Genomic DNA, 48,846 nt, shown 5'->3' with positions numbered 1-48,846 from the left:
TGTGCATCCCCCATTACCCACACACGATTCGTCACCTTGCTACTCCACTGCTGCATCGGATCCACGGTCAAACCCGAACTCTGTTCTATTGGCTGGCATTATCGGCTAAACCGTTTTAGCCAACCAATAGATCTCGGCACCGGTTGCCATTTTTGTGATCGGGATAACGAACTAGAACCAGGTTTCCATCTGCACACCAAAGTTCCACTCGCCACCGGCGGTGAAGTTGCTCTGGCCCATGGCATCGTCGCTGGCGTAGTTGTCGAGCTCGGAGGACCAGTCCATCCAGCTGGCGAACACCCGCAGTTCGGGCCGCTCGAAGAAGCCGGCGGTCTGCGCCTTGAAGGTGGGGGCGAAGGTGAGCTTGGTGAAGTTGCCGTTCACCGCCTGGCGTCCCTTGTAACCCTTGGGATCGAGATCCATGTACTGCCAGGCCGCCTCGTAAACCAGCTCGACGTTCTGACTCAGCACCTGCGCCACCCGGGTATTGACGGTGAGCCAGCGGTACTCATCCCCTTTCACGTAGCGATCCTGACTCTGCTCGGCAAGCAGGGCCGGGGCAAAACGCCAGCGCGGATTAAGATCGGTAGCGCCAAACACGGCGACCCGCACCGCATCGGCGTCAGGCAACAGCTCGCTGTCAGAGCCCAGCCCCTTGACCTCGGCCCCCAGCCCATGACCATACAGCACCGCCGCCTTCGCAAAACCGGGGTTGAGGCCAAAGAAGCTCTCGCCGTGGTAGGCCAGCAGGGTGTGTGCCCCCTTGTCCGCCGCCTCACTGCCCGCCCCCTTGTCATTGATGCGGGCGTCATTGTCCTTGGCCGAGAGGCCGTTCACCATCCACTGCCAGTTGCCGACACGGTTGTTCATGGTGAGAATGTAGCTCTCGATATCGGAGAGGCCACTGGCGCTGATGTCGCCGTAATCGCGGCCATAGAGGGAGAAGTTGGCCTTCCAGCTGTCGGCCAGCTGCACGTCGTAGACACCGCCGCCGGTACCGGCCAGGAACACCACGTCGGAATCGAGCCAGTGGATGTCAAAGTTGTCCCGATCAAAGCGCTTGCCCGCCCACAGCACCGCATTCTTGAAGGGGCCGTCGAAGCTCGCCAGATTGCCGATCTCGGCAAACACCTGACGGGTATTGAGGCTCGAATCGCTGGCGGTCCAGTCGTTGCTGGTCTCCACCCCGTCAGCCAGCATCAGCCTGTAGCGGGCCCAGCTGCCATCCTCGAAGGTCTGGGTTTTCAGCAGGTTGGCCTCCATGTAGGTATCATCCTCGTTGCCAAGGCGACCGACGGCCCCGCCCACCGAACCGGCTGGCGTGATGTAGGGGCCGCCGCGCCCGCCGTTGCCATTGCTGTTTACCAACAGGCCCGAGCGGGCGTAGCCGTGAAACTCGAAGCCCTGGGCACCAGCGGTCTTCTCATCCACCTTCTGGCTGCGGTTGTCGGCCACCTGCGCCTGCTCGCTGGCGGCGCTCGCCTTCACTTCCGCCTGACTGGCACGACTCTCTGCCGCCTGTACTCGCGCCTCCAGCGCCGCCAGACGGGCCTCGATACCGCCATCCGCCGCCCACAGCGGGTTGCTCATCCCCAATCCCAGCGCTACCGCCAGCGCCAACTTGCTCTTGAACATCATCATCTTCCTCACCTGTCATCTGTAGCCCGAACGGGCGCTGTTGTTATCGACAGCCAGAGCATAGCTAAACCGCTTTAGCCAACTCAATACAGCAACTAAACCGTTTCAGCAACAGTGTGAGCGGGATAACATTTGTACAGCAGGAATTGGCGGGAGTTGTGAGGAGGATCCCTCATCAGGATCCACTCAATAGGGCGGATCCTGGCTAAACGGCGGGCAAAAAAAGAGCCGGCACAAGGCCGGCTCTGTTTATTCGGGTCGCTGAAATCAGCTGGTCAGATCGTCGAAGAAGCGTTTCACCCCTTCGAAGAAGCCTTCCGATTTCGGCTTGTGGGTCTTGGCAGCGGCACCGCTGAACGACTCGTCCAGCTGGCGCAACAGCTCTTTCTGCTGCTCGGTGAGGTTGACCGGAGTCTCGATCACCACCTTGCACATCAGATCCCCTACCTGACCGGAGCGCACGGACTTGACGCCCTTGCCGCGCATGCGGAACATCTTGCCAGTCTGGGTCTCCGGAGTGACCTTGAGCTTGACGCGGCCATCCAGGGTCGGCACTTCAATCTCGCCACCCAGCGCAGCTGCGGTGAAGCTGATGGGCACTTCGCAGTAGAGGTTGTTGCCGTCACGCACGAAGATCTCGTGCTCTTTGACGTGCACCTGTACGTAGAGATCCCCTGCCGGAGCCCCTGCCTCCCCTGCCTCCCCTTCGCCGGAGAGACGGATGCGATCGCCGGTATCGACGCCCGCCGGAATTTTCACCGACAGGGTCTTGGTGCGCTGGTAGCGACCTTCACCGTGACACTTGCGGCACGGATCCTTGATGATCTTGCCGCGACCGTGACAGTGCGGACACGCCTGCTGCACCGCAAAGAAGCCCTGACGCATCTGCACCTGGCCGGAGCCGTGGCAGGTCGGGCAGGTCTGGGCACTGCTGCCGGTGTGGGCACCGGAGCCGTTACAGACTTCGCAGTGAACCAGAGTCGGCACCTTGATCTCCTTGGAGACCCCGCGTACCGCCTCTTCCAGCGTCAGCTCCATGGTGTAACGCAGGTCGGAGCCACGGGCCGGGCCACGACGGGCACCACCACGGCCACCGCCGAAGATGTCACCGAATACGTCACCAAACATGTCGGCGAAGTCGGCACCGCCGCCAAAGCCACCGTGGCCACCGCCACCCTGGCTCGGGTCGACACCGGCATGGCCGTACTGGTCGTAACGGGCACGCAGGTTGGCATCGGTCAGGACCTCGTAGGCTTCCTTGACCTCTTTGAACTTCTCTTCGGATGCGGCATCACCCTGGTTACGATCCGGGTGATACTTCATGGCCAGGCGCTTGTACGCCTTCTTGATCTCGCGATCGTCGGCATCTTTCGCCACACCCAGTACTTCGTAGAAATCGCGCTTCGACATACTCATCCTGTGGTTACGCAGACGGGCGTTGGTTACCCAACGCCCGTGAATTCATTGACCAAGCCGATGGGCGAAGCGGACTTCGCCCATCTGGGTAGGGCTTACTTCTTGTCGTCTTTCACTTCTTCGAACTCGGCGTCGACTACGTCGTCGTCAGCCTTGGCAGAAGAGGAAGACTGACCGGCATCAGCACCGGCTGCACCCTGGGCCTGAGCCTGCTGCTGGGCAATTTCCATCAGCTTCTGGGACGCTTCCAGCAGAGCCTGCTGTTTGGCTTCGATAGCAGCCTTGTCGTCACCCTTGATGGCCGCTTCCAGCTCGCTCAGAGCAGCTTCAATCTTGGTCTTGTCGTCGGCAGGCAGGGCTTCACCGGCTTCGGTGATCTGCTTGCGTACGGAGTGGACCAGACCATCAGCCTGGTTGCGAGCCTGTACCAGCTCTTCAAACTTCTTGTCCTCGGCCGCGTTGGCTTCGGCTTCGCGTACCATGCGCTCGATCTCGTCATCAGACAGACCAGAGGAGGCCTGGATGGTGATCTTCTGCTCTTTGTTGGTCTCTTTGTCTTTCGCAGAGACGTGCAGGATACCGTTGGCATCGATGTCGAAGGTCACTTCGATCTGCGGCAGACCGCGCGGTGCCGGACGGATGCCTTCCAGGTTGAACTGGCCCAGAGACTTGTTGTCGCTGGCGCGCTTGCGCTCACCCTGCAGCACGTGAATGGTCACGGCAGACTGGTTGTCTTCGGCAGTGGAGAACACCTGGGACTTCTTGGTCGGAATGGTGGTGTTCTTCTCGATCAGCGCAGTCATCACGCTACCCATGGTTTCGATACCCAGGGAGAGCGGGGTAACGTCCAGCAGCAGTACGTCGGTCTTGTCACCGGACAGTACGGCACCCTGGATGGCAGCACCCATGGCCACGGCTTCGTCCGGGTTGACGTCTTTACGCGGCTCTTTGCCAAAGAACTCGGCAACGGTCTTCTGAACCAGCGGCATACGGGTCTGACCACCAACCAGGATCACGTCGTCGATCTCGCCAACTGCCAGACCGGAGTCTTTCAGGGCGACACGAACCGGCTCCAGAGAGTCTTTCACCATGTCTTCCACCAGAGATTCCAGCTTGGCGCGGGTAACCTTGATGTTCATGTGCTTCGGACCGGTGGCATCTGCAGTGATGTACGGCAGGTTGACGTCGGTCTGCTGGGCAGAAGAGAGCTCGATCTTGGCTTTCTCGGCGGCATCTTTCAGACGCTGCAGAGCCAGCTGGTCGTTGCGCAGGTCGATACCTTGCTCACGCTTGAACTCGTCAACCAGGTAGTTGATGACGCGGTTGTCGAAGTCTTCACCACCCAGGTGGGTGTTACCGTTGGTCGCCAGTACTTCGAAGGTGGTTTCGCCTTCCACTTCGTCGATCTCGATAATGGAGATATCGAAAGTACCGCCACCCAGGTCATATACGGCAACCTTGCGCTCGCCCTTGACCTTGTTCACGCCGTAAGCGAAAGCAGCAGCAGTCGGCTCGTTGATGATGCGTTTTACATCCAGACCGGCGATGCGACCGGCATCCTTGGTAGCCTGACGCTGGGCGTCGTTGAAGTAGGCCGGAACAGTGATAACAGCTTCGGTTACCGGCTCACCCAGGTAGTCTTCGGCAGTCTTTTTCATCTTTTTCAGCACTTCGGCAGAGATCTGCGGCGGTGCCATTTTCTTGCCCTTCACTTCAACCCAGGCGTCGCCGTTGTCAGCTTTGGCGATGGCGTACGGCATGATTTTCAGGTCACGCTGCACTTCTTCATCTTCAAAACGACGACCGATCAGACGCTTGATGGCGAACAGGGTGTTTTTCGGGTTGGTGATGGCCTGACGCTTGGCCGGCTGACCAACCAGGATCTCGCCATCATCGGCATAGGCAATGATGGACGGAGTAGTACGATCGCCTTCTGCGTTCTCGATCACGCGAGCAGTGTCGCCATCCAGAATAGCGACGCAGGAGTTGGTAGTACCCAGGTCAATACCGATGATTTTACCCATTTGACGAATCTCCAAATACTTTGAATAAACTGGCGAGGAACTCGCCTTAATGCGTTAACGGCTAGGTGGGGGCTGCCAATCTGGCTTTCAAGCTCCCGGCATCAAATTTTTTGTGCCGCCGCGGCCTTGCTACCTATATGGGGTCGCCAGACGCAGCTTCAAGCCCCAACCCTAAAAAACCACACCTTTTGTCATGGTTGCGCGGTCACGTTGAGCCGTAAAACCGGGCAAGATGAGCAGGGGCTGCACTGCGAAACAAAAAGCCCGCCACAGGGCGGGCTCGGGCACCCACAGCCTATCAGTCGACCGCTTTGGCGATCATCACCATGGCCGGACGGATCACCCGACCGTTGAGGTCATAGCCCTTCTGCATCACGGCAATCACTGTGTTCGGCGCCACATCGGCACTCGGTACCATGCTCATCGCCTGATGGGCGTTGGGGTCAAACGGCTGGTTGATCGGGTCGAGCGCCACCAGACCAAACTTGGCCACGCCGCTCTGCATGGATTTCAGGGTCAGCTCGACACCTTCGATCATAGGCTTGAGGGCTTCGTTCTCCTTGTCGGCCAGTTCGATGGCTCGCTCAAGGTTGTCCAGCACCGGCAGCAGTTCGTTGGCGAACTTCTCCAGAGCAAACTTGTGCGCCTTCTCCACATCCAGCTCGGTACGACGGCGCAGGTTCTCCATCTCGGCGGCGGTACGCAGGGCGCGTTCACGCTCTTCCGCCGCTTTTTGGATGGCGGTTTCCAGCTGCGCTTCCAGTTCGGCAATGCGGGCCTGCTCGGCTGTCACTTCACTGTCTACATCGGTCGGCTCGACTGGCTGGGCTTCCACTTGCTCCATCGCTTCAACCTTTTGCTCTTCGTGGTTCATGACATCTCCAATTCCGGGGTTACTTATGAGGGCCCTGACGTCTGGTTGAGCGACCGGACGACAACAGACCGACTATGTTGGCGCTATTATGGGGATGCATCCCCGGCTTTCAAGGGGTAAAGGGCAATCTGGGTTGCTGAATAGCCGCAACCGTCGGTTTATCCGGGTTACCGCTCACTGTTTAACCAGTAGCCTCAAGGGGATAGCCAGCCCCGTCACACGGGAGAGCGTCACAAGCGGAGCAAAGCACTGTATACTGGCCCGCAATACCCATCCCAGATCTGACTGACTATGGATTCTCCGTTCAAAACCATCGCCCTGATTGGCAAACCCCACCATGAGGGGGCCAACCAGACGCTGACCGGCCTGCATCAATACCTGACCGCCCGCGGCTTTCGGGTACTGGTGGAGAGCCGGGTCGCCCAGACCCTGAGCATCCTCGATGAAAACGTGATGGATCTGGTGCAACTGGGCCAGCAGGCCGATCTCGCCATCGTGGTCGGCGGTGACGGCAACATGCTGGGGGCGGCGCGAGTGCTGTCGCGCTTCGATGTGGCGGTGATCGGGGTGAACCGGGGCAACCTCGGCTTTCTGACCGACCTCTCGCCGCAGGATTACCTGCTTCCACTGGAGCAGGTGCTTTCCGGTCACTACAAGAGCGAACACCGCTTCCTGCTGGAGGCTTCGGTCTATCGCCACGGCGAGCGCAAGTCGAGCAATCTGGCGGTGAATGAAGCAGTGCTGCATCCGGGCAAGATCGCCCACATGATCGAGTTCGAGGTCTATATCGATGGCAGCTTTATGTATAGCCAGCGTTCGGACGGCATCATAGTGGCCACCCCGACCGGCTCGACCGCCTACTCCCTGTCGGCTGGCGGCGCCATCCTCACCCCCAAGCTCAACGCCATCACGCTGGTGCCGATGTTCCCGCATACCCTCAGCAGTCGCCCCATCGTACTCGATGCCGACAGCGAAGTACGGCTGCTGGTCTCGCCGGATAATCAGGACGATGCCATGCAGGTCAGCTGTGACGGTCAGGTGACGCTGGCGGTCCACCCGGGGGACGAGATCCTCATCAAGAAGAGCCACCACCAGCTTCATCTGGTTCACCCGCTCGACTACAGCTACTTCCACGTGCTGCGCAACAAGCTCGGCTGGGGCAGCAAGCTGTTTTAATCGGCGCTGACCGACAACGGCATTGCCAGAGAGGGCGCCTGAATTGGCGCCTTTCTCATTTCTGTCGTAGCAACGTCCCTTGCACTCTCATACCAGTACCGCATTTTCATAGCCATACCGCACTGGCGCGGCTTTCCTTTGTTAAAAATGACGGTGCCCTCTTTACTGTATATAAGACCAGTATATACTGGATGCATACACAGTAATGTTGACCTATACAGGATGAGACCATGCTGACCCAGCTGACCGTCAACAACTTCGCTATCGTCAAGTTTCTCGAACTCGATCTGCAACCGGGCATGACCTGTATCACAGGTGAGACCGGTGCCGGTAAATCCATCGCCATCGATGCTCTCGGTCTCTGTCTCGGAGAGCGGGCCGAAGCCGGCATGGTGCGACCCGATAGCGCCAAAAGCGAGGTCAGCGCCCGCTTCCTGCTGGACAACAACCCGGCCGCCCGCGCTTGGCTCGCCACCAACGAGCTGGAAAACGAAGGTGAGTGTATCGTCCGGCGAGTCATCTCCGCCGAGGGGCGCTCACGCAGCTATATCAACGGCGTGCCTGTCCCTCTTACCCAGCTCAAGAATCTGGGCCAACTGCTGGTCAACGTACACGGTCAGCATGCCCACCAAATGCTGCTCAAACCCGACTACCAGCTCGCTCTGCTCGACGGTTATGCCGGTCACCATCTGCTGCTCGACGAGGTGCGCCAGCACTATCAGCAGTGGCGCCAACTGCAAAACGAGCTGAACCGGCTCAAGGCCGAGCAGCAGCAGCGGGAGGCCCGCCGCCAGCTTATCGAGTATCAGGTGCAGGAGCTGGACGAATTTGCCCTGCAGCCGGGGGAGTTCGAAGAGATAGAGGAGGAGCACCAGCGTCTGGCCAACGGCACAGAACTGATGCAAGAGTGCGGGGCTTGCCTCGATCTGCTCTATGACAACGAAGAGACCACTATCGCAGGGCTGCTGCAATCGGCCGTCGATCGGGCCGAGGGGCTGGTCAGCATTGACAGCCGCCTCACTCCGGTACTGGAGATGCTGAACGAAGCGCTGATCGGGGTGCAGGAGAGCCACAGCGAACTGCGCAGCTACCTCGATCGGCTGGAGCTGGATCCCGAGCGTTTTAACGAGCTGGAGGCCCGCCTCTCCAAGGCAATCAATCTGGCCCGCAAGCACCATGTCAAACCGGCAGATCTGGCTCAGTACCATCAGGAGCTGGCCTCTGATCTCGCTCGCCTCAACTCTGACGAAGAGCGGTTAGAGGGGATGGAAGATGAACTGGCCGAGGCCCGTCAGGCGTTTGTCCAGGCCGCCGAAGCCCTGAGTCAGAGCCGTCAGCGTTACGCCCAGGAGCTGGGCGCCAAGGTAACCAGCAGCATGCACGAACTGGCGATGCCCGATGGCCGCTTTGCCATCGAGGTGCGCCCCGACGCCCAGAGCAGCCTGTCACCACTGGGTATCGATCGGGTCGAATTTATGGTCACCACCAACCCGGGTCAGCCCATCCAGCCGCTTGGCAAGGTTGCATCGGGTGGCGAGCTGTCGCGTATCAGCCTTGCCATCGTGGTGATCAGTGCTCGTAAGGTCTCCACCCCGACCCTGATTTTCGACGAAGTGGATGTGGGGATCAGCGGCCCGACTGCCGCCGTGGTGGGTCGCCTGCTGCGCCAGCTCGGCGAGTCCACTCAGGTGATGGTGGTCACTCACTTGCCTCAGGTGGCAGGCAACGGCCACCAGCATATGGTGGTGAGCAAGCATACCGATGGCAAAACCACCGAAACCCAAATGAGTGCCCTTGATGAGGCTGCCCGTCTCAATGAGTTGGCACGCCTGCTCGGTGGTGACCAGATCACTGACAACACCTTGGCCAACGCCCGCGAGCTGCTGCGTCGTTGAATCAGGTGATAAAGCCGATTTGCAGCGATAGCGACTGACAGGGCAGACCGAACATGCTGACTTAGCAGGTACGGACGAGTGCCATGGCCTTCACAGTCAGCAATAGCCAATAGCCAACTGTGATAACTGAACTCGCGTCAGGATTACCTACCCAGATCAATAAAATGGCGAGTTAGGCGAAGCTGGCAGCAACATGGGCGTGGATCCGGTTGCCTTCATGTGGCGGATTTCGCATAGTGTTGCCCCCCTTTATGGGTATCCAATTGTGAGGCTTTGTCTATGATCCACGTTTTTGGTCACAAGAATCCTGATAGCGACAGTATCTGCAGTGCGCTGGTTATCACCGACTGGCTCAATGGCCAGGGCCGTCAGGCCACCCCATGGCGTCTGGGTGACCTGCGCACCGAAACCCGTTTTATTCTGGAGCAGGCTGGCGTCAGCGAACCCGAGTTGCTGACCAAAGATCTGACCGGTGAAGATGTCTGGCTGGTGGATTTCAGTGATCTGGAACAGGGCCCTGCCACACTGGCACAGGCCAATGTACTGGGTCTGGTGGATCACCACCGTCTCGGCACTCTGGTCACCCAGTCTCCGCTGGATGCCTGGATCCGGGCCGTCGGCTGCACCTGCACCATCGCTTTTGATCTGCTGAGCCAGCAAGGCACTGTGACCCGCAGCCAGGCTCGCCTGATGCTGGGCGCCATCATGAGCGACACCCTCTGTCTCACCTCTCCGACCACCACCGAGCAGGACAAGATCGCTTGCGAGCGTCTGGCACCGCTGGCCGAAGTATCGCTGGCCGAATTCGGCCAACAGCTGCTGATGGCGAAAACCGACCTGAGCGGCCTGACCCCAGCTCAACTGCTGCAGCAGGATGAGAAGGCATTCCAGGCCGAAGGTCTGAACTTCATCATGAGCCAGATTGAAGTGGGCAGCGAACAACAGCTTGCCGACCAGATCGAAACTCTGCAGCAAGAGATGGCGCACCGTGTTGAAAGCGAAGGGCTCGACTTCTTCGTGCTGATGGTGACTGACCTGACTGCGGCTGCCAGCCGCATCTACTTTACCGAGCACGCCAAAGTACTGGCAGAGTCCAGCTACCACCCGGGCTTTGTCAGCCGCAAGAAGCAGGGTCTGCCCTGGGTGATGGATCTGCTGGCCAAGGCCTGATCCTCCCTCGCCATCACCTATTCCAAAGCCCTGCCTCTGCGCAGGGCTTTTTCATCGCCACCGCCAGCCACACTCCCCCCCTCTTGCTGATCATGTTGCTCACCACTGCGGCCTCTCGCTTACTCCTTTCTCGGCTTATTGACAGTTAACGCCATAACTTTGCTTACATATTTGCGGCTGTTATTTATCAGGGCTTTGCTGCAGGATAATCGCCGCGCACAACCTTTTCCGTTTCCATTCAGGTGATCGATGAACATAACCCCCAAGCAGAGAACCCTGGCCATCACCATGTTGATCGCCGTGGTGCTCCTCGGCTGGCTGCTCTGGCCCAGTCAACCCCCCAAGGCGATGCTGACCGCTCAGGTGACCCGCGAGGATATTGCCCAGACCGTGCTGGCCAGTGGTGTGCTGCAGGCCGTAGAGCAGGTGGATGTGGGGGCCCAAGTCTCCGGTCAGGTTACCAAGCTGGCCGTCGAGGCCGGAGATCAGGTCAAGCAGGGAGACCTGCTGGCCGAGATCGATCCCCTGATTGCCCAGAACAACCTCAAGACGGCCGAGGCGGAGCTTGCCAGCAACCGCGCCCAGCTCAAGATCAAGCAGGCACAACTCAAACAGAACGAGCTCGCCTGGCGGCGCCAGCAGCAGATGTTCAAGCAGGAGGCAAGCTCACGGGCCGATCTGGAGAGTGCCGAGGCCCTGCTGGCGGTCACCCGCGCCGAACTGCAAAATAGCCAGGCCAATATCGACAACGCCCTGATCAAGGTTGATCGGGCCAAGACCGAGCTGGGCTACACCAAGATCCTGGCGCCGATGGATGGCACCGTCATCAGCATTGTGACCCGTCAGGGCCAGACCCTGGCAGCCAGCCAGACGGTGCCGACCGTGCTCAAGCTGGCCAACCTCGAGACCATGACAGTCAAGGCGCAGATCTCCGAAGCCGATGTCACCAAGGTCAAAGCCGGCATGCCGGTCTATTTCACCTTGATCGGCGATCCGGATACCCGCTATCAGGGTACGCTTCGCGCCGTGGAGTTAGCGCCTACCAACATCAACGATCAGGCCACCACAGGTACCACCACCAACAATGCGGCCGTTTACTACTACGCCCTGTTCGATGTGCCCAATCCCGATCATACCCTGCGAGTGGCAATGACCACCCAGGTGACCATAGTGCTCGGCGAGCGCAAGCAGGTGCTCACTGTGCCGCAAACCGCCCTCGGCAAGTCGCTGGGTGACAACGAGTATGAAGTCACCGTGATCAAGGACGATGAGACAACCGAAACCCGTCATATCAAGACCGGTATGAAGGACGAGATCCGCATTGAGGTGATCAGCGGGCTGAGTGAGAAGGAGGAGGTGCAGCTCAATCACGGAGCCCCCGCCGACAATGATGAGATGGCGGTGATGCTATGAGTGAGCCCCTGAACCAGCTGCCGTTGATCCAGCTGAAAGGGGTCGAGCGACGCTACCAGAGCGGCGACAGCGAAGTCACCGTGCTCCACCCTCTTGATCTCACTATCACGGCAGGAGAGATGATCGCCATTGTCGGCGCGTCCGGCTCCGGTAAGTCGACCCTGATGAACCTGCTGGGTTGTCTCGATAGCCCGAGCAGCGGCCAGTATCTGTTTCGCGGTCAGGACACCGCCACCATGGATGCGTTGGCGCTGGCCCGGCTGCGCTGCCACCACTTCGGCTTTATCTTTCAGCGCTACCACCTGCTGCCCCATCTCGATGCCGCCGCCAACGTGGAGATCTCAGCTGTCTATGCCGGTACCAGCCGCCCGGATCGCCAGGCGCGCGCGCGTCAGCTGCTGGGCAGACTGGGGCTGGCCGATCGCAGTCACCATACCCCGGGCCAGCTCTCCGGCGGTCAGCAGCAGCGGGTCAGTATCGCCCGAGCGCTGGCCAATGGCGGCGAAGTGATCCTCGCCGATGAACCGACCGGCGCACTGGATAGCCAGAGCGGCAAGGAGGTGATGGCGATCCTCAAGGAGCTGCACGCTCAGGGCCACACCATCATTCTGGTCACCCACGATATGAACGTGGCCAGCCATGCCGACCGGATCATCACTCTCAAGGATGGTCGGATTGAACAAGATAGCGGCCCCTGCCAAACGACCGTGTTGGCTCCAGCCACCGCTGTAGCCCCTCAAAAAATAGCGCCCACTAAAGGCGCCATGGGTCACGACTGGGATCGTTATCGGGAAGCGGGACGGATGGCGATACATGCCATGCTCGCCCACCGGATGCGCACCTTCCTCACCATGCTCGGCATCATCATCGGCATCGCTGCCGTAGTGAGCGTGGTGGCGCTGGGGCAAGGGGCGCGCGCCAAGGTGATCGACCAGATCAATGCGATGGGCACCAACACCATCGAAATCTTCCCGGGCAAGGGATGGGGCGATGAGAAGATGGCCAGCATCCAGACCCTCAACAAGGGGGATCTCGATGCTCTGCTGGGACAACCCTATCTTGCGGGCGCCAGCCCCGAGATCGGCAGCTCCGGCCAGTTGCGCTATCGCAACAAGACCAACAGCGGCAATGTGACCGGGGTCGGTAACGACTATTTCAAGGTGAAGGGAATGACGCTGGTCAGTGGTCGCTTACTGGAGTGGCAAGATATCCAGCAGCGTGCCGCCGTTGCCGTGGTGGACAAGAAGAGCATCACCAGTCTGCTTGGCAAGGAGGAACCGGTCGGCAAGGTGGTACTGGTCGGCACCTTGCCGGTGCGGATTGTCGGTGTGGTTTCGCAGGAGACCGGCTTCGGCCCCACCAGCCAGTCGGTCAATATCTGGCTGCCCTACAGCGCAGTGATGAGTCGCCTCATCTCGCAGCACCACTTCAGCCAGATCACCATCCGGGTCAAAGACGGGGTACAACCGGCGCTGGCCGAGCAGGCGGTGATCGAGCTGATCACCAAGCGCCACGGGGTGAAGGATTTCTTCACCTTTAGCAGCGACAGCATCATCAAATCGGTGGAGAAAACCACCGCCACCATGACCCTGATGGTCTCGGCCATCGCGGTGATCTCGCTGATCGTCGGCGGGGTGGGCGTGATGAACATCATGCTGGTGTCGGTGGTCGAGCGCACCCGCGAGATCGGCATTCGCATGGCCGTGGGCGCCCGCCAGTCGGATATTCTGCAGCAATTTCTGATTGAAGCTGTGATGGTGAGCCTGCTGGGGGGGATCTTCGGCGTCGGCCTCTCGCTCGGCATTGGCGCGCTCTTTTCACTGCTGGTGGACTCCATCAAGATGCAGTTCTCGCTCTTCTCCATCCTGATGGCCTTTGGCTGCTCGTCACTCATCGGGATCCTGTTTGGTTACCTGCCGGCACGCAATGCGGCACGGCTCGACCCTGTTGTCGCACTGGCGAGGGAATAACAATGCACAAACTCTCCTGGCTGGCTCTCTGCATGGCCCTCAGCGGCTGTAGTCAGCACAGCACCTATCAAAGACCCGAGCTGGCGATCGCCCCTGCATGGCAACAGGCAGAGGGCGTCCAACTGGCTATGCAGGCTGGCCTCTGGTGGCGGGAATTTCATGATCCCCAGCTCGACAAATTGGTCGAGGCGGTACTGGCCGCCAACCCGGACATGCATGTGGCGGCCCTCAAGCTCAAAAGCGCCAGACTGGGCGCCGAGCAGGCCGATACCAACCTCACCCCCTCGGTCAATGGCACTATCGCAGCCAGTGGCAACAAGGATCTGAAAACCGGAAAAGACACAAACAGTCTGGGCCCCTCGCTGAGCCTCAGTTACGAAGTGGATTTGTGGGGCAAGCTTGCCTCGGTGCGAGATCAGGCAAGCTGGGAAGCGGCGGCAAGCGAGCAGGATCTCGCCAGCACCCGACTACTGCTGATCGGCAATACCCTGGAGCAGTATTGGCAGCTCGGCTATCTCGGCTCTGCCATCGCACTCGGAGAACAGCAGCTGGCCAACCGGACCCGTACCGAGCAGCTGACCCAAACCAAATACCAGGCAGGCGCCATCACCCGACTCGATCTGGCGCAGGCACGCCAGCAACTGGCAGGCAAGCAGGCTGAGCTGGCCTCCCTCAAGGCGCAGCAGGAGCAAGCTCGCAATGCCCTGCGTCTGCTGCTAGGCCGTAGCAGCGGACCGCTGGAGTATGCACCCGCGTCCTTTGCAAAGCAGACCATTCCTGAACTTGCGGTGGGTATTCCGGCCGATGTGCTGGCACGCCGCCCTGACGTCAAAGCGGCCGAATTGCGGCTGCGCAAGACGCTGGCAAAAGGTGACGAGATCCGCACCAGCTTCTACCCCAGCCTGACCCTGACCGGCAGTGCCAGCACCGCATCCGATAGATTGGCGCAGGTGCTGCAAAATCCGGTCGGTACGCTAGGGGCCAGCCTCGCCCTCCCTTTCCTTGAATACAACCGCACCCAGATCGCCATCGAAAGCTCAGAGTTGGATTACCAGATTGCTGAAACCGAGTTTCGCAAACAGCTCTACACCGCACTGGTGGAGGTGGAAGACAATCTGGCCGCCCGCCACTATGGCCAGCAGCGACTCGATTATCTGCAGGAGCAGCTGCGTTATGCCCAGGAGGCCGAACGGCTGGCCAAGGCTCGCTTCCAGGCGGGTGCGACCGGCGTGCAAGCCTGGCTTGATGAGCAGAACCGGCTATGGGATGCCCAGCAGAGCCTGCTGGCACAGCAAAAAGATCAGCTCACCACCACTGCCAAAATCTATCGCGCCCTGGGTGGCAGCGATAGCGTGGCGCCCCGATAACGCCTCCCCCAATATTCCCCACTCTGCCTGTAGAGTGGGGAATACCATCGCCATCGACCGCACCGAATTCCCTCGCCCACACGGCAGACAAACGCCATTGCCCATCATCAGGGGCAGTCATGGCAGCGCAGCCAATTACATGCATCAGCGACCCTGACTACCCCGGCCATACCTTGCGGCTCTCTCCGCCTCACGCCCCCTGATCGGAGATAACGGTTACCGGATATTCCATCAGCAGAGAGCTCGCGGCTCTTGCCGAGCGGCTCCCCGCGAATCATGAGAGACATATCCGAAGCGGATATCTGCACGACGCATACAAATAGCGATATCACGCTGTTAATCCTGCACGACAAAATTAATCGCAAACAACGATTGATATTGAGCAAAGTAACAGTGAAGTGAAACGACGGTAAAAAAGGATACAAGCGAGGATGTAGATAGCAGTGTGGCGAAAGGCGGATTGGATAACCACGAGTAAGACGGCAAAAAATAATGCCGCCCTTGGGCGGCATTATTCAATCTCGGAACCTGACGAATTAGATCAGGAAATCGTTCAGGTCTTTACCCAGTGCTACTTGAGCAGCAATGGCTTTCGGCATACGGCCTTGACCGGTCCAGGTTTTTTCCTGGCCATCTTCTTCGTACTTGTATTTAGCCGGACGCGGAGCACGCTTGCTCTTGGCAGCGCCAGTCGCAATAGCTGGAGCAGCGGCAGTCGCCAACAGCTCGCGAGGATCAATACCAGCCTGCTGCAGCATTTCGGTGAATTCATTCAGCTTGCGCTGACGCTCTTCCTGTTCAGCACGCTCCTGTTCAACAGAATCGGCGCGCTCTTGGTAAACCAGGTCAAACTTCTCTTTAGCTTCCAGCAGTTGCTCAAACGGCAGCTCACGAATAGCCGCACGCAGACTGCGAATGTTCAGCAGAACTTTCAGAAACTCGTTCATTATTTCCTCACAAAAAAGTCGGTTACAGGGATACCGTTTCAGAATAGCATGGACAATTCCCAACAACATACAGTTTTTCTATATTAACGTTCTTTTTTTCTTAAATTTCACCATCAAGATCGAATGCTTGCCACTATCAATAACAAACCGGCTGGAATGCAGCTCTTCTGGGGAGAGGGATGATTACCATCTTGTGTTCAAGAACATCGCTATTTCAAGACTCATTAATTTCCAGTTCAGCATCCAACAAATGAGCTCTGTAACCTGACTTATAAGCCTGAGCGCACATTTCTACCATACGTTCAACATCATGTGACAAGACTACGTCTATCTGTTTAGCAATGAACATGTCTAGATCCTGTCCCGTCCCCCGATGATGAGGGGATATCCCAACTGACTATCAACCCATTCGGCACCACCAATGAAATCACATATTAATCAATCGGTTGAGAGCAGAGAATGACATTTCAAATATGCTTTTCATAGCCCATTTGACAGACGTATGCGTCCGAAAACAGACTGTTCGGATACTGGCCGTCCAGAAGGTAAACAATAAAAAAGCCAGCCGTTTTTAAGGGCTGGCTTTCTATGTGGCCAAATAGCACTATTTATTTTTGGTTATATTCTTGCCTGATTGATCAACACCGGTAATCACTGCCTGTGAAGCGGATCCAGTTAAAAGGGGCTCGGTTGGATAGAGCTTGAGTGCTTCCGCTCGCATCGCATTGGCTTCCTCTGTACGACCCAATGCATTAAGCGCGATCACCATATTGGCGTATATGTTGGCACGGGGTGTATGGCGTACGAATGACTGCCCCCACTCCAGATAAGCTTCCAGTTCGGTCTTGTTATTTGTCTGCAAACCCACCATCAGACGAACTGAGTTCACATCAAACTCGACTCGGGTCAACCAGGCCATGGGATTGACGATATCAAGTAGCAAAGTCGGCTCTTTATACCCACCCCGTTCATATTTGGTGACTACCCATGCGGTGTGAATGGCCGTAAGCATAAAGGGAACAACCAGCAACGGGATAGCGATCGCCATAAATCGCAGTAACAACCATGAGCGGCACTCCATATCCCACCATGATGAGAAACCCTGACTCGCCAGGTTGGTCTCTTCAATTTCGGTATCGATGATATAAATCAGCGTCAGCAACAGCCACCATAACACGATCGCATGGTAGAGTGGGTATTCCGTCTGGGTATGAAGCAATATCGGTGTAACCAGAGCAAGCAGCCCCATGGCATTTACCCAACGCACACTCGCCAGACGCCATAATAATGCGCCACCCATGATCACCATGCCGACCATGGGTGCAATACCGCCCTCAACAGCCCAATAGAGAAACTCGTTGTGGGGGTGGTCAAGGTTATAGATTTCCATTCCTATATCTGGACTAAGGCTTCTAGCCTCAACATAACGATGTAAAAAAGTAGACTCAAAACCTCCATAACCGATACCAACCATCCAATGCTGTGTTACTAGACCGTAGGTAAAAGACCATATACTCGAACGAACCCCACCAGAATGATAAATTCCCACCCCGCGTTTTACCCCCGCCATCCCATATTGGGATAACAAGCCAAGGGCTAGTGCAACAATAACCAGAGCCAATATCCGCCATAGCAAACGTTGGCGATAAAGTTGCGGCATTAATAGAAACAGCGCCAGCAGTCCACCTAATTGCCCCACCCGGGATTGCAAAACAACCAGTAACAGTGCTGCAGATAGAATGACGCCATAGCGCAACGCCATCAGCAATCGACCACCCTCTCGGCGTAATTCCAGCCAGATGGCAAGGGCAAGTCCAGTCGCCATAAAGCTCGCCATCACATTGGGTTGCTGAAAGATCCCGTAAGGGCGATTGGCTTTGGTGTCATAGCCAATCCAGTTACCCGGCGTCAGCAGATAGAACTGCACCAGACCCAGCAATGCCTCCATCGCGATCGCAATCAGGATGAGATATAGCAAGTGATCACGCTGCGCCTTATCAAAGCGCCATTGATAGAGTCCAAACAAAAACAGCAGGCCCGCGAAAAGCCCCAACAATCGAGGGATGGCATAATCCTTGAGCTCAAAGCCGGGATAAAACATGGGCAGCAACAGCAAGAGCGCCCCCATCCATAAACCCGCTTGCAAGGGAGAGAAAACCAGTCTCTGGCGCAGGGTCACTTGCCACAATCCCAACCCAATAGCCAGAGAGGCGAAGATCCATCCCCAGGTATTAAAGGGCAGATAGAGCCCGGCACCACCCGGGTTGTGCATAAAAAAGTGCATGCCGCACAGCCAATAAAGTACGCATAGCACCATCATGAGTCTTGTTAACATTCCCGCCCGGCTCCTTAGGCCCACCCGATATCCAGAGAAAGAGAATAAAAAAGGGGGCTAATCGCCCCCCTCTCGTTCGTTAGCAAACCCATTATGCCTCGTCGGGTCGACGAAATGCATGCTTGACCAACACAATACCCACCCCCAGCATGCCACCTAGCAGGGTGGCCAACACCACGATCAGCGGACGTTTTGGCTTGTCGCGGCTAAGAGGTTCATCTGGCGCGTCCAGATAGGAGAAAGGGCGAAATGCGATACCGTCCAAAGAGATGCTTTTTAAGCGTGCCATCTTCACCTGCAGAGATTGCAATGTGGGTTGATAAACCTCAAGGTCGATGGATTTCAGCAATGACAGCTTTTCTTCCAAACCTTTTGAACCCAGCGAAATGAGGAAACGATCTTGCGCGTTATAGTTTTCCAGTGGCGCGCTGACACCGGCCGCTTTGGCCACTTTGTTAGCCATCGCCAATTCTACTATTTCCTGTTGCAGGGTACGTTTTGTGTCCTCCTGCATGATCCGATACTCCGTGTTCATGCCATCCAACTGCAGATCACGCTGTTCAGCGAGTCGCTGTATCAACTGCTTTTGTTGCAGTTTGATAATGTAGTCAATATACCCCTCCAACATTGCCAGCGACTTCTCGGAGGTGGGGGCAGCAAACTTGAGCTCAACACCCGGCACCTCCCCCTTCTTGTCTACAGGCTGAGCCGTCACCGATTTACTCCAGTCGCGCAACCAACGCACCTGCGCCTTGCCATCCAGGCCATCGTTTTTTACCACCTCGGTGAATAAAGGGCTGGCTTTGAGATAATCACGGCGATTCTCGTAACTGTTGAACTCCAGAATAAATTCCTGGTAAAGATCTTTTCCGCTGGGAAAACCGCCAAGACCCAATACCGTTGCCAGCTTTGATACTTTCAGCATCGGTGTCATCTCTTCCGGCTTTGGCTCTGCAACCACTGCCGAAGCTGACCACTGCTGTGGAGCCAACAGCGCATAAGCGATACCGCCTAAAGAAAACATCAGGGTAACCAGCATAATAAGCAGCTTTTGGCGCCACAACACCAGCATCAACTCACGTAAATCGATCTCGTCTAACCCAGACTCTTGCACCCACTGATTAGGTATGACAGGTGTTTTTTTGTCCATTTGTTCTCTCTTGATTATCAAGGTGTAAAAGATCTCACAACTGCAACGCAGTACTATTTTGACGAATCATGCTAAGAGTAACCAGCAAAGTAGGGGGCAAGACGATCTTTATCAGACAATAATAACGGCTTTTGCTCAGACAACGGCCATTTTATCGCCAAGTTAGGGCTATCCCATCGAATAACAGCCTCATCATCTGGATGATAATAATCACTGCATCTGTAAAAAACATCAGCGCTGTCACTTAGCACATAAAAACCGTGCGCAAAACCGGGGGGGATCCAGATAAGCTCGCCACGTTCAGCATTTAATTGACAACCCAACCATTGTCCGTACGTGGGCGACGCTGGCCGGATATCAACTGCCACATCAAAAATAATCCCACTGATAACCTGTATCAGTTTACCCTGTGGTCGATTGCGTTGGTAATGCAAACCGCGTAACGTACCCCCGACCGAACGGCTCAGATTGTCTTGCACCAGCGGATAATGGCCACAGTGTTGCTCAAACTCATCTTGACGAAAACACTCACGAAATTGGCCACGATGATCAGAAAAAGTTGTGGGCGTAAGGATCATAACCCCCGCCAGCGATGTTGCACGATATTGCATTGATAAACCCATGCGAAAAAAAACCAGATGACCGCTTGCTTACTGTTTGACTTCCTAGATCGAACATCCCCTTCAGCTCGAAAAGCCAACCCGACTTACACATCAGGACGCGTGGCAAGCAACCGAAGCAGATATTGACCATATCCATTTTTTGCCAGCGGGATAGCAAGTGAACGCAACTGATCGGTATCGATAAATCCCTTGCGTAAGGCGATCTCTTCTGGACACGCAACCTTTAATCCCTGACGCTTTTCGATAGTCTGAATAAAGTTACTCGCTTCAATCAGGGCTTCATGGGTTCCGGTATCGAGCCAAGCATAGCCGCGCCCCATTATGGCGACCGTCAATTGCCCTGTTGCAAGGTAGTGATTGCTGAGATCTGTTATTTCCAGCTCACCACGGTGGGACGGCTTCAGGCTCTTGGCGATCTCCACCACGCTGTTGTCGTAGAAATAGAGACCGGTCACCGCATAGTTGCTCTTGGGCTCCAGTGGCTTCTCTTCCAGTGAAATAGCAGTGCCCTGCTTATCAAATTCCACCACCCCATATCGCTCAGGGTCGTGCACGTGGTAAGCAAAGACGGTTGCTCCGCTCTCTTTGGCCGCTGCGGCTTCCAACTGTTTCTGCAGGTCGTGGCCGTAGAAGATGTTGTCCCCCAGCACCAATGCACAGGGGCCTGACCCGATAAACTCTTCACCCAGAATAAATGCCTGGGCCAACCCGTCCGGACTTGGCTGTACCTTGTATTGCAAGTTCAGACCCCACTGGCTGCCATCACCCAGCAATTGCTCAAAGCGGGGAGTATCTTGCGGCGTGCTGATGATCAAAATATCGCGAATCCCCGCCAGCATCAGGGTGCTGAGCGGGTAGTAGATCATCGGCTTGTCATAGATGGGCAGCAGCTGCTTGCTCACCGCCATGGTGACCGGATAGAGACGGGTGCCCGAGCCACCGGCCAGAATAATGCCTTTACGTTTGGTCATGATGCTTGTTTCTTATTTTTAAATTGCAAAAGAAAAGGGTGGCTTGCGGCCACACCTTCCTGTTTTATCCCTGCCAGCCAGGGAGGCAGTCACTACATCCCAGGCCAGTGATTTATTTGCCCAAGATCTCGGTTAACATCCGCTCCACACCGACCGTCCACTCCGGCAGCACCAGCTCGAAGGTGCGCTGGAATTTGCCGGTATCCAGGCGGGAGTTATGGGGGCGTTTGGCCGGGGTCGGGAAGGCGCTAGTCGGCACTGCATTGAGTTGCGTGACCGCAAGTTCAACCCCGGCCTCTCTGGCTTTGGCAAACACCAGCTGGGCGTAGTCAAACCAGGTGGTGGTACCGGAGGCAATCAGATGGTACAGCCCGGCGACCTCGGGTTTGCGCTGCGCCACGCGGATCGCATGGGCGGTGCAATCGGCCAGCAGCTCGGCGCCGGTCGGAGCGCCGAACTGGTCATTGATGACTGACATCTCGCTATGCTCTTTGCCAAAGCGCAGCATGGTCTTGGCAAAGTTGGCGCCGCGGGCGGCATAGACCCAGCTGGTGCGGAAGATCAGGTGACGGGAACAAATCGCGACCCCTTGCTCACCCGCCAGCTTGGTTTCGCCATAGACGTTAAGCGGGGCGGTGGCATCGGTTTCCACCCAGGGGCGCTCACCGCTGCCATCGAACACATAGTCGGTGGAGTAATGCACCAGCCAGGCACCCAATGCTTCCGCTTCTTTGGCAATCGCCGCCACGCTAGTCACGTTGAGCAGCTCGGCAAACTCCCGCTCGCTTTCGGCCTTGTCGACTGCGGTGTGGGCTGCGGCGTTGACAATCACATCCGGCTTGACCAGACGTACCGTGTCGGCCACCCCTGCCGGGTTGCTGAAATCGCCGCAATAGTCGGTGGAGTCAAAATCAACGGCAGTGATGCGCCCGAGCGGCGCCAGTGCGCGCTGCAGCTCCCAGCCTACCTGACCGTTTTTGCCAAACAGCAGAATATGCATCAGGCACGCACCCCATCGTTCTTTTCAATCGCAGAATAGTGCTGCTCAATCCAGGACTGGTAGGCACCGCTCTTGACGTTGCTGACCCACTGCTGGTTATCCAGATACCACTGCACGGTTTTGCGAATACCGGATTCAAAGGTCTCTTGCGGTTGCCAAGCAAGCTCACTGCTCATCTTGGTCGCATCGATGGCATAACGGCGATCGTGGCCAGGGCGATCCGCCACATAGGTGATTTGCTCACGATAAGAGCCCGCCTTCGGCACCATCTCGTCCAGCAGATCGCAGATGGTGTGGACCACATCCAGATTCTGCTTCTCGTTATGACCGCCGATGTTGTAGGTCTCCCCCACCAAGCCCGTGGTCACGACCTTGTAGAGCGCGCGCGCGTGGTCTTCCACATAGAGCCAGTCACGGATCTGGTCGCCCTTGCCATAGACCGGCAGCGGTTTGCCATCCAGCGCGTTAAGAATGACCAGCGGGATCAGCTTCTCGGGGAAGTGGTAAGGGCCGTAGTTGTTGGAGCAGTTGGTGACGATGGTGGGCAGGCCGTAAGTACGGCGCCAGGCGCGCACCAGATGGTCGCTGGAAGCCTTGGAGGCAGAATAGGGGCTGCTGGGGGCGTAAGGAGTAGTTTCGGTAAAGAGCGGCAATGGCTCATTGGCAGCCACTTCATCCGGATGGGGCAGATCCCCATATACCTCGTCAGTGGAGATATGGTGGAAGCGGAAGGCCGCCTTGCGTACCTCGTCCAGACCGTTCCAGTAGGCGCGAGCCGCTTCCAGCAACATATAGGTGCCAACGATATTGGTCTCGATAAAGTCAGCCGGCCCTGTGATGGAGCGGTCAACATGGCTTTCGGCAGCCAGGTGCATCACCGCATCCGGCTGGTGCTGGGCAAAAACCCGATCCAGCTCGGCACGATTGCAGATATCCACCTGCTCAAACGCATAACGATCGCTTGACGATACATCGGCCAGGGATTCCAGATTGCCAGCATAGGTGAGTTTATCGAGATTAATAACGGAATCTTGGGTATCACAGATGATATGGCGCACCACAGCAGAGCCGATAAAGCCGGCACCACCGGTCACGAGGATTTTCAACATATTCAATCTAGCATTTCTGCGATATAAGGCTGACTGACAAGACATGCTTGAAGACTACATCCTGACAAAACATTGCCCCTGATGAGGACAGAGGATTGCTTCGGCCCAAACAAGCTATTGATCCTCAACATGTTGTCCCTCTGTCCATTTATCAACCCCGTCATTCACGCAAAATGGTGCGTGCCGTAAGGCAAGCCGTTTAATGCATCGGCTGATGACTCTCTGAATTAAGAAAATCAATGTCCTCGACCACACTCAAGTTCGGTTCATACGGCAAAGTATTTTTTGCCTGCCAGACCAGATCGCAGATCCCGTCGGTAGGATTAAAACCGGTCGGCATACTTAACAGCAGGCTACGGATCTGCTCATGATCAAAGCGGAAACACGCGCTATCGAGCTCGGCCAAAAACGCCCGCAGTTGTGGCCATGGCAACATCGACTCTGAGGCTTTCATGATCCGGGGATGGGCAGTGCCCTCAACCTGCTCACCAATTAGTAGCTCTTCAAACAGCTTCTCACCTGGGCGCAAGCCAGTGATCTTAATCTCGATATCACCGGTTGGGGACTTGTCGCTCTTGAGCTTCAGACCACTCAAACGGATCATCCGGTGCGCCAAATCAATGATCTTCACTGGCTCCCCCATGTCCAACACAAACACATCCCCCCCCTGCCCCATGGCTCCCGCCTGGATCACCAATTGCGATGCCTCGGGAATGGTCATGAAATAACGAATGATGTCGGGGTGGGTCAAAGTCAGAGGGCCACCATCACGGATCTGCTTACGAAACAGTGGCACAACAGACCCAGAAGAACCCAGGACATTACCAAAACGCACCATGCAAAAACGAGTTTGCTGCTGCGCAGCAGCCAACGACTGCAGCACCAGTTCGGCCAATCGCTTGGTTGTACCCATGGTATTAGTGGGACGCACCGCCTTATCAGTCGAAATCAGCACAAAGGTTTCAACCTTGGCCCTGATAGCTGCCTGCGCACAATAAAGTGTGCCAAACACATTATTGCGCACCCCCTCCACCACGTTGTATTCAACCAAGGGGACATGCTTGTAAGCAGCAGCATGGTAAACCGTCTGGATTTGGAAGGTACTCATAACAGCTTGCACGCGATGTTGCCGCTGAACCGACCCTAGTAATGGCACTATCTCAACCTGCAAACCTTCGTGGTAACTAATTTCTTGTAGCTCTTTATCAATGGCATACAAGCCATATTCAGACAGCTCAAACAACACCAGTTGCGTGGGCTTACAACGGATGATCTGACGACACAATTCAGAACCGATAGAACCACCCGCTCCAGTCACCATCACACGCTTGCCACATATATTAGCGTTAATCAGCTCAGGAATTGGGGCCACTGCATCACGTCCCAATAAATCCTCAATACTGACCTCTTTTAGCTCATCGATATGAGCACTTCCCTCGACCAGATCAGCCATACCAGGGATAGAGAGGACCTCACATGGACACTGTTCCAGCCTATTGATTACCGCTTGCCTGACACTACGCGAAGCACTCGGCATGGCCAACAAGATCTTTTTAATATCAAAGCGCTCGATCAATGCTTCGATAGCGTCCGTACTGTAAACGTTCACCCCCTGGATCACGGTTTTAACCAAAGCGGGATCATCGTCAACAAACGCCACCGGCAGATACTCCTGCCCTTGATTCAACGCCAGTTGTAACTGGCGCCCAGAAGAGCCAGCACCGTAAATCAGCACCGCAACACGTTGCCGAGCACTACGCTGTACCAACGCCCGGAAAAACAGTCGCACACCACCGATCAGCAACACTGAAAATGCAAAATAGATAACCGAAACCGTTCTGGGAAGTGGAACTTCCATAAAAAACGCCAGCATGACCAAAGACATGGTGGAGAGGAGAACACCGAGTGACACCGTCCACAACACCTTGAAACCGACATAGCGTAATACTGCGCGATACAGCCCTAACCGCATAAAAATTACGATGGTGATCGGTAGTAACAACGCTAGCATTTGCCAGTGCAGTGCACTCTGCAATGGAATATTGGCATCCAGCCGCACCCAATAACCACCCCAGAATGCCACAGTTAGCAATAGCAGATCAGCACAGACGCTAATCCCCCGTTTATAAACACGGGGGATAGCCAAGAAAGAGGTTAACATAATGGCACCATCTCGTTAATAGCGGTAAGTCAGATAAGGTGAAGCTACTCGGTACAAGATTATTTCGATCCAACTGCATCGCCTGCACCGCTACCAGTTGCAGTCATGATGATATAACGAAAGTAGCTAGTTAAGGTGAGGGTATCAATCATCTGCCGATCTATTTTGGCAAGCAATGCAGGGGTCGACATATCGATATTTTGTACCTGTGCCAAGCCGGTAATCCCAGGTAACACCTCATAAACCCCTAAGGCATCCCGCTCTTTTATCAGCTCCTCCTGATTAAAGAGATTAGGTCTCGGCCCAACCAAACTCATCTCACCTTTAAGCACATTGATTAGTTGTGGAAGTTCATCAATTTTAGTCTTGCGTAGAAAGGCACCTAACTTGGTGATCGAACTTGTGCTCGCCAAGTGGCTCGCCACCGACTGGGTATCGACCGACATAGTACGAAATTTAATCAACTTGAATGGTTTTTTGTAACGCCCAACACGTTCTTGTACAAAAATGGGGGAACCTGTGTCAAATAAGCCGATAAAGCTAACGATGAGCAACACTGGCCATAACAACAGTAGACCGAATAATGCGGCGAGAAAATCTAAGAGACGAAACATGATTACCTGCTACTTTTTGATTGAAGAAATGCAACTGCTGTTTTTTTAAACCCCTCTTGCATTGTTTCTTTTGGTATCCAATCTAGGGTTTCTTTCGTATGGGTGATATCAACCTGCAATGAGCCAGTCAATCTGTCCACTATATCCGACTTGCTAAAAAGCTTACCTGCTAACTTATAGCACCAAACAGGCAGATGTAGCTGCCACACAGGCTTATTTAGTGCCTTTGCCATCTCTCGCACCATTTCAGAAGTTGATACATCATGATCGTCTGAAACAAGAAATACCTGATTTGCAGCTTTAGGATGATCAATACAAGTGATTATTAAATCTACCAGATTCGAAATGGAAACCAGACTACGTTTGTTTTGAGTAATACAACCAAATGGCAGCGGAATCCCTTTATAAACTAAGTTCATCAATGATGAAAAATTGGCTTTTACACCTGGTCCGTAGACTAAAGGTGGACGAATAATGACAACCTCCATATCAGTCTCAGTTGCCAATTTTTTGAGTCCAATCTCAGCCTCATATTTAGAGAGGCCGTAAGGGTCCTGAGGATGACAATAATCATTAAAACGAAATGGAGAACATCTGGAGGTCGACTCCCCATTAACTTTAATAGAGCTAACAAAAATGAAACGTTTTACTCCAGCAGTTGCGGCCTGGCGAGCCAAATTTAGAGTTCCCAACGTATTCACTTCTTTAAAAACGGGGATTGTGTCTTCAGCCTTATCATTCATTACATGAACCTGCGCAGCACAATGAATTATAACTGAGACTCCCTCCAAGCAATCACCAAACTGCTCACTAGAATCTAACCGCCGACAATAAAACTTACCATATGCAGATCGTACATCATGTCGACCTACCAAAATAATAGATGAATTAGAAATATGGGGTAATAACGCGTTTCCGACAAAACCTGTATAGCCAGTAATTAAAATTTTTTGCTCAAGCACTGTTTACTCCAAAAGCTTCTCATAAATAGATATATGTGTATTTATTACACTTTTAATATCGAACTCATCTTCAGCAAGCTTTCTACCAGCAGAACCAAGCCGTTTACGAAGTTGACTATTTTCACAGAGCACTGAAATAGCTTCGGCCAAGGATTTTGCATCTTTTGCAGGAACCAATATGCCAGTAACATCTGGTAAGATTGCATCCCTACACCCTGGAACATCAGTAGTTATCACCGCGCGACCACAAGCAGCAGCTTCAATAAGAGATTTAGGCAATCCCTCTCGATAGCTCGGTAGCACTGCCACATTTGCCTTGCTGTAAGTTTCTGCAGGATTATCACTATATCCCCAATATTCAATAACACCTTCATTTATCCAAGTATTCAGGAGTGTACTGGAAACTGATTTAGGATTTTCGTCAGTATTACCAACTAATACAAAGCGGCACTTAACGCCTTGATATTTCACTATCCGGGCTGCCTCTACAAATTCTAAAACTCCTTTATCAATTAACAATCTTGCCATAAGCATAATAACTGGTATACCCTCTGGTTCAGCTACGAAAGAGAATGAAGCGAGGTCTACCCCAGAGCCTCGGATCATTACAACCTGCTGTGGATATATCGCATTGATATTAATAAATTTCTGCATATCATCAGCATTTTGGAAAATAACTTTGGAATGCTTACTCTTTAGTGCAAACCTGTAAAGTGCAGAGATCCCAGCTTTCATGAGAGTCGCTTTGAGCCCAGTCGCAATAAAAACATATCCTAAACCTGATATTGATGCTACACGATTCCGCACGCCAAGTAGCCTGCAGGCAATGCCTCCATAGAGAACAGGCTTAATCGTTACTAAGTGCACTAGGTCTGGCTTAACTACTCTCAATACTTTAAAAAAATTAATGCAAGAAACTATTTCAGACATCAATTTCGTACCGGTACGCGATAGTTCAAGTGGATGTAGTTTAAAACCCAACTGTAGCAGAAAGTCGTATTTATCAATAAAAGCGCATGCGATGTGGACTTCATAACCTGCGTCTTGTGCAGCCAATGCTATAGGCAATCTATGTGAAACAAAAAACCAGTCAACATTGACTAAAAACAACAATTTTTTTGTCATTTATGATATCTCTGATACCACACTTGAAACATTAATATGTCCCACAATTGATACTGCCAATTTCGTTTACCAGATAAATGTTCTTGCCACATTTTACGAACAAGATTGGAGTTAAAAAAACCCTCTTCTAATAAACGCTTCTCATCTAATAAGTCCTCAGCCCACCCCTGCAAAGGACCGCGTAGCCAAGAATCCAAGGGGATAGCAAAGCCCATTTTTGGTCGCTCAATCAGATCTTTTGGCACATAACGATACAAAATCTGCCTTAAACACCACTTTGATTGCCCTTCGTTTAATTTTAACTCTTTAGGTAGACGCCAAGCATGCTCAAGCACTTCATGATCAAGGAATGGGACGCGAGTTTCCAGAGAGACAGCCATTGCAGCTCGATCGACCTTGACAAGAATATCATCAGGTAAATAACTCAAAGTATCTTGGGCCATCATTTGCAGTATTGGGTCTGAAAATTTGGCTTTTCGCTCAGGATCAGTAAGTACCGTTTTAGGCTCTTTACTGCCAAGTACGATCTCTTCAGGTTTTTGCCAGTGTGATACAAGACCTAAGTACAGCTCTTCTGCATCACGGCAGGTTAATACAGCAGCTGCTTTATGTAACTTATCACCAAAATTACTTACTTTAGCCTTCATTGGTAATATTTTTGAAATACGATTCCAAGATTTAACGGGAACAAATGTTAACGTAGCAGCTAAAATTCTGCGCAGTAGAATTGGAACCGAATTAATCTTATTCCATAAGCGGGCAGTCAACAAATAACGATTATAGCCACAAAATAATTCATCTCCGGCATCACCTGATAATGATACCGTTACATGCTGACGCGCAATCTGTGAAACCAAGAAGGTTGGAATTTGAGAGGAATCTGAAAAAGGTTCATCATATATATCTGCAAGTTTTGGTACGACAGCTAAGGCATCCTCTGCGGTTACGTATAATTCTGTATGCTCAGTTCCAAGATGTTTTGCTACAGACTTAGCAAATTCAGCCTCATTGAATCGTGGATCATCAAAACCAATAGAGAATGTCTTTATTGGCATAGGGGACTGGGATTGCATTAAGGCAACAACTAATGATGAATCTACCCCACCAGATAAAAACGCCCCCAGAGGCACATCGGCAACCATCTGCCTAGCGACAGCTTTTTTAAGCATTTTTTCTAATGTTGCGAGTTGCTCTTCTACTGGTGCAGTATCCTCGTTGGCGCTACAACGAGACATAACATCACGTGCAGACCAGTAAGTTTCAATATCAACGGTCTTTCCTTTTTCTAGCGTAAGGATGCTACCAGGCAACAGTTTATATACATTTTTATATATTGAATAAGGTGCAGGGATGTAATTATGCCGTAATAAAAGTGTAATTGAATCACGATCTATTTCCGGCCGAAAAATAGGATGACAACGGAGAGCATTGAGCTGAGAACCGAATAAAAAGACATCATTCAACCAACCATAATACAAGGGCTTTTCACCGAAACGATCCCGAGCTAATTGTAATATTTTACTTTGAGTATCCCACAGAGCAAGTGCAAACATTCCTGTGGCCTTTTGCAACGTAATCTTAAGCCCCCATTGCTCTATGGCAGCTAATAATGTTTCTGTGTCTGAATGCCCTCGCCATTCTCTTGGACAGATTTCTTCTAACTCGCAGCGAAGATCTTCGTGATTATAAACCTCACCATTATATACAAGTATATAACGTCCTGTATTTGACGCCATGGGCTGATGACCGGCTTCAGATAAATCAACAATTGCTAGCCGCCGATGAACAACACCAATACCATCTTCATTGTTATACCAGATGCCAGCACTATCAGGCCCTCTCTCAATAATAGCTTTCCCCATACTATCTAGGATAATAGCTGCATCACTAGCAACTAGTCTGTCATTATAAAACCCAGCGAAACCACACACTTTATAAACCTCTTAGGATATTATATTTATGTTATTTTTTTAAAAAATGACTCAACACTTAAGTCATTAAGATATTTAAGCATAGTATGCTTTCTTTCAAGAAAACTATTCTCATCCTCTATTTCAGCGAGAAGTATACTATCAGCCAAGGCTCTTGGGTTATCTATTTCACAGCAATAAATCCCAGGAATCTCGTCAATCCCATCAGCACAATTTGTAGATACAACTCGTGGAGATAAGAACATTTTTTCTAATAGAACATTAGGAAAGCCCTCAAGCCTAGAAGAAACTATACTTAGATAGCAATTTGCCATTAAAGGATAAGGATTAGTTAACATTCCAACTAAATGTACTCGTTCTTTTAAACCATAAATCTCAATCTGCTGTTCTAAGCTCTTCCTTTCCGGTCCATCTCCAGCGATTATCAACTGATAGCCATCATCAAGATAGCTAAAGGATTCTAACAAAACATCATACGCCTTCTCTTTCACTAGTCGACCAACAGATAAAATAATTTTGGAGTCAGATATGGAGGGGAAAATTTTATCGATTATATTACAGTTCTCTAGTCGTCTTCTAGAAAGATAATTTAAATCAACTGGATTTTTAACTACACGAACATCCATCTTCATAAATTTTGGTATATTTGAAAGCAATTCACTTTTCATTTTACCCGTTTGACAAATAATACACGCATTTTCGTCATAGAATCGGTATAAAATTTTAATCAAGCTTAATTTAATCCCGCTAAACCAAGAAAAAACATTGGTTGACTCTCTTAAAATTAACTTATCGATATTAATTAGCCTAACTCTCTTTAATATTGAGATTAAAGAATTACAGTGTACATGACTAGTGATACCATATTTGAATGAAAGACTAAATAAATTTCTATTGGTTAAAATAATCCATAGCAGCCAAATACAGCCTATACTCTCACGCTTAGTAGGAGAGAACATGTAATGAACACCATTCATGTCCTCCCACATTGACTCATTTAAAGTTTTATGGCAAGAAAGAAAAATTACATAAACAAGTGAGCCTCTCTCTGACAAGAATCTAACCAATTTCTGTAAGTTCGTCTCTGCACCTCCAATTAAATCAGAAGGCAGAATAAATACGTATTTATCCATATAGTCTCATACTTATAATGATAGCCATTGTGCACCGATAGATTCCATATTGTATTTCCGAATTACTTCTTTGGCATTCATAGATATATCTTCATACTTATTTTTATCATTCAAAATTAGAGAAACAGAATTCCAAAGCGCATCATAATCATTCATACTAACTAAAATCCCATTCCTACCATCAATTATGTCTCTTGGCCCAGAGTGACAATCCATTACAACTGATGGCAAACCAAAACTCATAGCCTCGAGCAAAACATTTGGAAACCCTTCATATTCTGATGCCATAACAAAAACATCAGAAAACTTATACCAATCAGATATATTACCAACCCTACCGATGATAAAAACCCTATCTTGAAGACTATAAGAAAAGACCATCTTTTTTAAAGCATCATATTCCTTGCCATCTCCTAATATATAGAGATCAGCGTTTGGAATACTCTCCCTGTAATCAGAAAATGTTTGAATTAGTTTAGCGTGACCCTTGCTACTGACTAACCTCCCGACACTAACTATTATCCTTCTACCCGAGCGCCTAATGGGGACATCAACTATAGGCCTCGTATCGCATAGAGGATAATTTACTGGGTTTGGTATCACAATCACAGATTTTGTTATTACATTATTATCGAACCATTCTTTTGTATCATTTGTTTGAACAATAATGGCATCAAGAAATCGGTAAAAAACATTTCTTAATAATTGTAATTTTTTAGGGATTTTATGTAATGGCGGATAGGTTCTTTCTGAACCATATACTTTACAATCTAGCCCCATAGACGCCATAGATAGCGATATATTAGAAGACGTCATAAAAGATATAGCTATATCGATTTTTATATTTTTTATGAATTTTCTAATATAAAAAGCACGCTCAAGATACCCTCTAAATCCGGAATTTTCTTTATCACATAGATTATATATCTTTATTCTTTTATCAAGAGCATAGAAACACTCGTTACTTGTTTGTGTTAATATTGTGACATTATGCCCAATTGAGGAAAAATAGTTAGATAGGCTAGCGACAACCCTTTCTGCACCACCATTTGACATCGAATGAATAATAAAGGCTATGTTCATTTTACTTTCAACATTAAAATTGATACAAAGAAAAATAAAAACGTTGCAGCATACATGCATACCGTTGAATATATAATAACCTCATCTCCCAGAATGTCTATAAAAAGAAAATAAAAAGCAACCTTTATTAAAAAACCAACTAAACCACTAAGCATTATAAATAAATACCGTCTTTGAGCATTAAAGAATGTAATAAACACCATTGCAGAGAAATAAAATGGGAATTGATATGAGGAAATAGAAAAAAAACGAGATACAGATACTACATCCTCTCTTAAGAATGCCCCCCGTTCATACACTAAGCTAATTATCCGCTCTGAATATATTGAGCACAGCACACTTACTAAAAAACCAAGGAACAAAAAGACCCCTCCCCATTTAATTACATTATCACGCAATACGTTTACTCCAGATACAATACCTCTTTGAGAAAAAATTGGTAACATTGCACGAGTAATGCTCAATGAAACTACAACCATAAAGATGGAAGATATCTTAGTTGAATATGAGATTGTACTTAATGTTCCTTCTGAGAATTTAGAGGCAATAACCTGATCAATCAGAGTTGTAGAGCTAATTAATATTTGCCCGAAAAGAACGATAGAAAAACCATTTTTAAACTCGCGCCACCCAATACTCAAAAAGCTAAACTTTGGAATAATTAAGCCATATCTTTTTGTATAAAGTCCATATAAGAGTAAAAACTGAAAAAACGCCCCAGAAATTAAACCTAAGGTCAATGGTAAATAGCCAGAAAAGATCATCACAAAAAACATTATGAATATAGGAATAATACCTTCACATAAACTATTTGTGTGATTACTATTGGCTATCATCAATACTGAAATGAATGTGGAAAGAAAACCAGCAATCAAATACACAGTAAAATATGGATATATATTTAAAATAGCATCCGTCGTCTTTCTATAAGAATTGATCTCCTCTCCATACATGCTAAAGTATACATAAAACAAAATACTTAAAATCAAAGATAATAGTATAACTCCCCCGAAAATCTCTCGAGAAAAGTATGTAAGACAATAAACATTGTCTCTTTTCGCCCTAGAAATAAGAGGAACCAAAACAACAGTAAGCACGCTCATGAAAAGCCCAATGGGCCAAGTATATAGTTCAAATACAAAGCTATAGCTATCAACTTCATAACCCACACCAAATTGAGAAGCAACAACGAGCTCTTTTAAAAGACCTGCTAATTTTGAAGAAAATAAAAAAAATGAAACTACACATATCATTTTTAATGTTTTCACATCAATATTAATTTTCAAAACTCATATCTCTTTCTGCTTTATGTGAAACAACCGAATTAATGATAAAATTAATGAAGACAGTCAACAGCAATAGCATAAATAACATTTTCAATTGTCCTGCGTAGAACGCAGGACCATTTCTTAATATTGAGTAAAAAACTTCTAAAATATAAACAGAAAATATAGAGAGCCCATATAATCTATGTATAACAAAAATAAAAAATATGAAAAAAAGTCCTATACCATATGTTTCCAATACAAAGAGCTGAAAGTTGTAAGCAGTTCCTTGGCCTAATCCAACCCCAACCAAATCACCTAAACGAGAGGTAGTTTCAGCTCCCCACTCAACATTGAGCAAGCTAGACATAGGCAAGATATTTAGAACATCAATAATCGCATTCTCATTTAATGAATCAAGACCGAGTGAAAGATTGCTAACAATTGAAATTTGCTCTCCTGAAAACCGAACGAAATTTTCTACATTGCTAAAGACATACGAGATATTTTCTGAAAACGAATAACTATCATTATAAAGATAGCCTGATATAGCATATTTAATAGCATCCGAAAAATTCCCAAAAAAACTAAACAAAAATAACGGTAATAATATATTTATTTTTTTTGATTTAAATAATAACAATAACAGCGATAAAAATAACAAATGCCGATATCCCATAGAGAACGATAGTATTACTACTATAGCTGCCATTATTTTGCATAATACAATTAATTTATTATTTTTAAATGGTGGGTAAAAACCTGCACCAACTATAATGGATTCTGCTGGGATCGTGATTATAAAAAGATTCGGGATTAAATATGCAAGGTTGTTGATATACTCATTTTTATTTACAAAAATAAAACTATGATTTTGATAAAAGAAATTAATATAAGCAAAAACGCTCAGTATGTATATTTGTATTTCACCAAGTCTAAAGTTTGAATTATGTTTCACCTCTTTCCTTATACATTTATCAAATGTAAGAAGAATCGAAATAAAAACATCCGTTAATATATATGGTAGTATAGTCCCTTCTGTCGGAACATAATTGAAGTTCAAATTAAAGATTACTATATCAGCTGAAAATATAGCAGGAAAAGAGTAAAATAAATATAAGAAAACAAATGTCTTATATGTATTATCTCTTTCAGATGAAAGATGATATATATATATTAGAAATACTATGTGTATTATGCTTAAGAGCGCTATCATATTTTACTCTAAATTTACTAGGGCTCGATTAAAAGATCATATAGACATCACAAACCTAACAAATTTAATTTTGTTATGATAAAAAAACCACCCCAATATATAAATATTTATTGAGCCTATAAAATGAACCTAATATTTTATAAAACCGTTACAAACAGATAGCATGCCCTTCTTTAAATATAAAGAAGGGCAATATAATTATATTAACTCTTTGTAGTAAATTCCTTATACCATGGCATAGCTTTCGAGATTCCTTCTACAATTCGGTGAGAATATTCATAACCAAGGTATTCAATAGCCTTAGTTATATCTGCTTGTGAATGTCTAACATCACCAGCCCGGAAATCGCTATAGATTGGTTCCTTATCAATTTTAACACCATTCTCCAGCAATGCTTTTTTAATAGTACGATATAGCTCACTCAAAGTGGTTCGATCACCAACGGCTACATTGTAAACTTTATTTTTTGCATTATCTGTGGCGGTGGCAGCTAATATGTTAATTTGAACGACATTGTCGATGTAACAGAAGTCTCGACTAGTCTCGCCATCACCGTTAATAAACACATCTTCACCCTTTATCATAGCGGCTGTCCACTTGGGAATAACTGCCGCGTAAGCCCCTTTGGGATCCTGACGCATACCAAATACATTAAAATACCGAAGACCAATAGTCTTAAAATCATATGTACGTGCATATACGCCAGCATAAAGCTCATTGACATACTTGGTAACAGCATAAGGAGAAAGCGGATTTCCAATATTTTCTTCAACCTTTGGTAAGGCTGGATGATCACCATAGGTCGAGCTTGAGGCTGCATAAGTAAAACTTTGCACCTGCGCTTCTTTGGATGCATGTAGCATATTCAGAAAGCCAGTGATATTGGTAGCATTTGTTGTGATCGGGTCAGCAATTGACCGAGGCACCGATCCTAATGCAGCTTGATGTAACACATAATCAACATTTTTAACTGCTTGCTGACAGGTAGAGTAATCTCGGATATCACCTTTTATAAAATGAAAACGAGTCCACTGTTCGGTCGAAACTAGTGATCGTACCTCATCAAGATTATACTTATGTCCAGTAGAAAAATTATCTAGGCCAATAACCGTTTGGTTCATTTTAAGTAATTTTTCAAGCAAGTTTGAGCCGATAAAACCAGCTACACCTGTCACTAGCCAAGCTTTTGGTGAATCGAGCAATTGTTGCTGAATAATATCATAACGAGACATAGAAATACTCGGAGCATTTATGAAAAAATAATAATTAAATTTAACTAGACTGGACTCAGTACTCTACCCAGCCTAGTTGCTTATCGTTTTAAACCAAAAACGTTATAGACGCATATCAACATTCTCTTTGTCAAGAATGTATTTCAAATCGAACAGAACGTGCTCCCTTTTACCTAGTGCTCTAATAGCCTGAGCACCCATTTCACGGAACTCATTGTGCGCAACAGCCATAATAATTGCATCATAATTATCTACTTTGGTTTCATCACATAAGCTTAAGCCATATTCATGCTGAGCCTCTGTATTTGAACACCATGGGTCCATAACATCTACATTAATATTGTACTCTTTTAACTCAGATACAATATCCACAACTTTAGTATTACGCAGGTCAGGGCAGTTTTCTTTAAACGTTAACCCCATCACCAATACATTTGCACCCTCGACTTGAATTCGTTTTTTCAGCATATTTTTCACTAGCTGAGAAACTACATATTCTCCCATGCCATCATTTATGCGGCGACCAGCCAAAATAATTTCTGGGTGATACCCAACACTTTGCGCTTTATGGGTCAAATAGTATGGATCGACACCAATGCAGTGCCCACCTACCAAACCTGGTCGGAATGGTAAAAAGTTCCACTTAGTACCAGCAGCCTCAAGCACCTCAAGGGTATCAATACCTAGCTTATTAAAGATGATCGATAGCTCATTGATCAGTGCAATATTAACATCTCGCTGCGTATTCTCAATCACTTTTGCTGCCTCAGCAACTTTAATGCACGAGGCTTTATGTGTGCCAGCAACAATTATTGATTTATAAAGTTGATCGACGTACTCAGCTACTTCAGGGGTAGAACCACTGGTGACTTTTAAAATATTAGTTACTCGATGCTCTTTATCACCAGGATTGATCCGCTCTGGCGAATAACCAGCGAAAAAGTCTTGGTTGAATTTCAACCCTGAGACTTTCTCTACAACAGGGATGCATATTTCTTCTGTAGCCCCGGGGTAAACAGTTGACTCATAAACAATCACATCACCTTTTTTTATGACGCGACCCAATGTGTCAGATGCTTTAATTAATGGGGTCAAATCAGGCTGTTTGTGATTATCAATTGGTGTCGGTACTGTTACAATAAAAAAATTGCACTCACTTAATTTTTCTAGTGCTGTAGTATATATTAAATGCGATGCTTCTTTTAGTTCTAAACTAGAGCATTCTAGTGTACTGTCATTGCCTGAACTAAGTTCATTAATACGAGATTGATTAATATCAAACCCTATTGTTTCACGTTGTTTACCAAACTCAACTGCGAGCGGTAGACCTACATAACCTAAACCAATAATACCTACTTTAGCTTTTGAAACATCAAACAGCATAACACACTCCTTAACAGTATATTGAGAAAGCTAAATTTACTAACATATGCCTCTAACTTGAGGCATAACGGCAACATATGTAATGATATAAAAATGTTATTGTAGGTGAAAGTCATTGTATTTTTCATCAGGGCCAAACGCGACTCATGGCTAGATAGCTATTCCGTATAGCAGATCACAGGAGGAAGGGAACTCAGTCCAGTTTGTACGATCTCGTTAGTCGCCAAACAAAATAAGCCACACCCAAAAGACTGAGTTGATACCTATCTTGCCACGAGTGATAAAAGGCATGCTCGTCGCTTGACGGCCATCTTGCTGTTACATGAAGGACGGGTAATCCCCTCAAGTGCATCGATTTGGGCAACAATGCCTCTCACAACACAGCTGGAGACCCATTTAAAACACTCACTATTTCCCGGGGGGATACGATGCCGGAACTCAAAGAAGTGCATGGATAGTTATATATCACAGGATGGGCAAGGAGCTTGTTGAGTGAGCTTTAAGAGACAGCAGACATAGCTACCGCACTGAGTTACAGCCCCCAGTTTGCTGCTTTTCACCACATTGCTCACGCTGTTGGTCATCATGTCCTCCAGCATTATTGTGTTTTTGGCGGTGTGGATAAAGTAAACAGTCGCTAATTGAAACTGCTTGCCACACCGAGTCAGCCCGATTTGATGCCGAATTCTATCCCGTTTCCCCCGAAGATGAACAGCTAAAAGTGTTTTGATAGGGAGCAAATTGAGGCCATTCAATGAACAATGCCTGTTTCATTGCATCAGCTTCAAGTTGTTACTTAGTTTCGTCTGTTGCTCTTTTGAACAAAAAAACAGGGCAACCCATGGGGTTGCCCTGTTTGATTGTCAGTCAGACCAAAGCTGGCTGGCGATTTATTGAACTCTGTTCAAATTAGCTAAATCTGCATGCCATCAGTCACCTTTTGACTCAACCGCTGCAGCCATGCGCGCCTCTTTGCTCTGGTGGCTGGTGAAGTAGCGCATCACCAGCACAAAGAAGAGCGGCACGAAGAAGATGGCCAGCACGGTAGCACTGATCATCCCCCCCATCACGCCGGTACCGATGGCATTACGGCTGCTGGCGCCGGCGCCGGAGCTGATCACCAGCGGCAGCACCCCGAGGATAAAGGCAAGCGAAGTCATCAGGATCGGGCGCAGACGCAGACGGGCTGCCTCCACCACCGCCTCACCCAAGCCCATCCCCTTGTCATAGAGCTCTTTGGCAAATTCCACGATCAGGATCGCGTTCTTCGCCGACAAGCCGATGGTGGTGAGCAGACCAACCTGAAAGTAGACGTCGTTCTCCAATCCGCGAAGGGTGGCAGCCACAATGGCCCCCAGAACCCCGAGCGGTACTACCAGCATCACCGAGAACGGAATGCTCCAGCTCTCGTAGAGGGCAGCCAGACAGAGGAACACCACCAGCAGCGAGATCGCGTAGAGCGCAGGTGCCTGTGAACCGGCCTGACGCTCCTGGAAGGAGAGCCCGGTCCACTCGATGCCCACCCCTTCCGGCAGCTGTTTCACCATCTGCTCAATAGCAGCCATCGCATCACCGGTACTCTTGCCGGGCGCCGCCTCACCGACGATCTCCATCGCCGGCACACCGTTGTAACGCTCCAGACGCGGCGAGCCGAAGCTCCACTCGGTGCTGGCAAAGGCGGAGAAAGGCACCATCTGACCGGCACTGTTGCGCACATACCAGAGTTTCAGATCTTCCGGGTTCATCCGGAAGGGGGCATCCGCCTGCATGTAGACCTTCTTGATCCGGCCACGGTCGACGAAGTCATTGACGTAGGACGAGCCCCAAGCGGTAGCCAGGGTGTTGTTGATATCCGCGATGGAGAGCCCCTGCGCCAGCGCCTTCTCGTAGTCGATCTTGATATCGAGCTGCGGCGTATCTTCCATCCCGTTCGGGCGTACCCGCACCAAGGTGGGATCCTGCGCCGCCATGCCGAGCAGCTGGTTACGCGCCGCCATCAGCTTGTCGTGACCGATACCGCCGCGATCCTGCAGGAAGAAGTCAAAACCGGTCGCAGTCCCCAGCTCCGGGATCGGAGGCAGGTTGAAGGCGAAGACCTGCGCCTCCTTGATGCTGAACAGATAGCCCATGGCGCGGCCGATGATGGCATTAGCGCTGCGATCCGGGCTCTTGCGCTCGCTCCAGTCCTTGAGCTTGATAAAGGCCATACCCGCGTTCTGGCCACTACCGGCGAAGCTGAAGCCAGATACGGTCAGTACGGAATCTACGTTCTCCTTCTCGTTTTTCAGGAAGTAGTCGCGCATGTCTGCCAGCACCACCTCGGTGCGCTGCTTGGTCGCCCCCACCGGCAGTTGCACCATGGACATGATAACCCCCTGATCCTCTTCCGGCAGGAAGGAGGTGGGCATCCGCATAAAGAGCACTGCCAGTACCGCCAGCATGGCACCGTAGATTAGGCTGTAGCGCACGCCCTGCTTGATCACCTTGCGCACACCGCTCTGATAGCGGTTGGTACCCGCATCAAAGGCGCGGTTGAACCAGCCAAAGAAGCCGCGCTTGGCTCCAAACTCGCCATGTTTCATCGGCTTGAGCAGGGTGGCACAGAGCGCCGGAGTCAGGATCAACGCCACCAGCACCGACAGCACCATGGCCGAAACGATGGTCAGCGAGAACTGGCGATAGATGGCGCCGGTCGAGCCGCCGAAGAAGGCCATCGGCACGAACACGGCGGAGAGCACCAACGCGATCCCCACCAGCGCGCCGGTGATCTGGGTCATCGACTTGCGGGTGGCTTCCAGCGGGGAGAGATCCTCCTCGCTCATCAGCCGCTCCACGTTCTCCACCACCACGATGGCATCATCCACCAGCAGACCGATGGCCAGCACCATACCGAACATGGTGAGGGTATTGATGGAGAAACCAAACGCCGCCATCACCCCGAAGGTACCGAGCAGCACCACAGGCACCGCAATGGTCGGGATCAGGGTGGCGCGGAAGTTCTGCAGGAACAGATACATGACGCAGAACACCAGGAAGATCGCCTCGATCAGGGTCTGCACCACCTCCTCGATGGAGATCTTCACGAACGGCGTGGTGTCGTAGGGGTAGACGATCTCCATGTTGGCCGGGAAGTAATCCGACAGCTCATTGAGCTTGGCACGCACCTTCTCGGCGGTATCCAGCGCATTGGCGCCGGTCGCCAGTTTGATGGCAACCGCGGCGGTAGACTGGCCGTTGTAGAGCGCATCGGCGTCATAGCTTTCGCCTGCCAGCTCGACCCGGGCCACATCTTTCAGCCGTACCTTGGAGCCATCCTGATTCACCCGCAGCAGGATGTCGTTGAACTGCTCCACGGTAGAGAGACGGGTCTGCCCCATGATAGTCGCGGTGAACTGCTGATCTTCCACCGACGGGGTGCCACCCAGCTTGCCAAACGCGACCTGGGCGTTCTGCGCCTTGATGGCTGCTTGCACATCCCCCGGGGTCATCTGCACCCGGTTGAGCTTGTTGGGATCGAGCCAGACCCGCATGGAGTACTGGCTGCCGAACAAGGTGATATCCCCTACCCCGTCCAGACGGCTCAGAGGCTCCTTGATGTTGGAGACCACATAGTCCGCCAGATCGTCGTTGTTCATCGAGCCATCGCTGGAGATGAAGGCCGCGACCATCAGGAAGCTGCTGGAGGTCTTCTGAACCCGGATCCCCTGCTGCTGAACCTCTTGTGGCAGCAGCGACATCGCCTGCTGCAGCTTGTTCTGCACCTGCACCTGGGCGATATCGGGATCGGTCCCCGGCTGGAAGGTGAGGGTCACCGACACCCGCCCCGCGGAGTCAGACTGGGAGGACATGTAGAGCAGGTGATCCAGCCCGGTCATGTTCTGTTCGATGATCTGGGTCACCGAGTCCTCCACCGTTTTGGCGGATGCGCCCGGATAGCTGGCGGAAATACCGACAGCGGGCGGCGCAATGCTCGGATACTGGGCGACCGGCAACTTGATGATGGCCAGGCTGCCCGCCAGCATGATCACCAGCGCGATCACCCAGGCAAAAATGGGTCTGTCTATAAAAAATCGAGCCATGAAGCGACTACTCCATCCTACTTGTTGGCCGGGGTGTTGGGCGCAGCTTGAGCAGACGGTGCATCAGCACCCTGCTCGGCGGGATTGACCACGGCGCCCGGTCGTACTTTCTGCAAGCCAGCCACGATCACCCGCTCGCCGGAGGTGAGGCCTGACTCCACCACCCAGTTGCTGCCGACGACCCGGCTCAGCTGCACGTTGCGCAGCTCCACCTTGTTGTCAGCGGTTACCACCATCACGGTGGCGCCGCCGTTGGGGGTGCGAGTCACGGCAGTTTGCGGCACCAGCAGCCCTTGCGCCCGCTCACCCTCTTGCAGGGTGGCGCGCATGAACATGCCGGGCAGCAGCAGCTGGTGAGGGTTGGGCACAATCACCCGCAGGGTCACCATGCCGGAGGTCTCATCCACGGTCACATCGGAGAACTGCAGCGAGCCCTCTTCGCCGTAAGTGGAGCCATCTTCCAGCTGGAAGGTCACCTTGGCCCCCTTCTGCTCGTCCTGGGTCAGCTTGCCCTCGGCGACCAGCCGCTTGAGGCGCAGCAGATCGGCAGTGGACTGACGCACATCCACATACATGGGATCGAGCTGCTGGATGGCGGTCAGGCTGTCAGCCTGCTGGGCAGTCACCAGCGCTCCCTCGGTCACCGCGGATTTACCGATACGACCGCTGATGGGGGCAGTGATGCGGGTGTAACCGAGATTGATCTCGGCAGTGCGCAGGGCCGCCTTGCTCGCCATGATCTCCGCCTTGGCCTGCTTCCAGCTGGCGTCGGCGTCGTCATAGTCCTGACGGCTGATGGATTTGACCTTGAGCAGCTCCTGATAGCGCTGCGCCTTGAGGCGGGCACTCTGCTCGTTGGCCTCGGCCTTGGCCAGATTGGCCTTGGCGCTGGCAACCGCCGCCTGATAGACAGCCGGGTCGATCTGATAGAGCAGATCGCCCGCCTTCACATCGCTTCCCTCGGTAAAGAGGCGCTTGAGGATGATGCCGCTCACCTGCGGACGCACTTCGGCCACCCGCAGCGGGGCGCTGCGGCCGGTCAACTCGGTAGTCAACATCAGCGGACCGCTCTGCAGGGTCACCACGTTGACCGCCGCGGGGGGCATGCCGCCCTGTCCCTGGGGTGCGCCCCCCTTGTCACCACAACCTGCCAGCAAGCCTGTAGCCAGCAAGGCAAGACCAACTGAACGAGCAAGAATATGTTTATGCATGAAACACCTGAGCCTTTGCCAGTCAATGAACAATCAGGGCCGCATGGGCCCTGTTGGTAAATAGTCGAAAGATGAGGCAATATACATACATTCATAAATGTATGTAAGTGACTTTTTACTTGCATGAGGCACAAATTTCGATGGCCAGACGAACCAAAGAAGAGGCGCAGCAAACCCGCTGCCACATCATGAGCACGGCGCTGGATCTGTTCTGCTCTCAGGGCCTGGCCAAGACCAGCCTGACCGACATCGCCAGGGCGGCAGACCTGACCCGCGGGGCCATCTATTGGCACTTCAAGAACAAGGATGAACTCTTCATTTCGCTCTGGCAGGAGCTCTGCAGCCCCCTCGCCCACCAGCTCGATGCCTGCCTCAACCCAGATGAGCCGGATCCGCTGGGGCAACTGCGCCTCTTCTTCGAAGGGGTGCTCCACAGCTTCATTCACAATCCGGCCCAGCGGCAGATGTTCACCATCCTGTTCAATCTCGAATCGCTGGAGGGGGAAGCCATCTCACTGCGCGAGCATATCCGCAGCCAGTCCGCCAACTTCTTCCGGGACCTGGAGACCACCCTGGCCAATGCGGTACGGCGGGGCCAACTGCCCACCAACCTCAACCTGCAGCGCGCCGCCACCCTGCTCCACTGCACTCTGGATGGCTACATCATCAACTGGCTCCACTTTCCGGGGCGGATAGACCTGCAGGGCGAATCCGCCTTTATGATAGAGAGCATGTTCACCATGCTGGCCCAACCCCACGGGCCTGCCTGTGACCGCTAACCGGCTCCGGCAACTCTCACCCATCCAAATCGGGGCCTGACCGCGCGCTTTGGCAGTCTGGCCCCGATTTGTTACCCTGTGCGCCCCCTGCTTGAGGTAACCCCTGTGCCACACTCTGATGCCATCCCCGCTTCCTGGCCATTTAACGACCAGCACGCCCACGTTCGAGCTGCCTTTGTGGCGCGCCTCAAACCCGGCGCTCACCTGCTCAATGGTCTGTGCGGTATGGGGGAGGATCTCTGCTGGCTGCGTGCAGAAGGGTATGTGGTCACCGCCTGTGAAGCTGTACTGGCCGACGCCAGAGTTGCCTCACAGCAATCCGGACAAGCGGTGCGGGTCTGCCCGCTGGCGAAGATGCACTCGGTGCTCCCTTACGATGGCATCTGGCTGAGCCGCCCGCTTGATAGCGACGCGGCCACCCTTGTCCCCCTGTTGCAACAGCTGGCGACCCTGCTCAAAGCGGGTGCTCCGCTCTGCTTCCCCCTGCCCCCAAGCGGCAAGATAAGTCACCATCAGCTACAGCAACTGGTCACCACATCCGGGATAGCGCTACAACTGGCGCCGATGGAAACCGCCTCGACCAACACGACATCATGCACAGGTCAACACGCCAGCCAGTACGTCATGTTGCTGCATGGCGATCATCAGGCCACCTAACGGGCTAATTCATCACGGATTTTCCCGTTCAACGCCAAGCCGACAGCTAGTCGGCGATCTTGGCTTTCGACAATATTTAACTCGGCGTTAACGCAGAAAAGGCAGACATAACACGGCTTACGTGTTAAAAAGTGTGATTAATATCAAATTTTAATAACAAAACAGACAATACAACCAACTCCGGATTTCCTTATGAAACTTGTCCTGAAACTCATTGCTGGCATCCTTGCCGGTCTCTTGCTCGGTCTCTACGCCCCTGAGTGGGTGGCGCGCGTGCTGTTTACGGCCAAGACAGTGATAGGTCAGCTGATCACCTTCACCATTCCGCTCATCATTCTGTTCTTCATCATGAGCGGCATCGCCAGCCTGCCGAAAAACTCCGGCAAGCTGCTGGGCAAAACCGTGGCCCTCTCATATTGCTCCACCATTCTGGCGGGGCTGTTCGCCTTTACCGTGGCGAGCCACCTGATCCCGCAGTTCACCACCGCCGCCGAGCCCACCACGGCCACGGCCATCAAGCTCGCCTCCTACGTCAATCTGGAGATCCCGCCGCTGTTTGGCGTGATGTCAGCACTGGCCGCCGCCTTCGTGTTCGGTATCGGCATCAGCGCCACCCAGGCCACCGATCTGCGCCGGGTCGCCGATCAGGGCCGTGACATCATCGACCGCCTGCTGGCCAAGGTGATCATCCCGCTGCTGCCGTTCTACATCGCCGGCGTCTTTGTCGAGATGACGGTGGAAGGCACCGTATTCGCTACCCTGAAGACCTTCGGCGTGGTGCTGGTGATGGCGATCCTGATGCACTGGATCTGGCTCTCCGTACTGTTCGTGGGTACCGGTCTGGCCCTTGGCCGCTCACCGGCCCAGCTTATCAAGAACATGCTGCCCGCCTACTTCACCGCGCTTGGGACCATGTCGAGCGCCGCCACCATTCCGGTCGCCCTGCAATCGAGCAAGAACAACGGGGTGAGCGACGGTATCGCCAACTTTACTGTGCCCCTGTGCGCCACCATTCACCTCTGTGGCTCCACCATTACCCTGGTCACCTGTGCCACCGCGGTGATGTTCCTCTCCGAGCATCTGGCCATTCCGGGCATCGAGACCATGCTCCCCTTCATCATGATGCTGGGGGTGATCATGATCGCCGCCCCGGGCGCACCGGGTGGTGGCGTGATGTCGGCGCTGGGCCTGCTCACCTCCATGCTCGGTTTCGGTGAGGCCTCCATCGCCCTGATGATCGCCCTCTATCTGGCGCAAGACAGCTTCGGCACCGCCTGCAACGTCACCGGTGACGGCGTGATTGCCCTGTGGGCGGATCGCTTCGCCAACGGTAGCGAGAGCGCAGCTCCAGTGGCCGAGGCCGAACAGGCGTAAGCTCGCCGGGATAGATCGACCATCCTCTGCAAAACCGCAGGCCCGAACCATGTTCGGGCCTGCGTCGTTTCTGCCACCTTCACAGCGTTTGTACGTGTTCCTCCTCCCTCTCTTTGCCCCCCTCTACCATGAATAGCACTGGCGCAGCTCTCTACACCCGACAAAATTATTGGCATATGCTATATATGAGCGTATAAATGGCTTATGCCAATTAGGAGCCACCATGCCAAGACCCAAGATTGCCCGCCAGATCTGTGGCCGCCCCGCCAACAGCTGCTTCAAACCCAACGGCCGCCCCATGCATCAGCTGGAACAGGTCACGCTGGCCCCTGACGAGTTCGAGGCTCTGCGCCTCGTCGACCTTCAAGGAATGCAGCAGCAGGAGGCCGCCCTGGTGATGGGGGTCTCCCGCCAGACCCTGGCCAATATCCTGAAAAAAGGGCGCTACAAGGTGGTGGAGTGTCTGAGTCTGGGCAAGGCATTGATGATGCAACCCGCCGAGCCCGACCACCCAACCAGTGGAGAAGAGCCGACATGAATGCTGTCACAACCATGACCACCAACCCCAGCAACAGCGCCCTGATGCTGAGTCAGGGGCTGCTGGCTGGCCACTTTACCCGTGCCGAGCAGCTGCAAATTCTTAACCCCGAAGGGAACGTCATCGCCACCCTGCCCAATCCGGCCGCAGCCGAAGGCTGCCACGGCAAGCAAGCGCTGCTCGACGCCCTTGCCCATCATCAGGTGGGTCAGGTGGTGGTGCGCAATATCGGCGAACGAATGCTGGGGCGCCTGCTGGCGGCCAATATCCGGGTGCTGCAGTGCCGCTCTGCCCGCCTGCCGCTGCCCGCGCTGCTGGCCCCCGCCAATCTGCAACCTCTTACCGCGGCCAGTCAGGGGCGTCCGTCTCGTCGTCATCAGAGCAAGGCGACTATCCGTGCCATCCAGCCCGTCGGCGCAGGCTCGAGTCATGGCCATTGTCACGGTGGTTGTAACAGCAACTCAGGTCATTGTTGCGCCAGTGGTGGCAATCAGGCAGAGAGCTCACGACAAGGCCATACTTGTTGCCACGGCAGTGAAGGCGCCAACCAGCAGGGCGGTTGCTGCCATCATCACTGATGCCATCGCCGTGCATGTCATCACCATCAAGGAGAAGAGATCATGTCCATCTGGTTGTTGAGCCTGCTTGCCTCGTTCGTACTGATCCTGGCCATGGGCACCATCATCTGGTGGCGCCAATACCAGCTTGCCCAGAAACGGGAAGATAAAGAGGTGCGCCCCTGTGGCTGCTCCAGCGCCTGCGCGGATCACCTCTATCAGATCAGCGAGCCGACGCCCAAAAAGTAACCTGACCGCAGCCGCCCTAGCCACAGGTAGAAGGTCGGCAAAATAAGGGCACGTGGAATCGAGAGGCGCATAAAAGAGAGAGGGCACCTGTTGGTGCCCTCTCTCTATATTTATTCCTCGTCATGCTTGATCCGCCGTATTGCCCCTTAAGCTCATCACACACGCTCAACCCGGCTCGGCGCCGCTGGCCGCCACGCTCGCAGAGCAGGCCGGATCCTGATACTGCTGATAGATGGCATAAAACTCGGCCTTGTTGTGCAGGGCTGCGGCGACACAGGCGGGATCAAACTGGCTGCCGGCATGCTCCTCCAGATAGGCAAACGCCGTCTCGAACGGCCAGGCCTTCTTGTAGGGGCGCTCGCTGGTCAGGGCATCAAACACATCGGCCACCGTCACGATGCGGGCCGCCAACGGGATCGCCTCCCCCGCCAGCCCCAGCGGATAGCCGGTGCCGTCGAAACGCTCGTGATGGCTGGCGATGATGTTGGTCAGCATATCGGTGTGATGAATGCCATCGAGACCAAACTCGTTGATCATCAGGCTGATCATCTCACGCCCCTTGCCTGGGTGGATCTTCATGATCTCGAACTCTTCCGGCGTCAACTTGCCTGGCTTGAGCAAAATGGCGTCCGGCACCGCGATCTTGCCGATGTCGTGCAGCTCGGAGAAGAGGTAGATAAACTCCACCTCCTCATCGCTCAGCCCGCAAGTCGGGGCCAGCGTCTTGGCGATCAGCCGGGAGTAGGCCGACATCCGGTGCAGATGGTTGGCGGTCTCCTCATCCCGATAGCGGCTAAACTCCCGCGCCGTGGTCAGCGCGCCGCCAAGGGTCTGGATGGAGAAAAACTCCACCGCAATGATGGCCGAGAGCGCCTGGGCATAGGCCGACAGCTCGCTTCGGATCGGCTCCTCGAAATATCCCGGCTCCATAGCATCACAAAACAGAAAGCCAAACAGTTTGCTGTTGAACAGCAGCGGCTCGGTATAGCTGGAGGCATAACCCGCCTCCAGCACCTTGCGGCTGTGCTCCGATGCCGAGCCACGCAGGGCATCGAGATTGCCGAGCACCCGGGGCTGCTTGTGCTCCGCCAGATAACTCAGGGAGGGGACATCGCTCAGCTTCACCTCATACTGCACCAGTGGCGAGGGCCCCTCGGTGCTGTGGGCAAAGGTCTTGAGCTGATCGGTATGGGGATCGTAAATCGCGATGGCCACCCGACTCAGCTTGTCAAAGCGCTGCCTGAGCGTGGCATGTACGCTCTGCATTTTTTCGCCAAATGAACTTTCCATCGCCATCTCCAACGGGACCCCGTGATGGAAGTATAGTGACTCCCTTTGACGCTCTCCCCGCCACAGCGTTAAAATTGACAGAAAAATCAACAAAGCAGCTTCCCCACAACAAGCCTGCATGGCAGAGGCAATAGCCCTACCAAGGGCGCGCCATCAGCGACTGCTGGTGCAGCCCAATCTTGCCTGGTCGGAGATATTGTTCGGTTCTGCCATGCTGGCTGTATAGTTTTTGGGGCGTTGTTTCCCAAATCGATACAGCTTGAATAGAACTAACTGAGGACTTGGTGATCTGATCACCACCATCCTCTTCAAGTCTGCATCATGGGCACATCGCTTCACCCCATCACCAACTGGCCTCAATACAACAAGTCCCTGATTAACCGTGGTTCACTCACCTTCTGGGTTGATGCCGCCGCCATGAACAATTGGTTTCACCACGACCATCATGGGCGGCGGGGCCGCAGCCAGCTTTACACTGACCAGACCATCGCAACCTTCCTGATGCTCAAGGGGATTTTCAACCTCACTCTGCGAGCAACACAGGGACTACTCGACTCCCTGTTCGAGTTGATGAACGTACCGCTGTGTGCGCCGGACTATAGCTGTGTCAGCAAGCGAGCACGCACGGTGACAGTGGCTTATCGACAGCCCCCAAAGGAAGGCATTACCGACCTGGTTATCGATTCAACCGGGCTGAAGGTGTTTGGCGAAGGCGAGTGGAAGGTCAGAAAACACGGCGCCGAGAAGCGGCGAGTGTGGCGCAAGTTGCATCTGGCGGTAGACCCGGCAACCCACGATATCGTGGCAGCAGAAGTGTCATTGGAAAATGTCCATGATGCCGAGGTGTTGCCCACCTTGCTCAACCCTCTGCGGCGTAAGCTGGAACGTGTTTATGCGGATGGCGCCTACGACAGCAAAGCCAGCCATCA

General features: G+C 52.2%; 39 protein-coding genes. 13 read left to right on the top strand and 26 right to left on the bottom strand.

From position 1 onward, the window contains the following. Positions 1-171 precede the first annotated feature (171 nt). The 4 genes from L972_RS14640 to grpE form a co-directional block, all read right to left on the bottom strand. Positions 172-1,641, bottom strand: a complete 1,470-nt coding sequence (locus L972_RS14640; RefSeq protein WP_136501527.1) for a carbohydrate porin — start codon at positions 1,639-1,641, stop codon at positions 172-174. Between the two features lie 264 nt (positions 1,642-1,905). Continuing rightward, on the bottom strand, positions 1,906-3,048 hold the full coding sequence (gene dnaJ / locus L972_RS14635) for a molecular chaperone DnaJ (protein ID WP_005338032.1): 1,143 nt from the start codon (positions 3,046-3,048) through the stop codon (positions 1,906-1,908). 101 nt (positions 3,049-3,149) lie between these two features. Next, positions 3,150-5,078 (bottom strand): molecular chaperone DnaK, encoded by a 1,929-nt coding sequence (gene dnaK, locus L972_RS14630; protein ID WP_005338034.1) that lies wholly within the window; start codon positions 5,076-5,078, stop codon positions 3,150-3,152. 298 nt (positions 5,079-5,376) lie between these two features. Then, positions 5,377-5,952, bottom strand: coding sequence for a nucleotide exchange factor GrpE (gene grpE / locus L972_RS14625; protein WP_005338036.1), 576 nt, complete (start codon positions 5,950-5,952; stop codon positions 5,377-5,379). Between the two features lie 291 nt (positions 5,953-6,243). Between grpE and nadK the strand changes: the two genes are divergently transcribed. From nadK to L972_RS14595, 6 genes are all read left to right on the top strand, one after another. Continuing rightward, positions 6,244-7,128 (top strand): NAD(+) kinase, encoded by an 885-nt coding sequence (nadK, locus tag L972_RS14620; protein WP_005338038.1) that lies wholly within the window; start codon positions 6,244-6,246, stop codon positions 7,126-7,128. Between the two features lie 230 nt (positions 7,129-7,358). Next, entirely contained in the window at positions 7,359-9,023 is a 1,665-nt protein-coding gene (gene recN / locus L972_RS14615) for a DNA repair protein RecN (protein WP_047439142.1), read from the top strand. Positions 9,024-9,302: 279 nt separating this feature from the next. Then, complete coding sequence (locus L972_RS14610) at positions 9,303-10,193, top strand: manganese-dependent inorganic pyrophosphatase (protein ID WP_047439140.1); 891 nt, start codon at positions 9,303-9,305, stop codon at positions 10,191-10,193. Positions 10,194-10,442: 249 nt separating this feature from the next. Then, positions 10,443-11,606 (top strand): macrolide transporter subunit MacA, encoded by a 1,164-nt coding sequence (gene macA / locus L972_RS14605; RefSeq protein WP_047439138.1) that lies wholly within the window; start codon positions 10,443-10,445, stop codon positions 11,604-11,606. Continuing rightward, the gene (locus L972_RS14600) at positions 11,603-13,576 is read left to right on the top strand and encodes a MacB family efflux pump subunit (RefSeq protein WP_047439136.1); all 1,974 of its coding nucleotides are present in this window, start codon (positions 11,603-11,605) and stop codon (positions 13,574-13,576) included. Before macA ends, L972_RS14600 begins: the two co-directional genes overlap by 4 nt. A 2-nt stretch (positions 13,577-13,578) precedes the next feature. Continuing rightward, positions 13,579-14,943, top strand: a complete 1,365-nt coding sequence (locus L972_RS14595) for an efflux transporter outer membrane subunit (protein ID WP_047439135.1) — start codon at positions 13,579-13,581, stop codon at positions 14,941-14,943. 536 nt (positions 14,944-15,479) lie between these two features. On the opposite strand, the gene L972_RS14590 is transcribed toward L972_RS14595, so the two are convergent. The 21 genes from L972_RS14590 to L972_RS14520 form a co-directional block, all read right to left on the bottom strand. Continuing rightward, positions 15,480-15,890 (bottom strand): H-NS family histone-like protein, encoded by a 411-nt coding sequence (locus tag L972_RS14590; RefSeq protein WP_047439133.1) that lies wholly within the window; start codon positions 15,888-15,890, stop codon positions 15,480-15,482. 214 nt (positions 15,891-16,104) lie between these two features. Continuing rightward, the gene (locus L972_RS22145; RefSeq protein WP_269428985.1) at positions 16,105-16,239 is read right to left on the bottom strand and encodes a hypothetical protein; all 135 of its coding nucleotides are present in this window, start codon (positions 16,237-16,239) and stop codon (positions 16,105-16,107) included. Positions 16,240-16,494: 255 nt separating this feature from the next. Continuing rightward, a complete protein-coding gene (locus tag L972_RS14585; protein ID WP_047439131.1) occupies positions 16,495-18,225 on the bottom strand; it encodes a PglL family O-oligosaccharyltransferase in 1,731 nt (576 codons plus the stop codon). A gap of 91 nt (positions 18,226-18,316) precedes the next feature. Continuing rightward, complete coding sequence (locus L972_RS14580; RefSeq protein ID WP_047439130.1) at positions 18,317-19,375, bottom strand: LPS O-antigen chain length determinant protein WzzB; 1,059 nt, start codon at positions 19,373-19,375, stop codon at positions 18,317-18,319. A gap of 71 nt (positions 19,376-19,446) precedes the next feature. Continuing rightward, a complete protein-coding gene (rfbC, locus tag L972_RS21000) occupies positions 19,447-19,986 on the bottom strand; it encodes a dTDP-4-dehydrorhamnose 3,5-epimerase (RefSeq protein WP_081990737.1) in 540 nt (179 codons plus the stop codon). A gap of 95 nt (positions 19,987-20,081) precedes the next feature. Next, a complete protein-coding gene (rfbA, locus tag L972_RS14575) occupies positions 20,082-20,969 on the bottom strand; it encodes a glucose-1-phosphate thymidylyltransferase RfbA (protein ID WP_047439128.1) in 888 nt (295 codons plus the stop codon). A gap of 112 nt (positions 20,970-21,081) precedes the next feature. Then, positions 21,082-21,969, bottom strand: coding sequence for a dTDP-4-dehydrorhamnose reductase (rfbD, locus tag L972_RS14570; RefSeq protein ID WP_047439125.1), 888 nt, complete (start codon positions 21,967-21,969; stop codon positions 21,082-21,084). Next, positions 21,969-23,075, bottom strand: coding sequence for a dTDP-glucose 4,6-dehydratase (rfbB, locus tag L972_RS14565; protein ID WP_047439253.1), 1,107 nt, complete (start codon positions 23,073-23,075; stop codon positions 21,969-21,971). The genes rfbD and rfbB overlap by 1 nt, the downstream gene beginning before the upstream one ends. A gap of 202 nt (positions 23,076-23,277) precedes the next feature. Continuing rightward, the gene (locus L972_RS14560; RefSeq protein WP_047439123.1) at positions 23,278-25,239 is read right to left on the bottom strand and encodes a polysaccharide biosynthesis protein; all 1,962 of its coding nucleotides are present in this window, start codon (positions 25,237-25,239) and stop codon (positions 23,278-23,280) included. Positions 25,240-25,298: 59 nt separating this feature from the next. Beyond that, the gene (locus L972_RS14555) at positions 25,299-25,853 is read right to left on the bottom strand and encodes a sugar transferase (RefSeq protein ID WP_005350304.1); all 555 of its coding nucleotides are present in this window, start codon (positions 25,851-25,853) and stop codon (positions 25,299-25,301) included. A 2-nt stretch (positions 25,854-25,855) separates the two neighbouring features. Beyond that, the gene (locus tag L972_RS14550) at positions 25,856-26,815 is read right to left on the bottom strand and encodes a UDP-glucose 4-epimerase family protein (RefSeq protein ID WP_047439121.1); all 960 of its coding nucleotides are present in this window, start codon (positions 26,813-26,815) and stop codon (positions 25,856-25,858) included. Between the two features lie 3 nt (positions 26,816-26,818). Beyond that, a complete protein-coding gene (locus L972_RS14545; RefSeq protein ID WP_047439120.1) occupies positions 26,819-27,940 on the bottom strand; it encodes a glycosyltransferase family 4 protein in 1,122 nt (373 codons plus the stop codon). After that, positions 27,937-29,871: an asparagine synthase (glutamine-hydrolyzing) gene (asnB, locus tag L972_RS14540; RefSeq protein WP_047439117.1), complete on the bottom strand. Its 1,935-nt coding sequence runs from the start codon at positions 29,869-29,871 to the stop codon at positions 27,937-27,939. The genes L972_RS14545 and asnB overlap by 4 nt, the downstream gene beginning before the upstream one ends. Before the next feature lie 26 nt (positions 29,872-29,897). Beyond that, on the bottom strand, positions 29,898-31,004 hold the full coding sequence (locus L972_RS20995; RefSeq protein ID WP_081990736.1) for a glycosyltransferase: 1,107 nt from the start codon (positions 31,002-31,004) through the stop codon (positions 29,898-29,900). 12 nt (positions 31,005-31,016) lie between these two features. Beyond that, positions 31,017-32,087 carry a glycosyltransferase family 4 protein gene (locus L972_RS20990; protein ID WP_162504337.1) on the bottom strand — a complete coding sequence of 357 codons (1,071 nt, stop codon included), beginning with the start codon at positions 32,085-32,087 and terminating at the stop codon, positions 31,017-31,019. Continuing rightward, positions 32,084-33,373, bottom strand: coding sequence for a lipid II flippase MurJ (locus L972_RS20985; protein WP_081990734.1), 1,290 nt, complete (start codon positions 33,371-33,373; stop codon positions 32,084-32,086). The genes L972_RS20990 and L972_RS20985 overlap by 4 nt, the downstream gene beginning before the upstream one ends. After that, on the bottom strand, positions 33,363-34,310 hold the full coding sequence (locus L972_RS21485) for a hypothetical protein (protein WP_139714595.1): 948 nt from the start codon (positions 34,308-34,310) through the stop codon (positions 33,363-33,365). The genes L972_RS20985 and L972_RS21485 overlap by 11 nt, the downstream gene beginning before the upstream one ends. 461 nt (positions 34,311-34,771) lie before the next feature. Beyond that, entirely contained in the window at positions 34,772-35,800 is a 1,029-nt protein-coding gene (locus L972_RS14535; protein WP_047439115.1) for an NAD-dependent epimerase/dehydratase family protein, read from the bottom strand. Positions 35,801-35,902: 102 nt separating this feature from the next. Then, positions 35,903-37,183, bottom strand: a complete 1,281-nt coding sequence (gene tviB, locus L972_RS14530) for a Vi polysaccharide biosynthesis UDP-N-acetylglucosamine C-6 dehydrogenase TviB (RefSeq protein WP_047439110.1) — start codon at positions 37,181-37,183, stop codon at positions 35,903-35,905. Between the two features lie 929 nt (positions 37,184-38,112). Continuing rightward, the gene (locus L972_RS14525) at positions 38,113-41,262 is read right to left on the bottom strand and encodes an efflux RND transporter permease subunit (RefSeq protein ID WP_005350273.1); all 3,150 of its coding nucleotides are present in this window, start codon (positions 41,260-41,262) and stop codon (positions 38,113-38,115) included. 17 nt (positions 41,263-41,279) lie between these two features. After that, positions 41,280-42,473: an efflux RND transporter periplasmic adaptor subunit gene (locus L972_RS14520; protein ID WP_047439109.1), complete on the bottom strand. Its 1,194-nt coding sequence runs from the start codon at positions 42,471-42,473 to the stop codon at positions 41,280-41,282. 140 nt (positions 42,474-42,613) lie between these two features. Here L972_RS14520 and L972_RS14515 point away from each other — a divergent pair, with 140 nt between their 5' ends. From L972_RS14515 to L972_RS14490, 6 genes are all read left to right on the top strand, one after another. Continuing rightward, positions 42,614-43,252: a TetR family transcriptional regulator gene (locus L972_RS14515; protein ID WP_047439107.1), complete on the top strand. Its 639-nt coding sequence runs from the start codon at positions 42,614-42,616 to the stop codon at positions 43,250-43,252. Between the two features lie 105 nt (positions 43,253-43,357). After that, a complete protein-coding gene (locus L972_RS14510; protein ID WP_047439105.1) occupies positions 43,358-43,909 on the top strand; it encodes a hypothetical protein in 552 nt (183 codons plus the stop codon). A 192-nt stretch (positions 43,910-44,101) separates the two neighbouring features. Then, the gene (locus L972_RS14505; protein ID WP_005359180.1) at positions 44,102-45,283 is read left to right on the top strand and encodes a dicarboxylate/amino acid:cation symporter; all 1,182 of its coding nucleotides are present in this window, start codon (positions 44,102-44,104) and stop codon (positions 45,281-45,283) included. A gap of 223 nt (positions 45,284-45,506) precedes the next feature. Then, complete coding sequence (locus tag L972_RS14500) at positions 45,507-45,821, top strand: DUF134 domain-containing protein (RefSeq protein ID WP_005338107.1); 315 nt, start codon at positions 45,507-45,509, stop codon at positions 45,819-45,821. Next, entirely contained in the window at positions 45,818-46,399 is a 582-nt protein-coding gene (locus tag L972_RS14495; protein ID WP_047439103.1) for a NifB/NifX family molybdenum-iron cluster-binding protein, read from the top strand. Before L972_RS14500 ends, L972_RS14495 begins: the two co-directional genes overlap by 4 nt. A 42-nt stretch (positions 46,400-46,441) precedes the next feature. Continuing rightward, a complete protein-coding gene (locus tag L972_RS14490; RefSeq protein WP_005338109.1) occupies positions 46,442-46,627 on the top strand; it encodes a hypothetical protein in 186 nt (61 codons plus the stop codon). Positions 46,628-46,792: 165 nt separating this feature from the next. On the opposite strand, the gene L972_RS14485 is transcribed toward L972_RS14490, so the two are convergent. After that, a complete protein-coding gene (locus L972_RS14485; protein ID WP_021231198.1) occupies positions 46,793-47,917 on the bottom strand; it encodes an HD-GYP domain-containing protein in 1,125 nt (374 codons plus the stop codon). 321 nt (positions 47,918-48,238) lie between these two features. On the opposite strand from L972_RS14485, the gene L972_RS14480 reads away from it, so the two are divergent. After that, a partial coding sequence (locus L972_RS14480) for an IS5 family transposase (RefSeq protein ID WP_047439252.1) occupies positions 48,239-48,846 on the top strand: 608 nt, incomplete at its 3' end.

Source organism: Aeromonas sp. ZOR0001, from assembly GCF_000801015.1.
GTDB classification, from domain to species: Bacteria; Pseudomonadota; Gammaproteobacteria; order Enterobacterales; family Aeromonadaceae; genus Aeromonas; species Aeromonas veronii.
This window is presented reverse-complemented; position numbering and strand designations above follow the sequence as displayed.

What these genes read in the sequence shown, in the direction of transcription:
- L972_RS14640 (WP_136501527.1), bottom strand. Translation starts at nt 1,641, where the DNA reads ATGATGATGTTCAAGAGCAAGTTGGCGCTGGCGGTAGCGCTGGGATTG.
- dnaJ (WP_005338032.1), bottom strand. Translation starts at nt 3,048, where the DNA reads ATGTCGAAGCGCGATTTCTACGAAGTACTGGGTGTGGCGAAAGATGCC.
- dnaK (WP_005338034.1), bottom strand. Translation starts at nt 5,078, where the DNA reads ATGGGTAAAATCATCGGTATTGACCTGGGTACTACCAACTCCTGCGTC.
- grpE (WP_005338036.1), bottom strand. Translation starts at nt 5,952, where the DNA reads ATGAACCACGAAGAGCAAAAGGTTGAAGCGATGGAGCAAGTGGAAGCC.
- nadK (WP_005338038.1), top strand. Translation starts at nt 6,244, where the DNA reads ATGGATTCTCCGTTCAAAACCATCGCCCTGATTGGCAAACCCCACCAT.
- recN (WP_047439142.1), top strand. Translation starts at nt 7,359, where the DNA reads ATGCTGACCCAGCTGACCGTCAACAACTTCGCTATCGTCAAGTTTCTC.
- L972_RS14610 (WP_047439140.1), top strand. Translation starts at nt 9,303, where the DNA reads ATGATCCACGTTTTTGGTCACAAGAATCCTGATAGCGACAGTATCTGC.
- macA (WP_047439138.1), top strand. Translation starts at nt 10,443, where the DNA reads ATGAACATAACCCCCAAGCAGAGAACCCTGGCCATCACCATGTTGATC.
- L972_RS14600 (WP_047439136.1), top strand. Translation starts at nt 11,603, where the DNA reads ATGAGTGAGCCCCTGAACCAGCTGCCGTTGATCCAGCTGAAAGGGGTC.
- L972_RS14595 (WP_047439135.1), top strand. Translation starts at nt 13,579, where the DNA reads ATGCACAAACTCTCCTGGCTGGCTCTCTGCATGGCCCTCAGCGGCTGT.
- L972_RS14590 (WP_047439133.1), bottom strand. Translation starts at nt 15,890, where the DNA reads ATGAACGAGTTTCTGAAAGTTCTGCTGAACATTCGCAGTCTGCGTGCG.
- L972_RS22145 (WP_269428985.1), bottom strand. Translation starts at nt 16,239, where the DNA reads ATGTTCATTGCTAAACAGATAGACGTAGTCTTGTCACATGATGTTGAA.
- L972_RS14585 (WP_047439131.1), bottom strand. Translation starts at nt 18,225, where the DNA reads ATGTTAACAAGACTCATGATGGTGCTATGCGTACTTTATTGGCTGTGC.
- L972_RS14580 (WP_047439130.1), bottom strand. Translation starts at nt 19,375, where the DNA reads ATGGACAAAAAAACACCTGTCATACCTAATCAGTGGGTGCAAGAGTCT.
- rfbC (WP_081990737.1), bottom strand. Translation starts at nt 19,986, where the DNA reads ATGCAATATCGTGCAACATCGCTGGCGGGGGTTATGATCCTTACGCCC.
- rfbA (WP_047439128.1), bottom strand. Translation starts at nt 20,969, where the DNA reads ATGACCAAACGTAAAGGCATTATTCTGGCCGGTGGCTCGGGCACCCGT.
- rfbD (WP_047439125.1), bottom strand. Translation starts at nt 21,969, where the DNA reads ATGCATATTCTGCTGTTTGGCAAAAACGGTCAGGTAGGCTGGGAGCTG.
- L972_RS14560 (WP_047439123.1), bottom strand. Translation starts at nt 25,239, where the DNA reads ATGTTAACCTCTTTCTTGGCTATCCCCCGTGTTTATAAACGGGGGATT.
- L972_RS14555 (WP_005350304.1), bottom strand. Translation starts at nt 25,853, where the DNA reads ATGTTTCGTCTCTTAGATTTTCTCGCCGCATTATTCGGTCTACTGTTG.
- L972_RS14545 (WP_047439120.1), bottom strand. Translation starts at nt 27,940, where the DNA reads ATGACAAAAAAATTGTTGTTTTTAGTCAATGTTGACTGGTTTTTTGTT.
- L972_RS20995 (WP_081990736.1), bottom strand. Translation starts at nt 31,004, where the DNA reads ATGGATAAATACGTATTTATTCTGCCTTCTGATTTAATTGGAGGTGCA.
- L972_RS20990 (WP_162504337.1), bottom strand. Translation starts at nt 32,087, where the DNA reads ATGAACATAGCCTTTATTATTCATTCGATGTCAAATGGTGGTGCAGAA.
- L972_RS14535 (WP_047439115.1), bottom strand. Translation starts at nt 35,800, where the DNA reads ATGTCTCGTTATGATATTATTCAGCAACAATTGCTCGATTCACCAAAA.
- tviB (WP_047439110.1), bottom strand. Translation starts at nt 37,183, where the DNA reads ATGCTGTTTGATGTTTCAAAAGCTAAAGTAGGTATTATTGGTTTAGGT.
- L972_RS14525 (WP_005350273.1), bottom strand. Translation starts at nt 41,262, where the DNA reads ATGGCTCGATTTTTTATAGACAGACCCATTTTTGCCTGGGTGATCGCG.
- L972_RS14520 (WP_047439109.1), bottom strand. Translation starts at nt 42,473, where the DNA reads ATGCATAAACATATTCTTGCTCGTTCAGTTGGTCTTGCCTTGCTGGCT.
- L972_RS14515 (WP_047439107.1), top strand. Translation starts at nt 42,614, where the DNA reads ATGGCCAGACGAACCAAAGAAGAGGCGCAGCAAACCCGCTGCCACATC.
- L972_RS14505 (WP_005359180.1), top strand. Translation starts at nt 44,102, where the DNA reads ATGAAACTTGTCCTGAAACTCATTGCTGGCATCCTTGCCGGTCTCTTG.
- L972_RS14500 (WP_005338107.1), top strand. Translation starts at nt 45,507, where the DNA reads ATGCCAAGACCCAAGATTGCCCGCCAGATCTGTGGCCGCCCCGCCAAC.
- L972_RS14495 (WP_047439103.1), top strand. Translation starts at nt 45,818, where the DNA reads ATGAATGCTGTCACAACCATGACCACCAACCCCAGCAACAGCGCCCTG.
- L972_RS14490 (WP_005338109.1), top strand. Translation starts at nt 46,442, where the DNA reads ATGTCCATCTGGTTGTTGAGCCTGCTTGCCTCGTTCGTACTGATCCTG.
- L972_RS14485 (WP_021231198.1), bottom strand. Translation starts at nt 47,917, where the DNA reads ATGGAAAGTTCATTTGGCGAAAAAATGCAGAGCGTACATGCCACGCTC.